51 protein-coding genes (2 of these 51 cut by a window edge) are annotated in these 57,671 nt (G+C 51.8%); 32 read left to right on the top strand and 19 right to left on the bottom strand.

What is annotated here, in order from left to right:
- The 13 genes from SPM24T3_RS00435 to lpxC form a co-directional block, all read left to right on the top strand.
- Positions 1–832, top strand: partial view of a peptidoglycan glycosyltransferase FtsI gene (locus SPM24T3_RS00435; RefSeq protein WP_009634699.1) — the 3' end only. The gene continues 932 nt to the left of window position 1, outside the view; 832 of the gene's 1,764 nt are visible here — the last part of the coding sequence; the start codon falls outside the window, past its left edge; it ends in the stop codon at positions 830–832.
- Positions 819–2,306 carry a UDP-N-acetylmuramoyl-L-alanyl-D-glutamate--2,6-diaminopimelate ligase gene (gene murE / locus SPM24T3_RS00430; RefSeq protein WP_009634698.1) on the top strand — a complete coding sequence of 496 codons (1,488 nt, stop codon included), beginning with the start codon at positions 819–821 and terminating at the stop codon, positions 2,304–2,306. The genes SPM24T3_RS00435 and murE overlap by 14 nt, the downstream gene beginning before the upstream one ends.
- Entirely contained in the window at positions 2,303–3,664 is a 1,362-nt protein-coding gene (murF, locus tag SPM24T3_RS00425) for a UDP-N-acetylmuramoyl-tripeptide--D-alanyl-D-alanine ligase (RefSeq protein WP_009634697.1), read from the top strand. Before murE ends, murF begins: the two co-directional genes overlap by 4 nt.
- Complete coding sequence (mraY, locus tag SPM24T3_RS00420) at positions 3,658–4,740, top strand: phospho-N-acetylmuramoyl-pentapeptide-transferase (protein WP_009634696.1); 1,083 nt, start codon at positions 3,658–3,660, stop codon at positions 4,738–4,740. The genes murF and mraY overlap by 7 nt, the downstream gene beginning before the upstream one ends.
- 2 nt (positions 4,741–4,742) lie before the next feature.
- Positions 4,743–6,059: a UDP-N-acetylmuramoyl-L-alanine--D-glutamate ligase gene (murD, locus tag SPM24T3_RS00415; protein ID WP_009634695.1), complete on the top strand. Its 1,317-nt coding sequence runs from the start codon at positions 4,743–4,745 to the stop codon at positions 6,057–6,059.
- 65 nt (positions 6,060–6,124) lie between these two features.
- A complete protein-coding gene (gene ftsW / locus SPM24T3_RS00410; protein WP_369699975.1) occupies positions 6,125–7,279 on the top strand; it encodes a cell division protein FtsW in 1,155 nt (384 codons plus the stop codon).
- Positions 7,276–8,343, top strand: coding sequence for an undecaprenyldiphospho-muramoylpentapeptide beta-N-acetylglucosaminyltransferase (murG, locus tag SPM24T3_RS00405; RefSeq protein ID WP_009634693.1), 1,068 nt, complete (start codon positions 7,276–7,278; stop codon positions 8,341–8,343). Before ftsW ends, murG begins: the two co-directional genes overlap by 4 nt.
- A 61-nt stretch (positions 8,344–8,404) precedes the next feature.
- Positions 8,405–9,880 (top strand): UDP-N-acetylmuramate--L-alanine ligase, encoded by a 1,476-nt coding sequence (gene murC, locus SPM24T3_RS00400; RefSeq protein WP_009634691.1) that lies wholly within the window; start codon positions 8,405–8,407, stop codon positions 9,878–9,880.
- A complete protein-coding gene (locus SPM24T3_RS00395) occupies positions 9,873–10,802 on the top strand; it encodes a D-alanine--D-alanine ligase (RefSeq protein WP_009634690.1) in 930 nt (309 codons plus the stop codon). Before murC ends, SPM24T3_RS00395 begins: the two co-directional genes overlap by 8 nt.
- Position 10,803: 1 nt before the next feature.
- Entirely contained in the window at positions 10,804–11,694 is an 891-nt protein-coding gene (gene ftsQ / locus SPM24T3_RS00390; RefSeq protein ID WP_009634689.1) for a cell division protein FtsQ, read from the top strand.
- Complete coding sequence (gene ftsA / locus SPM24T3_RS00385) at positions 11,691–12,947, top strand: cell division protein FtsA (RefSeq protein WP_009634688.1); 1,257 nt, start codon at positions 11,691–11,693, stop codon at positions 12,945–12,947. Before ftsQ ends, ftsA begins: the two co-directional genes overlap by 4 nt.
- A 72-nt stretch (positions 12,948–13,019) precedes the next feature.
- Positions 13,020–14,174, top strand: coding sequence for a cell division protein FtsZ (ftsZ, locus tag SPM24T3_RS00380; RefSeq protein WP_009634687.1), 1,155 nt, complete (start codon positions 13,020–13,022; stop codon positions 14,172–14,174).
- Positions 14,175–14,285: 111 nt separating this feature from the next.
- Positions 14,286–15,203, top strand: a complete 918-nt coding sequence (gene lpxC, locus SPM24T3_RS00375) for a UDP-3-O-acyl-N-acetylglucosamine deacetylase (RefSeq protein WP_009634686.1) — start codon at positions 14,286–14,288, stop codon at positions 15,201–15,203.
- A gap of 12 nt (positions 15,204–15,215) precedes the next feature.
- On the opposite strand, the gene SPM24T3_RS00370 is transcribed toward lpxC, so the two are convergent.
- Positions 15,216–15,761 (bottom strand): DUF721 domain-containing protein, encoded by a 546-nt coding sequence (locus SPM24T3_RS00370; RefSeq protein WP_009634685.1) that lies wholly within the window; start codon positions 15,759–15,761, stop codon positions 15,216–15,218.
- Between the two features lie 28 nt (positions 15,762–15,789).
- Here SPM24T3_RS00370 and secM point away from each other — a divergent pair, with 28 nt between their 5' ends.
- The 3 genes from secM (at position 15,790) to mutT (ending at position 19,655) form a co-directional block, all read left to right on the top strand.
- Positions 15,790–16,323: a secA translation cis-regulator SecM gene (gene secM, locus SPM24T3_RS00365; protein ID WP_037377278.1), complete on the top strand. Its 534-nt coding sequence runs from the start codon at positions 15,790–15,792 to the stop codon at positions 16,321–16,323.
- Between the two features lie 139 nt (positions 16,324–16,462).
- Positions 16,463–19,180, top strand: a complete 2,718-nt coding sequence (gene secA, locus SPM24T3_RS00360; protein WP_009634683.1) for a preprotein translocase subunit SecA — start codon at positions 16,463–16,465, stop codon at positions 19,178–19,180.
- A 79-nt stretch (positions 19,181–19,259) separates the two neighbouring features.
- A complete protein-coding gene (gene mutT / locus SPM24T3_RS00355) occupies positions 19,260–19,655 on the top strand; it encodes an 8-oxo-dGTP diphosphatase MutT (RefSeq protein ID WP_037377308.1) in 396 nt (131 codons plus the stop codon).
- 74 nt (positions 19,656–19,729) lie between these two features.
- Here mutT and yacG read toward each other — a convergent pair whose 3' ends face one another.
- From yacG to coaE, 3 genes are read right to left on the bottom strand one after another with little or no spacing between them, the layout of a single operon-like run.
- Positions 19,730–19,930 carry a DNA gyrase inhibitor YacG gene (yacG, locus tag SPM24T3_RS00350; protein ID WP_009634681.1) on the bottom strand — a complete coding sequence of 67 codons (201 nt, stop codon included), beginning with the start codon at positions 19,928–19,930 and terminating at the stop codon, positions 19,730–19,732.
- Positions 19,931–19,939: 9 nt separating this feature from the next.
- Positions 19,940–20,692, bottom strand: a complete 753-nt coding sequence (zapD, locus tag SPM24T3_RS00345) for a cell division protein ZapD (protein ID WP_009634680.1) — start codon at positions 20,690–20,692, stop codon at positions 19,940–19,942.
- Positions 20,685–21,314, bottom strand: a complete 630-nt coding sequence (coaE, locus tag SPM24T3_RS00340; protein WP_009634679.1) for a dephospho-CoA kinase — start codon at positions 21,312–21,314, stop codon at positions 20,685–20,687. Before coaE ends, zapD begins: the two co-directional genes overlap by 8 nt.
- A gap of 288 nt (positions 21,315–21,602) precedes the next feature.
- On the opposite strand from coaE, the gene SPM24T3_RS00335 reads away from it, so the two are divergent.
- The gene (locus tag SPM24T3_RS00335) at positions 21,603–22,643 is read left to right on the top strand and encodes a GMP reductase (RefSeq protein ID WP_009634678.1); all 1,041 of its coding nucleotides are present in this window, start codon (positions 21,603–21,605) and stop codon (positions 22,641–22,643) included.
- 169 nt (positions 22,644–22,812) lie between these two features.
- On the opposite strand, the gene hofC is transcribed toward SPM24T3_RS00335, so the two are convergent.
- The 4 genes from hofC to nadC form a co-directional block, all read right to left on the bottom strand.
- Positions 22,813–24,018, bottom strand: coding sequence for a protein transport protein HofC (gene hofC / locus SPM24T3_RS00330; protein ID WP_009634677.1), 1,206 nt, complete (start codon positions 24,016–24,018; stop codon positions 22,813–22,815).
- A complete protein-coding gene (gspE, locus tag SPM24T3_RS00325) occupies positions 24,005–25,459 on the bottom strand; it encodes a type II secretion system protein GspE (RefSeq protein ID WP_009634676.1) in 1,455 nt (484 codons plus the stop codon). Before gspE ends, hofC begins: the two co-directional genes overlap by 14 nt.
- Positions 25,459–25,983, bottom strand: a complete 525-nt coding sequence (gene ppdD, locus SPM24T3_RS00320; protein WP_009634675.1) for a prepilin peptidase-dependent pilin — start codon at positions 25,981–25,983, stop codon at positions 25,459–25,461. The genes gspE and ppdD overlap by 1 nt, the downstream gene beginning before the upstream one ends.
- Positions 25,984–26,235: 252 nt before the next feature.
- A complete protein-coding gene (gene nadC, locus SPM24T3_RS00315; protein ID WP_009634674.1) occupies positions 26,236–27,129 on the bottom strand; it encodes a carboxylating nicotinate-nucleotide diphosphorylase in 894 nt (297 codons plus the stop codon).
- 116 nt (positions 27,130–27,245) lie between these two features.
- On the opposite strand from nadC, the gene ampD reads away from it, so the two are divergent.
- Together ampD and ampE are read left to right on the top strand one after the other, a co-directional pair.
- Positions 27,246–27,785 carry a 1,6-anhydro-N-acetylmuramyl-L-alanine amidase AmpD gene (gene ampD, locus SPM24T3_RS00310; protein WP_009634673.1) on the top strand — a complete coding sequence of 180 codons (540 nt, stop codon included), beginning with the start codon at positions 27,246–27,248 and terminating at the stop codon, positions 27,783–27,785.
- A 38-nt stretch (positions 27,786–27,823) separates the two neighbouring features.
- On the top strand, positions 27,824–28,678 hold the full coding sequence (ampE, locus tag SPM24T3_RS00305) for a beta-lactamase regulator AmpE (protein ID WP_009634672.1): 855 nt from the start codon (positions 27,824–27,826) through the stop codon (positions 28,676–28,678).
- A 5-nt stretch (positions 28,679–28,683) separates the two neighbouring features.
- Here the strand turns inward: ampE and SPM24T3_RS00300 are convergent, their stop codons facing one another.
- From SPM24T3_RS00300 to SPM24T3_RS00290, 3 genes are all read right to left on the bottom strand, one after another.
- Positions 28,684–29,640, bottom strand: coding sequence for a family 43 glycosylhydrolase (locus SPM24T3_RS00300; RefSeq protein ID WP_009634671.1), 957 nt, complete (start codon positions 29,638–29,640; stop codon positions 28,684–28,686).
- On the bottom strand, positions 29,633–31,066 hold the full coding sequence (locus SPM24T3_RS00295) for a glycoside-pentoside-hexuronide (GPH):cation symporter (RefSeq protein ID WP_009634670.1): 1,434 nt from the start codon (positions 31,064–31,066) through the stop codon (positions 29,633–29,635). Before SPM24T3_RS00295 ends, SPM24T3_RS00300 begins: the two co-directional genes overlap by 8 nt.
- Before the next feature lie 197 nt (positions 31,067–31,263).
- Entirely contained in the window at positions 31,264–32,637 is a 1,374-nt protein-coding gene (locus SPM24T3_RS00290) for an amino acid permease (protein ID WP_009634669.1), read from the bottom strand.
- A gap of 423 nt (positions 32,638–33,060) precedes the next feature.
- Between SPM24T3_RS00290 and pdhR the strand changes: the two genes are divergently transcribed.
- From pdhR to lpdA, 4 genes are all read left to right on the top strand, one after another.
- Positions 33,061–33,831, top strand: a complete 771-nt coding sequence (gene pdhR / locus SPM24T3_RS00285; protein WP_009634668.1) for a pyruvate dehydrogenase complex transcriptional repressor PdhR — start codon at positions 33,061–33,063, stop codon at positions 33,829–33,831.
- A 199-nt stretch (positions 33,832–34,030) separates the two neighbouring features.
- On the top strand, positions 34,031–36,694 hold the full coding sequence (aceE, locus tag SPM24T3_RS00280) for a pyruvate dehydrogenase (acetyl-transferring), homodimeric type (protein ID WP_009634667.1): 2,664 nt from the start codon (positions 34,031–34,033) through the stop codon (positions 36,692–36,694).
- Between the two features lie 13 nt (positions 36,695–36,707).
- Positions 36,708–38,630 (top strand): pyruvate dehydrogenase complex dihydrolipoyllysine-residue acetyltransferase, encoded by a 1,923-nt coding sequence (gene aceF, locus SPM24T3_RS00275; RefSeq protein WP_009634666.1) that lies wholly within the window; start codon positions 36,708–36,710, stop codon positions 38,628–38,630.
- 241 nt (positions 38,631–38,871) lie between these two features.
- Positions 38,872–40,296, top strand: coding sequence for a dihydrolipoyl dehydrogenase (gene lpdA, locus SPM24T3_RS00270; RefSeq protein ID WP_009634665.1), 1,425 nt, complete (start codon positions 38,872–38,874; stop codon positions 40,294–40,296).
- Between the two features lie 560 nt (positions 40,297–40,856).
- Here lpdA and SPM24T3_RS00265 read toward each other — a convergent pair.
- Positions 40,857–41,753 carry a glutamate/aspartate ABC transporter substrate-binding protein gene (locus tag SPM24T3_RS00265; protein WP_009634664.1) on the bottom strand — a complete coding sequence of 299 codons (897 nt, stop codon included), beginning with the start codon at positions 41,751–41,753 and terminating at the stop codon, positions 40,857–40,859.
- 382 nt (positions 41,754–42,135) lie between these two features.
- On the opposite strand from SPM24T3_RS00265, the gene acnB reads away from it, so the two are divergent.
- On the top strand, positions 42,136–44,733 hold the full coding sequence (gene acnB, locus SPM24T3_RS00260; RefSeq protein WP_009634663.1) for a bifunctional aconitate hydratase 2/2-methylisocitrate dehydratase: 2,598 nt from the start codon (positions 42,136–42,138) through the stop codon (positions 44,731–44,733).
- 120 nt (positions 44,734–44,853) lie between these two features.
- The gene (yacL, locus tag SPM24T3_RS00255; RefSeq protein ID WP_009634662.1) at positions 44,854–45,219 is read left to right on the top strand and encodes a protein YacL; all 366 of its coding nucleotides are present in this window, start codon (positions 44,854–44,856) and stop codon (positions 45,217–45,219) included.
- Positions 45,220–45,278: 59 nt separating this feature from the next.
- On the opposite strand, the gene speD is transcribed toward yacL, so the two are convergent.
- The 3 genes from speD to SPM24T3_RS00240 all read right to left on the bottom strand — a co-directional run bounded on the left by speD (position 45,279) and on the right by SPM24T3_RS00240 (position 47,512).
- Entirely contained in the window at positions 45,279–46,073 is a 795-nt protein-coding gene (speD, locus tag SPM24T3_RS00250; protein ID WP_009634661.1) for an adenosylmethionine decarboxylase, read from the bottom strand.
- Positions 46,074–46,101: 28 nt separating this feature from the next.
- A complete protein-coding gene (speE, locus tag SPM24T3_RS00245) occupies positions 46,102–46,965 on the bottom strand; it encodes a polyamine aminopropyltransferase (RefSeq protein ID WP_192807923.1) in 864 nt (287 codons plus the stop codon).
- 199 nt (positions 46,966–47,164) lie between these two features.
- Entirely contained in the window at positions 47,165–47,512 is a 348-nt protein-coding gene (locus tag SPM24T3_RS00240) for a YacC family pilotin-like protein (protein WP_009634659.1), read from the bottom strand.
- Between the two features lie 266 nt (positions 47,513–47,778).
- Here SPM24T3_RS00240 and cueO point away from each other — a divergent pair, with 266 nt between their 5' ends.
- Together cueO and hpt are read left to right on the top strand one after the other, a co-directional pair.
- Positions 47,779–49,431, top strand: coding sequence for a multicopper oxidase CueO (cueO, locus tag SPM24T3_RS00235; protein ID WP_009634658.1), 1,653 nt, complete (start codon positions 47,779–47,781; stop codon positions 49,429–49,431).
- Positions 49,432–49,626: 195 nt separating this feature from the next.
- Positions 49,627–50,163 carry a hypoxanthine phosphoribosyltransferase gene (hpt, locus tag SPM24T3_RS00230; protein ID WP_009634656.1) on the top strand — a complete coding sequence of 179 codons (537 nt, stop codon included), beginning with the start codon at positions 49,627–49,629 and terminating at the stop codon, positions 50,161–50,163.
- Positions 50,164–50,420: 257 nt separating this feature from the next.
- Here hpt and can read toward each other — a convergent pair whose 3' ends face one another.
- On the bottom strand, positions 50,421–51,074 hold the full coding sequence (gene can, locus SPM24T3_RS00225; RefSeq protein ID WP_009634655.1) for a carbonate dehydratase: 654 nt from the start codon (positions 51,072–51,074) through the stop codon (positions 50,421–50,423).
- A gap of 135 nt (positions 51,075–51,209) precedes the next feature.
- Between can and SPM24T3_RS00220 the strand changes: the two genes are divergently transcribed.
- Together SPM24T3_RS00220 and SPM24T3_RS00215 are read left to right on the top strand one after the other, a co-directional pair.
- Positions 51,210–52,133 carry an ABC transporter ATP-binding protein gene (locus SPM24T3_RS00220; RefSeq protein WP_009634654.1) on the top strand — a complete coding sequence of 308 codons (924 nt, stop codon included), beginning with the start codon at positions 51,210–51,212 and terminating at the stop codon, positions 52,131–52,133.
- Complete coding sequence (locus SPM24T3_RS00215; RefSeq protein ID WP_009634653.1) at positions 52,133–52,903, top strand: ABC transporter permease; 771 nt, start codon at positions 52,133–52,135, stop codon at positions 52,901–52,903. The genes SPM24T3_RS00220 and SPM24T3_RS00215 overlap by 1 nt, the downstream gene beginning before the upstream one ends.
- Before the next feature lie 79 nt (positions 52,904–52,982).
- Here SPM24T3_RS00215 and panD read toward each other — a convergent pair whose 3' ends face one another.
- The 3 genes from panD to panB all read right to left on the bottom strand — a co-directional run bounded on the left by panD (position 52,983) and on the right by panB (position 55,259).
- Positions 52,983–53,363 (bottom strand): aspartate 1-decarboxylase, encoded by a 381-nt coding sequence (gene panD, locus SPM24T3_RS00210; protein ID WP_009634652.1) that lies wholly within the window; start codon positions 53,361–53,363, stop codon positions 52,983–52,985.
- Positions 53,364–53,579: 216 nt separating this feature from the next.
- Positions 53,580–54,434, bottom strand: coding sequence for a pantoate--beta-alanine ligase (gene panC / locus SPM24T3_RS00205; RefSeq protein ID WP_009634651.1), 855 nt, complete (start codon positions 54,432–54,434; stop codon positions 53,580–53,582).
- A gap of 30 nt (positions 54,435–54,464) precedes the next feature.
- Positions 54,465–55,259, bottom strand: coding sequence for a 3-methyl-2-oxobutanoate hydroxymethyltransferase (gene panB / locus SPM24T3_RS00200; RefSeq protein ID WP_009634650.1), 795 nt, complete (start codon positions 55,257–55,259; stop codon positions 54,465–54,467).
- A 183-nt stretch (positions 55,260–55,442) separates the two neighbouring features.
- On the opposite strand from panB, the gene qseB reads away from it, so the two are divergent.
- The 3 genes from qseB to SPM24T3_RS00185 form a co-directional block, all read left to right on the top strand.
- Positions 55,443–56,108: a quorum sensing response regulator transcription factor QseB gene (gene qseB / locus SPM24T3_RS00195; protein WP_009634649.1), complete on the top strand. Its 666-nt coding sequence runs from the start codon at positions 55,443–55,445 to the stop codon at positions 56,106–56,108.
- A 56-nt stretch (positions 56,109–56,164) separates the two neighbouring features.
- Entirely contained in the window at positions 56,165–57,523 is a 1,359-nt protein-coding gene (qseC, locus tag SPM24T3_RS00190) for a quorum sensing histidine kinase QseC (RefSeq protein WP_037377305.1), read from the top strand.
- Between the two features lie 109 nt (positions 57,524–57,632).
- Positions 57,633–57,671, top strand: the 5' end (the start) of a protein-coding gene (locus SPM24T3_RS00185; RefSeq protein WP_037377304.1) for a glucan biosynthesis protein. The gene runs 1,566 nt beyond the window's last position; 39 of the gene's 1,605 nt are visible here — the first part of the coding sequence; its start codon is at positions 57,633–57,635; its stop codon lies off the right edge, out of view.

Raw genomic sequence — 57,671 nt, 5'->3', positions numbered from 1 at the left:
GGTGGTAATGACTGCGCTGAAACAGGGTGTCGTCAAGGAAAATAGCGTATTAAATACGATGCCCTACCGCATTAATGGCCATGAAATCAAGGACGTGGCCAGATATCCGGAGCTTTCGGTCACGGGTATCCTCCAGAAGTCGAGTAACGTTGGTGTTTCCAGACTGGCGTTAGCGATGCCGTCCTCAGAGCTAGTAGACACTTACTCGCGCTTTGGGCTGGGTAAACCCACCAATTTGGGACTGGTTGGGGAAAGCAGTGGCTTATATCCAAAAAAACAACGGTGGTCTGACATAGAGAGGGCCACCTTCTCTTTCGGCTACGGGCTGATGGTGACACCTCTCCAGCTAGCGCGAGTCTATGCAACGATTGGCAGCATGGGCATTGCCCGTCCGCTGTCGATTACCAAAGTTGATCCGCCGGTTTCCGGCGAACGCGTATTTCCTGAACCTCTGGTGCGTACCGTGGTTCGAATGATGGAAAGTGTTGCCCTTCCTGGAGGCGGCGGTGTGAAAGCCGCAATCAAGGGCTATCGCATTGCCATCAAAACCGGTACTGCCAAGAAAGTCGGACCGGACGGTAAATACGTGAATAAATACATTGCTTACACGGCGGGCGTCGCGCCAGCCAGTAATCCGCGTTTTGCGCTGGTGGTAGTGATTAACGATCCTCAGGGCGGAAAATACTACGGGGGTGCGGTTTCTGCACCAGTATTCGGCGCCATTATGGGCGGCGTATTGCGCACGATGAATATCGAGCCGGATGCCTTACCGACGGACGTAGGCAATGACATAGTCAATAATCAAAAAGAGGCTTCAGGTGACAGATCGTAATTTACGCGACCTCCTGGCTCCGTGGGTGAGTGATGCCCCGCAAACGGTGCTCAAAGACATGGCTCTCGACAGTCGCATTGCGGCTGCCGGTGATCTGTTTGTCGCGATTTCAGGCCATACCAGTGATGGCCGTCACTATATTCCTCAGGCTATTGCGCAAGGTGTAAGTGCGGTAGTAGCAGAAGCGCAAGGGCAGGCCGAACACGGCTCTATCAGCGTGAAGCACGGCGTGCCCGTGATTTATCTGCAAAATTTAAACCTGCTGTTGTCCGAGATTGCCGGTCGTTTTTACCAGCAGCCGGGTGCCGCATTGCGTCTGGTCGGTGTAACCGGCACTAACGGTAAAACCACCACCACCCAGCTGTTGGCGCAGTGGTCGCAGATGCTGGGCGAAACCAGCGCGGTAATGGGAACAGTAGGCAATGGTTTACTCAATCATGTGGTTCCGGCGGAAAACACTACCGGTTCTGCAGTTCAGGTCCAGCAAATCCTGCGTGATTTAGTGCAGCAGGGCGCGACCTTCGCTGCGATGGAAGTTTCTTCACACGGCCTGGTGCAGCACCGCGTTGCCGCTTTGCCATTTGCTGCGGCTGCGTTCACTAACCTGAGCCGCGATCATCTGGATTACCACGGTGATATGCAAAATTATGAAGAAGCGAAATGGCAGCTGTTCTCGACTCATAATAGTGAGCAAAAGATTATTAATGCTGATGACACCGTCGGGCAACGTTGGCTGGCACAATTGCCCGACGCCGTTGCGGTCAGCATGGAAAATAAACTGCCAGCAGGCTGGAAGGGTCGCTGGTTATCGGCCAGCAGCGTGAATTATCACGATAAAGGTGCCACCGTCGAGCTGGATTCCAGCTGGGGCAAAGGCATTCTTGAAAGCCGCCTGATGGGCGCGTTCAATGTCAGCAATCTACTGGTTGCGCTCGGTACGCTGCTGTCTCTGGGATATTCCTTTGACGAGCTACTGCAAACCGCGCCGCAGTTGCAGCCGGTTTGTGGCCGTATGGAAGTGTTCCATGCGCCAGGCCGTCCAACCGTGGTGGTCGATTATGCTCACACCCCTGACGCGTTGGAAAAAGCGCTGGCGGCGGCTCGCCTGCACTGTACCGGCCAGCTTTGGTGTGTGTTTGGTTGTGGCGGCGATCGCGACAAGGGTAAACGTCCGTTGATGGGCGGCATTGCCGAGCAGTACGCCGATCGCGTGGTCATCACCGACGACAACCCGCGCAGCGAAGATCCTCGCGCTATCATCAATGACATTCTTTCCGGCTTGCTGGATGCTGGCCGCGCGCTGGCTGTCTCTGGCAGAGCCGAAGCCGTGACCAGCGCAATAATGCAGGCGGGTGAAAACGACGTCGTGCTGATAGCCGGTAAAGGCCATGAAGACTACCAATTGGTCGGCAATCAACGATTCGATTATTCGGATCGCGTCACTGCCGCTCGTTTGCTGGGGGTGGTCGCATGATCCCGGTTTCCCTGCAAAAACTCACCGAAGTATTGGCCGCCGAGCTGATTGGCAACGACACGCAAATTGAAGCGGTCACCACCGATACGCGCCAGATTACGCCGGGCTGTCTGTTTATCGCCCTGCAAGGCGAAAAATTTGATGCCCACGACTTTGCCGCCGATGCCCTTAAATCCGGGGCTGCCGCGCTGATTGTCAGCAAGCGTCTTGCCTTGGATGCCCCGCAGCTAGTGGTGGCCGATACGCGCATTGCCCTGGGGAAACTCGGTGCCTGGGTTCGCCGGCAGGTGCCTGCTCGCGTGGTTGCACTGACGGGTTCTTCCGGTAAAACCTCGGTGAAAGAGATGACGGCGGCGATCCTTCGCCAATGCGGCAATGTACTCTACACCGCGGGCAACTTTAATAATGATATTGGCGTGCCGTTGACCCTGCTGCGACTGACCCCGGAATACGATTTCGCCGTGGTCGAGCTGGGGGCTAATCATCAGGGCGAAATTGCCTATACCACCGATCTTACTCGTCCGCAGACCGCGCTGGTGAATAACCTGTCTGCGGCACATCTCGAAGGCTTTGGATCACTGGCTGGCGTGGCAAAAGCCAAGGGTGAAATTTTTGAAGGACTGCCAGCCGACGGTGTCGCAATCCTCAACGCCGACAATAATGACTGGCCGCACTGGCAGGCGCATATCGGTAATAAAACCGTGTGGCGTTTCTCTCCGGAACAGGCTGACGGTGTCGATTTCTACGCCAGCAATGTGCAGGTTGGGGCAGAAAAAACCACCTTTACGCTGCATTCTCCGGCCGGAAAAATTGATATCAGTCTGCCATTGCCAGGTCGTCACAATGTGGCGAATGCATTGGCCGCCGCGGCTCTGGCATTGTCTGTGGATGCCACGCTCGAAGCAATCCGCGAAGGTTTGGCCACGTTGCAGGCGGTGAAAGGTCGTTTGTATCCGATAGCACTGGCGGAAGGCAAAATTTTGCTCGACGACAGCTACAACGCCAATGTGGGGTCGATGACCGCCGCTGCGCAAACTCTGGCAGAAATGCCGGGTTATACCGTGATGGCGCTGGGCGACATGGCAGAGCTGGGCGATGAAAGCGAGGCTTGCCATCGTCAGGTCGGCGAAGCTATCCGCATTGCCGGTATCGATAAAGTATTAACCGTCGGTCATGACAGTCGCGCAATTAGCGATGCCAGTGGCTGCGGAGAACACCTTCAGGATAAAGCGGCTGTAACTGCCCGTTTGGCCAGCTTGTTATCTGAACACGCGGTAATTACCGTTTTAATTAAAGGTTCACGTAGTGCCGCGATGGAGCAGGTAGTACGGGCGTTACAGGAGAATGCAACATGTTAGTTTGGCTGGCCGAGCACTTGGTCAAATATTATTCCGGCTTTAACGTCTTTTCGTATCTGACGTTTCGCGCCATTGTCAGCCTGCTGACGGCTCTGTTCATTTCGCTTTGGATGGGGCCGCGTCTGATTACCTATTTGCAAAAATTGCAGATAGGCCAGGTCGTGCGTCATGACGGCCCGGAGTCACATTTTAGTAAGCGCGGCACGCCTACCATGGGTGGAGTGCTGATCCTGTTCTCAATTACCGTTTCGGTGCTGATGTGGGCTTATCCATCAAACCCTTACGTCTGGTGCGTGCTGTTCGTGCTGGTAGGTTACGGCGTGGTTGGCTTTGTCGATGACTATCGCAAAGTGGTGCGCAAAGATACCAAAGGCCTGATTGCTCGCTGGAAATACTTCTGGCAGTCGGTGATTGCCCTGGTGGTTGCCTTCGTGATGTACACCGTGGGCAAAGACACGCCAGCCACTGAGCTGGTGGTGCCGTTCTTCAAAGACATCATGCCGCAGCTGGGACTGCTGTACATCCTGTTGAGCTATTTCGTGATTGTCGGTACCAGCAACGCGGTGAATCTCACCGACGGTCTGGACGGGCTGGCGATTATGCCAACAGTGTTCGTAGCGGCTGGCTTTGCACTGGTAGCGTGGGCGACTGGCAACATGAACTTCGCCAACTATCTGCATATTCCTTATCTGCGCCATGCGGGCGAGCTGGTCATTGTCTGTACGGCAATTGTCGGTGCAGGCCTCGGGTTCTTGTGGTTTAACACCTATCCTGCGCAGGTATTCATGGGTGACGTCGGTTCGCTGGCGCTGGGCGGAGCACTGGGCACCATCGCCGTACTGTTGCGTCAGGAGTTCTTGTTACTGATTATGGGCGGCGTGTTCGTGGTTGAAACGCTGTCGGTTATTTTGCAGGTAGGGTCCTTTAAGCTGCGCGGCCAGCGTATTTTCCGTATGGCGCCAATTCATCACCACTATGAGCTTAAAGGCTGGCCGGAACCTCGCGTGATTGTGCGTTTCTGGATTATTTCGCTGATGCTGGTGCTGATTGGCCTGGCGACGCTGAAGGTGCGCTAATTATGACTGACTATCAGGGTAAAAAAGTGGTCATCATCGGGCTGGGGCTTACCGGCCTTTCCTGTGTTGATTTCTTTGTATCACGGGGCGTCACGCCGCGTGTTATCGATACCCGTGTCAGTCCGCCGGGACTCGACAAGCTGTCGGCCAATATCGAGCGCCATTTAGGCTCTTTGAATGAAGACTGGCTGATGGAGGCGGATTTGATCGTCGCGAGTCCGGGTATGGCGCTTGCCACGCCTGCTCTGAGCGCAGCGTCCGAAGCCGGTGTGGAAATTGTCGGCGATATCGAGCTGTTCTGCCGTGAAGTGACCGTGCCGATTGTGGCGATCACGGGTTCCAACGGCAAAAGCACCGTCACCAGTCTGGTGGGGGAAATGGGCAAGGCAGCAGGATGGCAGGTCGGCGTAGGCGGCAATATTGGTTTACCGGTGCTGAGCATGCTTGGTCATGACTATCAACTGTTCGTGCTCGAGCTGTCCAGCTTCCAGCTGGAAACCACCCACAGTCTGCACGCGGCGGCAGCGACTATTTTAAATGTCACCGAAGACCACATGGACCGTTACCCGTTTGGCCTGCAGCAGTACCGCGCGGCGAAACTTAAAGTTTATGAAAACGCCAAACTGTGCGTGGTAAACGCCGATGACGCGCTGACCATGCCGATCCGCGGTGCAGATAAGCGCTGCGTGAGCTTTGGCGCTGATGTCGGTGATTATCATCTTACGCGCCAGCAAAGCGAAATTTGGCTGCGAGTGCGTGGCGAACGGATCTTTAATACCGCCGAGATGCCGCTGACGGGTCGACATAACTATACCAATGCGCTGGCAGCGCTGGCTTTGGCCGATGCGGTGGGTATTCCTCAGGCATCCAGCCTCAAGGCGTTGTCCACCTTCACCGGTCTGGCTCACCGTTTTCAGGTTGCGCTGGTACACAACGGCGTGCGCTGGATTAACGATTCAAAAGCCACCAACGTCGGCAGCACCGAGGCGGCTTTAAACGGCTTGCAGGTTGAAGGCACGCTGCATTTACTGCTGGGTGGGGACGGCAAGTCTGCGGATTTCACCCCGCTGTTGCCCTATCTGAGCGGTGACAAGATTCGCCTGTACTGCTTTGGTCATGATGGCGGCGAGCTGGCTGATTTACGTCCCGAGATATCTTCACTGTTCGAGACAATGGAGCAGGCAATGCGAGATATCGCCGGCAAAGTGCAATCCGGGGATTTGGTGTTGCTATCGCCAGCCTGCGCCAGTCTGGATCAGTTCAAAAACTTTGAACAGCGTGGCGACGTATTTACCGCTCTAGCTAAGGAGCTTGGCTGATGCGTATTCGACTTCCTGGATTTGGCCTGCTTCGAGGATTTGGCAATAAAGCCAACGACTGGGTGATGGGCGCCAAAGAGAACGAAAGCCTGACACTGGTTCTCTATGACCGCACGCTGATGTGGATGACTTTTGGGCTGGCAATTATCGGCTTCGTCATGGTGACCTCGGCCTCCATGCCAATCGGCCAGCGTCTGGCAAACGATCCGTTTATGTTTGCCAAGCGTGATGCAATCTATCTGGTGCTGGCCTTTATTATTGGTCTGATTACCCTGCGTATCCCGATGATGGTATGGCAGAAATACAGCAACGTTCTGCTGTTTGCCTCAATCATCATGCTGGTTATCGTGCTGGGCGTGGGGAGCTCGATCAACGGTGCATCGCGCTGGATATCCCTGGGGCCGTTGCGTATTCAGCCGGCCGAGTTCTCCAAGCTTTCGCTGTTTTGCTATCTCGCCAGCTATCTGGTGCGTAAGGTTGATGAGGTACGAAGCAACTTCTGGGGCTTCTGCAAACCGATGGGCGTGATGGTGGTGCTGGCCGTATTGCTGCTGTTACAGCCGGACCTCGGTACCGTAATCGTGCTGTTCGTAACCACGCTGGCGATGCTGTTTTTAGCCGGTGCCAAGCTGTGGCAGTTTCTGGCGATTATCGGTTCTGGACTGTTCGCGGTTTCACTGTTGGTTGTCACTGAACCTTATCGTATGCGCCGCGTAACATCGTTCTGGAACCCATGGGCCGATCCGTTCGGCAGCGGCTACCAGTTAACGCAGTCTTTAATGGCATTTGGTCGTGGCGAGTTTTGGGGGCAAGGCCTTGGAAATTCAGTACAAAAACTCGAATATTTGCCTGAAGCACACACCGACTTTATCTTCTCCATTTTAGGTGAAGAACTCGGCTATTTCGGTGTGGTTTTAGTGCTGTTAATGGTATTCTTCGTCGCTTTTCGCGCCATGTCCATTGGCCGTCGCGCGCTGGAGATTGACCAGCGTTTTTCCGGCTTTCTGGCCTGCTCAATCGGCGTATGGATAAGCTTCCAGGCTCTGGTAAACGTGGGTGCTGCAGCGGGGATGTTACCGACCAAAGGTCTGACATTGCCGCTGATAAGCTACGGTGGTTCAAGTTTGCTGATTATGTCGACCGCGTTAACGCTGTTGCTACGAATAGATTATGAAACGCGGATGGCGAAAGCGCAGGCGTTTGTAAGGAGTGCCCGATGAGTGGCAAGACCAAGCGTTTGATGGTGATGGCAGGCGGTACCGGTGGTCATGTTTTTCCCGGACTGGCAGTGGCTCATCATTTAATAGCGCAAGGCTGGGAAGTTCGCTGGTTAGGCACTGCCGACCGCATGGAAGCTGACCTGGTTCCAAAACACGGAATTGAAATAGATTTCATTAAAATTGCCGGATTGCGTGGGAAAGGTCTGAAAGCGCAACTTACGGCCCCGATTCGCATATATCATGCGTGGCGGCAGGCGAAGGCTATCATGCGTCGCTTCAAGCCTGATGTGGTACTGGGGATGGGCGGATATGTTTCAGGTCCTGGCGGTTTGGCCGCCTGGTCATGCGGTATTCCGGTAGTTTTACATGAACAAAATGGTATTGCCGGACTGACCAACCGCTGGCTGTCACGCATTGCCAAGACGGTATTGCAGGCGTTTCCCGGTGCGTTCCCGAACGCGGCAGTCGTGGGGAATCCGGTGCGTACCGATGTGCTGGCGTTACCGTTGCCCGATGAACGTTTTGCCGGTCGTGAAGGTCAAATCAGAATTCTAGTGGTTGGCGGCAGCCAGGGCGCGCGGGTTTTAAATCAGGCGATGCCAAAAATTGCCGCCATCCTGGGCGATCGCGTGACTATCTGGCATCAGGTCGGTAAAGGCGCGCTGGAGCAGGTAAATGAGGCGTATCAACAGGCCGGTCAAACGCAGCATAAAGTGACCGAGTTTATAGATGACATGGCGCAAGCCTACGCCTGGGCCGATGTGGTGGTGTGCCGTTCCGGTGCGTTGACCGTCAGCGAAATTGCCGCCGCAGGTTTACCGGCCATTTTTGTGCCCTTCCAGCACAAGGATCGCCAGCAGTATTGGAACGCGTTGCCGCTTGAAAAAGCCGGTGCCGCAAAGATTATCGAGCAAAAAGATTTTAACGCCGGTGCTGTTGCAGACCTTCTGGCCGGTTGGGATCGTCAGAGTCTGTTAGAGATGGCCCGTAACGCTCGCGCGGCGGCTATCCCGGATGCGACCGAACGCGTTGCCGCTGAAGTGGTAGCGGCAAGTAATAAATGAAAACAGTGAGTGACGGCAGCATGAACGCCGTCAGTCCGATTAACAAAGGTTTATGAGAAACGTGAATACACAACAATTGGCGAAACTGCGTACCTTCGTGCCCGAGATGCATCGCGTCCGGCACATACACTTTGTTGGCATCGGTGGTGCCGGCATGGGTGGTATCGCCGAAGTGTTGGCCAATGAAGGCTACCAGATTAGTGGGTCAGACCTGGCTCCGAATCCGGTAACGCAGCAATTGTCCGCTCTTGGGGCAACGATTTACTTTAATCACCGTCCTGAAAACGTGCTGGACGCCAGCGTTGTGGTGGTCTCAACCGCCATTTCTGCCGACAACCCGGAGCTTATCGCAGCACGAGAAGCGCGTATTCCGGTTATTCGCCGCGCCGAGATGCTGGCCGAACTGATGCGTTTCCGTCACGGGATTGCAGTGGCTGGTACGCACGGTAAAACCACGACTACCGCGATGGTGACCAGTATTTACGCCGAGGCTGGACTGGATCCGACTTTCGTTAACGGCGGCCTGGTTAAAGCAGCAGGCACGCACGCGCGTCTTGGTTCCAGCAGATTCCTGATTGCCGAAGCAGATGAAAGCGATGCGTCTTTCCTGCATTTACAGCCGATGGTGGCGATTGTAACCAACATCGAAGCGGATCACATGGACACTTATCAGGGTGACTTTGAGATCCTCAAGCAGACATTTATTAACTTCCTGCACAATTTGCCGTTCTACGGCCGTGCGGTGATGTGTATCGATGATCCGGTTATCCGCGAGTTGCTGCCGCGCGTAGGTCGCCACGTAACGACTTACGGCTTCAGCGAAGATGCCGACGTGTTTATTGAAGATTACCGTCAGGTCGGTTCTCAAGGACACTTTACCGTGCGCCGCCAGGACAAGACCCCGATGGACGTGATGCTTAATGCACCGGGTCGTCACAATGCGCTGAACGCGGCTGCGGCGATTGCCGTGGCTACCGACGAAGATATCAGCGACGACGCGATCCTGACCGCGCTGGCTGGTTTCCAGGGTACTGGACGCCGCTTTGACTTCCTGGGCGAATATCCGCTGGACAATGTTAACGGCAAAAGCGGCAGCGCAATGCTGGTTGATGACTACGGCCACCATCCGACCGAAGTTGACGCGACTATCAAAGCCGCGCGTGCCGGTTGGGAAGACAGGCGTCTGGTGATGGTGTTCCAGCCGCACCGTTATACGCGTACTCGTGATTTATACGACGATTTCGCCAATGTGCTGTCACAGGTAGATTTGCTGGTGATGCTAGACGTTTATCCGGCAGGTGAAGCGCCAATTCCGGGCGCAGACAGCCGTTCGCTGTGTCGCACCATCCGTGCGCGCGGCAAGCTTGACCCGATTCTGGTTTCTGATATTGACGCCGTGCCGGGCATTTTGGCACCCATCCTCGACGCCAACGACCTGATCCTGGTTCAGGGTGCCGGCAATATCGGCAAGGTCGCTCGCAAACTGGCCGACCAAAAGTTGCAGGCGGCCAAGAAGGGAGATGAGCACTATGTCTAATGCCAATACTAAAGTCGCCGTGCTGTTTGGCGGTTCTTCAGCCGAACGCGAAGTTTCATTGCAGTCAGGTGCAGCGGTGCTGGCCGGCCTGCGTGAATCAGGTATTGATGCTCACGCCCTCGATACCAAAACGTTTGCCGTCACTCGTCTTAAAGATGAAGGGTACGGCAAGGTGTTTATCGCGCTGCACGGCCGCGGTGGAGAAGACGGCACGCTTCAGGGCGTTCTTGAGCATCTCGACCTGCCCTATACCGGCAGTGGCGTGATGGCTTCGGCGCTGACCATGGATAAATTTCGCACCAAGCTGGTGTGGGAAGCGCTGGGACTGCCGGTTTCACCGTTTGTCGCATTAAACAAAAAAGATCTGGCAGCGGCAGGGCAGGGCGCTTTGAGCGAGAAGATTACCGCACTGGGTCTTCCGTTGATAGTCAAGCCAAGCCGTGAAGGTTCCAGCGTTGGTATGAGTAAGGTCAATGCGCCGGAAGAATTGCTGCCTGCGCTGGAAGAAGCATTTCTTCACGACGACGACCTGCTGATCGAAAAATGGTTAAGCGGCCCTGAATATACCGTAGCGATTGTGGGCGACCAGGTGATGCCGTCTATTCGCATCCAGCCAGCCGGTATTTTTTATGATTATCAGGCGAAATATATTTCCGACGAGACGCAATATTTTTGCCCGAGCGGCCTCGATGCTCAGCAGGAACAAGAGTTGGCAGACTTGGCTTTACAGGCCTACCGCGCGCTGGATTGCAGCGGCTGGGGGCGTGTTGATGTCATGCAGGACAGCGAAGGCAACTTCAATTTGCTTGAAGTTAATACATCACCCGGCATGACCAGCCACAGTTTGGTGCCGATGGCGGCCAAACAGGCGGGACTGAGTTTCCCGCAGCTGGTAGCCCGCATTCTGGAGCTCGCTGACTGATATGTCTCAAGCTGCCCTAAATGCACGAGAGCGTGCGACGAAGGCTGATAGCCAAAGCCAAAGTCAAGGCCGCCGCAGTAACGGTGGACAGCTGGCGGGAATGTTCTTCCTGCTGCTGGTATTGGCAACTATCGGCTGGAGTGCCTGGGCGGTGCTGAGCTGGATGGACGATGCCAAGCGTCTTCCGCTGTCTGAACTGGTAGTGACTGGCGATCGCCATTACACCACCAACGACGATATCCGGCAGTCTATATTGTCGCTGGGCGAGCCTGGCACCTTTATGACTCAGGACGTGAACATTATTCAGCAGCAGATAGAACGTCTGCCGTGGATTAAACAGGTCAGCGTGCGCAAGCAGTGGCCGAACGAATTGAAGATACATCTGGTGGAGTATGTGCCAGTGGCGCACTGGAATGATTTGCACATGGTTGATGTCGACGGCAAATCGTTCAGCATTCCGGCCGAGCGCGTAGCCAAACAGAAAATGCCGCTGTTGTATGGCCCGGAAGGCAGTGAACAGGATGTTTTGCAAGGTTATCAGACCATGAGCCAACAGCTGGCGTCAGCGTCTTCTGTAGGGAAGTTCGCGGTCAAGTCAGTCTCAATGACGGCACGTCACTCATGGCAGATTACGCTGGATGACGATATCCGCATTGATTTGGGGCGTGACGATCGCAACGGACGTTTGCAGCGTTTTATCGAGCTTTATCCTCGTCTGCAACAGCAGGCGGACGCCGATAAGAAACGCATCAGTTATGTTGATTTACGTTATGAAAGCGGTGCCTCGGTAGGTTGGGCTCCAGCGTTTATCGACCCGGCTGGCAGTGATGGACAAAAAGACGGTCAGCAAAACAACAGAAATCAGAATCAGGTACAGGCTAAACAACAATGATCAAGTCGACGGACAGAAAACTGGTAGTTGGGCTGGAGATCGGTACAGCAAAAGTCGCTGCACTGGTAGGGGAAGTTCTGCCCGATGGCATGGTCAACATTATCGGAGTGGGAAGCTGCCCGTCCAGAGGCATGGACAAGGGTGGAGTAAACGACCTCGAATCAGTCGTGAAATGCGTTCAGCGCGCGATTGATCAGGCCGAATTGATGGCAGATTGCCAAATTTCCTCTGTTTACCTTGCTTTGTCTGGTAAACATATCAGTTGTCAGAATGAAATAGGGATGGTTCCTATTTCGGAAGAGGAAGTTACGCAGGAAGATGTAGAGAACGTGGTTCATACCGCCAAATCGGTACGCGTACGCGACGAACACCGCGTTCTGCACGTTATTCCTCAGGAATACGCCATCGATTATCAGGAAGGCATCAAGAATCCGGTCGGACTTTCTGGCGTGCGCATGCAGGCTAAAGTTCATCTGATTACCTGTCATAACGACATGGCCAAAAATATCGTCAAAGCGGTTGAACGCTGTGGTCTGAAGGTTGACCAGCTGATATTTGCCGGTTTGGCTGCAAGTTATGCAGTACTGACTGAAGACGAACGTGAGCTAGGCGTTTGTGTCGTAGATATCGGCGGCGGTACCATGGATATAGCCGTTTATACTGGCGGCGCACTGCGTCATACTAAGGTTATCCCGTATGCGGGTAACGTGGTCACCAGTGATATCGCTTATGCCTTCGGTACGCCGCCAACTGATGCCGAAGCAATTAAAGTTCGTCACGGTTGTGCTCTGGGTTCGATCGTAGGCAAAGACGAAAATGTCGAAGTGCCAAGCGTAGGTGGACGCCCACCGCGCAGCCTGCAGCGTCAGACGCTTGCAGAGGTAATCGAACCGCGTTACACGGAGTTGTTGAATCTGGTCAATGACGAGATTCTGCAATTGCAGGAACAGTTACGCCAACAGGGCGTAAAACACCATCTGGCCGCCGGTATTGTATTAACCGGTGGTGCAGCACAAATCGATGGTCTGGCAGCTTGTGCACAAAGGGTATTCCATACCCAAGTGCGAATTGGTCAACCTTTGAACATTACCGGGCTGACAGACTATGCGCAGGAACCTTACTACTCAACCGCTGTAGGGCTACTGCACTATGGTAAAGAGTCTCACCTCAGCGGTGAGGCAGAAGTGGAAAAACGCGCCTCAGTGGGCAATTGGTTCAAAAGAATCAATAGTTGGCTGAGAAAAGAGTTTTAATGTTTCAACAACGGGATCATAGTGAAGTGTATTGGTGATCCCGAAGCGACAGGCACAAAACGGAGAGAAACTATGTTTGAACCTATGGAACTGACCAACGACGCGGTGATTAAAGTCATCGGCGTCGGCGGTGGCGGTGGCAACGCTGTCGAGCACATGGTGCGTGAGCGCATCGAAGGTGTTGAATTCTTTGCCGTTAATACCGACGCTCAGGCGTTGCGTAAGACGGCAGTAGGCCAGACAATCCAGATTGGTAGCGGTATTACCAAAGGTCTGGGTGCTGGTGCGAACCCGGAAGTGGGTCGCAATTCTGCTGAAGAAGACCGTGAAGCCCTGCGAGTTGCACTCGAAGGCGCCGATATGGTGTTCATCGCGGCAGGTATGGGTGGCGGTACCGGTACTGGTGCAGCGCCTGTGGTTGCTGAAGTTGCAAAAGATTTAGGTATTCTGACCGTAGCGGTAGTGACTAAGCCTTTCAACTTTGAAGGCAAGAAGCGTATGGCGTTTGCGGAGCAGGGTATTGCCGAGCTTTCAAAGCACGTTGACTCATTGATCACTATCCCGAACGACAAGTTACTTAAAGTTCTGGGTCGCGGTATTTCTCTGCTCGACGCTTTCGGTGCGGCCAACGACGTGCTTAAAGGCGCAGTTCAGGGTATTGCCGAGCTGATCACCCGTCCAGGCCTGATGAACGTCGACTTTGCCGACGTGCGCACCGTGATGTCCGAAATGGGCTACGCGATGATGGGTTCTGGTGTGGCCTGTGGTGAAGATCGCGCTGAAGAAGCCGCCGAAATGGCGATCTCCAGCCCGCTGCTGGAAGATATCGACCTGTCTGGCGCGCGCGGCGTGCTGGTCAACATTACCGCTGGCTTCGACCTGCGTCTGGATGAGTTTGAAACCGTGGGTAACACTATCCGTGCTTTCGCCTCTGATAATGCAACGGTCGTTATCGGTACTTCCCTTGACCCGGAAATGAACGACGAATTGCGTGTTACTGTGGTAGCAACAGGTATTGGTATGGACAAACGTCCTGAAATCACTCTGGTGACCAATAAACCTGCCAGCCAGCCAGTAATGGATCACCGTTACCAGCAGCACGGCATGTCGCCGCTGCCGCAGGAAAACAAGCCAGCTGCCAAAGTGGTTAACGATCCAGGTACGCAATCAAACAAAGAGCCAGACTATCTGGACATTCCGGCGTTCCTGCGCAAGCAGGCGGACTAAGTTAAACGAATTGTCCTAAAGTTGGGATCTCCGCTCTTTGTGCTATACTGTCTCGCCGGTCTTAAGGTAAACTTAAGCCGGTTGGATGGATAACATTGCGAGATAAAAACGATGATCAAACAACGTACATTAAAACGTATCGTTCAGGCGACGGGTGTCGGTTTACATACCGGTAAGAAAGTGACCCTGACCTTGCGACCAGCACCGGCTAACACCGGGGTCATCTATCGTCGCACTGACTTGAATCCACCGGTTGATTTTCCGGCAGATGCAAAATCCGTGCGTGATACCATGCTCTGTACTTGCCTGGTTAATGAGCATGACGTGCGTATTTCTACGGTTGAACACCTTAATGCGGCACTTGCAGGTCTTGGCATCGATAATATTATTATCGAAGTTAATGCGCCTGAGATTCCGATTATGGATGGCAGCGCCGCGCCTTTCGTCTATCTGTTGATGGACGCAGGCATTGAACTCCTGAATAGCGCGAAGAAATTCCTGCGCATCAAAGAAACCGTGCGTGTTGAAGATGGTGATAAGTGGGCCGAAATGAGACCTTACAACGGTTTCCATTTGGACTGGACTATCGACTTCAACCACCCGGCTATCGAAGGTGACGCCAAGCGTTTTCAGTTAGAGTTCTCGGCAGAGTCCTTTGTTCGCCAGATCAGCAGAGCCCGAACCTTCGGATTTGTACGTGATATCGAATATTTGCAGTCACGTGGATTGTGCCTGGGTGGCAGCTTTGATTGCGCGATTGTTGTTGATGATTACCGCGTGCTTAACGAAGACGGTCTGCGTTTTGAAGATGAATTCGTTCGTCACAAAATGCTGGACGGCATCGGTGACTTGTTCATGTGCGGCCACAATATTATTGGTGCAGTTTGTACCTTTAAGTCAGGTCACGCGTTGAACAATAAGTTACTGCAAGCGGTATTGGCCAAGCAGGAAGCCTGGGAATATGTAACCTTCCAGGATGAAGCTGAAGTGCCAGTGGCATTTAGAGCCCCATCTACCGTATTCGCTTAATCGGTATCGATATTACTTATTACGACTGGTTGTCTTGGCACCCTCTCCGGCCATTTCAGCCAGTCGTTCTAATGCCTTTCTAAGTTTCTCAGGGCTACGGCTCGCCAACTGTCGTAATTCTTCTGCGCTTTGTTTACTCAGTTGCCTTACTTGCGGCAAGGGTCCTTTTGATATTCCCGTTTTTTCATATTCTCGAGCAGAATTTTCATTTTTCTGTGCAATGCTTTCCACTTTCGCCATCAACGATGGATTAATCCTGATGTCGATTGAAGACAATGATGGTAGTATTTGCGCTCGAAGTGCAGAGAGAAGCGCCGGTTGTTCATAACGTAACCGCATCATCCAACTGGCATTTGCTATCTCTAGCACCAATACACCCTGGCGATAATTACCCACCCGGCACCACGGTTGCATTTGGGTCGGTAGCAGACTTTTGACAGCGCGATTGAGCTTGAGTAATGCGGCCGCACGTTGTTGAACTACGCGCAGAGGGCTTTGCCCGGCAGCGGTAGCGTCATCGAACAGGATATCTAATAATTGTGGGCGGCTGTTACGCATTGACGAGCTCCGGCGGATTGTAAAACTTGTGATTGGTATTCTAAATCGTTGGCGACAATTTGGCAGAAGGTATTTTTGGCCGCATCTCCTATTGGGGATGGTCGCGGCTAGCCTTGGCGTGTCGACGAATCTTTCACAAACTGAGTTGGCCAGTGTAACCAATACCTCGCCAAGTCTAAACCGTTTAAATATCGGCAACCGCGGGCTGACCAATTTGGCATGGCTGCAGGGTAATCGTCGTGCCTCGTTAGGCGTCGACTATTGGCAGCAGCATGCGCTACGCACCGTCATTCGTCATCTTTCTTTTGCACTCGCCCCACAGGTTGTTACCTATAATGTTGTGACGCACACCGCCGTTTCAGCCGATGCTGAACCGCTGCACGTGCAACAACTCGCCTTGCTGGTTACGCTTAACTCGCTGCTGACCCATGAGGCAAAACCTCCCGTTATTATCCGTGGTACTCAGCAAACGCTGCTCACGGCCTCCAATCAATACCAACCTGGATTGTGGATCGCACAAGTTCTGGGTACGCGCGCCGGTCCAAAACTCTCTCTTGTTTGATTGTCATTCCTGAAGTGATCTCTGCCGTTTTTTATTGCGCCAGTAAGTAAGTCATAAGCCTATTAACTGCGCCGGCAAGACCCAAAGTTTCAACATAAATAGTAGCCGCCGAGAGTGGCTTAACGAGAAATCAAGAATTATGTTCAGCAAAATTTTGACCAAAGTATTTGGTAGCCGTAACGATCGTACTCTGCGCCGTATGCGCAAAGTGGTTGACCAGGTTAACCGCCTCGAGCCTGAAATCAAGGCACTCAGCGACGAACAACTGCGTGCTAAAACTGACGAATTCCGTGCACGCCTTGCCAAGGGCGAAGAGCTCGAATCTTTAATCCCGGAAGCTTTTGCAGTGGTTCGAGAATCGAGCGATCGTGTGTTCGGCATGCGTCACTTCGACGTGCAGCTGCTCGGTGGTATGGTACTGAACGAACGCTGTATCGCAGAAATGCGTACAGGTGAAGGTAAAACGCTGACCGCAACCCTGCCAGCCTACTTGAATGCGCTGAGCGGCAAGGGTGTTCACGTTGTTACCGTCAACGACTATCTGGCGCAACGTGACGCCGAAAATAACCGCCCGCTGTTTGAATTTCTTGGCCTGACCGTAGGTATCAACCTGCCAAACATGCCAGCACCGGCCAAGCGTGAAGCGTACGCTGCGGACATCACTTACGGCACCAACAACGAATACGGCTTTGACTATCTGCGTGACAACATGGCGTTCAGCATTGAAGAACGCGTGCAGCGTCAATTGCACTACGCGCTGGTGGATGAGGTCGACTCAATCTTAATCGATGAAGCCCGTACTCCGCTGATCATCTCCGGTCCGGCCGAAGATAGCTCAGAGATGTATATTCGCGTAGACAAACTGATCCCTAAACTGATCCGTCAGGAAAAAGAAGACTCCGACTCCTTCCAGGGCGAAGGCCACTTTTCTGTGGACGAAAAAGCACGTCAAGTTCACCTGACTGAACGCGGTCTGATCCTGATTGAAGAGTTGCTGGCTGAAGCAGGCATCATGGAAGAGGGCGAGTCGCTCTATTCCCCAGGCAACATCATGCTGATGCACCATGTGACCGCCGCGCTGCGTGCCCACGTGCTGTTCACCCGTGACGTTGACTACATCGTGAAAGACGGCGAAGTCATCATTGTTGATGAACACACTGGCCGTACCATGCAGGGCCGCCGTTGGTCAGACGGCCTGCATCAGGCCGTTGAAGCCAAAGAGCACGTTGATATTCAAAACGAAAACCAGACACTGGCGTCCATCACTTTCCAGAACTACTTCCGCCTGTACGAAAAACTGGCCGGTATGACGGGTACTGCTGACACCGAAGCGTTTGAATTCAGCACCATCTACAAGCTTGATACCATCGTGGTGCCAACCAACCGCCCAATGCAGCGTAAAGATTTGCCAGACCTGGTCTACATGACCGAAATGGAAAAAATTGGCGCTATCATTGAAGATATCAAAGTTCGCAGCGCCAACGGCCAGCCAATTCTGGTCGGTACCGCGTCGATTGAGAAGTCTGAAGTGGTTTCTCACGAGCTGACCAAGGCCGGTATCGAACACAGCGTTCTAAACGCCAAGTTCCACGCTAAAGAAGCAGATATCGTTGCGCAGGCCGGTCAGCCTAGCCGCGTGACCATTGCTACCAACATGGCCGGTCGCGGTACTGATATCGTGCTGGGTGGTAGCTGGCAGGTTGAAATCGAAAATCTGGGTGAAGATGCAACGGCAGAGCAAATCGCCAGCATCAAAGAAGCCTGGAACATCCGTCACGAAGCGGTTCTGGTTTCCGGCGGTTTACACATCATTGGTACCGAGCGCCACGAATCGCGTCGTATCGATAACCAGCTGCGCGGCCGTGCGGGGCGTCAGGGCGATGCCGGTTCATCCCGCTTCTACCTGTCTATGGAAGACCAGCTGATGCGTATCTTCGCATCCGATCGCGTTGCCAACATGATGCGTAAACTGGGTATGAAACCGGGCGAAGCTATCGAGCACCCGTGGGTGACCAAGGCTATTGCCAACGCACAGCGTAAAGTTGAAAGCCGTAACTATGACATTCGTAAACAACTGCTTGAGTACGATGATGTAGCCAACGACCAGCGTCGCGCAATTTACTCGCAGCGTAACGAACTACTGGACGTTAGCGACGTGAGCGAAACCATCGCCAGCATCCGTGAAGACGTGTTCAAAAGCACTATCGACAGCTGCATTCCACCACAGTCTCTGGAAGAAATGTGGGATGTTGAAGGCCTGCAAGAGCGCCTGAAGAACGACTTCGAACTGGAGATGCCTATCAAGGAATGGCTGGATAAAGAGCCTGAACTTCATGAAGAGACTCTGCGCGAGCGTATTTTGCAAATCGCCAAAGATTCTTACTCCAGCAAAGAAGAAGTGGTTGGCATCGACATGATGCGCAACTTCGAGAAAGGTGTGATGCTACAGACCCTCGATTCCCTGTGGAAAGAGCATCTTGCAGCGATGGACTACCTGCGTCAGGGTATCCATCTGCGTGGCTATGCGCAGAAGGATCCTAAGCAAGAGTACAAGCGTGAATCCTTCGCAATGTTTGCATCAATGCTTGAATCACTGAAATATGAAGTGGTTAGCGTATTGAGCAAGGTTCAGGTGCGTATGCCTGAAGAAGTTGAGGCCATGGAAGAGCACCGCCGTGAAGAAGCCGAGCGTCTGGCACAGCAGCAACAGCTGAGCCACGTTGCCTCTCTCGAAGAGGAACTGTCGCCAACCGCAGGCAGCCCGGCGGCCGCTGATCGCAAAGTGAGCCGTAACGATCCTTGCCCATGCGGTTCAGGTAAGAAATACAAACAGTGCCACGGCCGTCTGCAGAGCTAATTGCTCTTGGCAGCAAGCAATAAATGATACACAGGGGCGGCTAATCACCGCCCTTACTTTTGAGGTGTAAACAGTGACTCTGAAACAACGGAATATCGCGGTAGGGATCATTCGCAATGCACAGAAAGAGATCTTTCTTACCCTGCGAGACCCTTCATCACACATGGCTGGATTTTGGGAATTTCCGGGCGGTAAAATCGAAAGCGGTGAAACTCCTGTTGAAGCGCTGGTCCGCGAACTACAGGAAGAAGTCGGTATCGACACCCGCCATCCGGTGCTGATTCGTACTTTGCAACACACCTTTCCCGACCGCATTGTAAATCTGCATTTCTTCATCGTAGAGCAATGGAGCGGCGAGCCCTATGGCAAAGAGGGGCAGCCAATGCGTTGGGTTGCGCAAAGTGAACTCAAAGAAAGTGACTTTCCACCGGCCAACGCCGAAATCGTAATCGCATTGCAAAAAGGCGAGATTTGAAAGGTTAATGCGCGGGTATCACGAGCATGATAATAACGTTTCACTGACGTAAAAAAGGGCCTTGCGGCCCTTTTCTATTTGATGTCGTCTTCGCTCCACTCGTCGAGGTCGTTAATCTCGCCTTTGCTTGGGATGCGTTTCTCTTCATCGGCCCATTCGCCGAGATCAATCAACTGGCAGCGTTTGCAGCAGAACGGACGATAAGGACTCTTTTCGCCCCAGATAACCGATTTGCCACAGGTTGGGCAATTGACTTCAATTACGTCGTTATTCATCACCAACTCCTAACAGCAGGCAAGTTCAAAATTAAGTCTGGCCGGAACCTGGCCCTTTTCACTATCCAAAGGCAAAAAGCGGATAGCATAACGAGTCTTATGGCCTGACACCTGCGGATAAAGCTGATGCTCAAGAGAAATCTGCAGACGCAGTAAATCTGCATCCTCAGCATTATCCTGAAAGAAACCATTGAGGCTAATCTGGTTACGGAAAGGCCCAGACTGTCGAATCAGGCCAAGAATACTGGTCAGCGAACGATTCAGCGGAGCCAGCGTTTCCAGCCAGGTTTGCACATTGCCATCACGGTGTTCTTGCGGCAAATGCAGCCAAATGTGCAGCGTCGGTAAATCAAAACTGCAACAGCCGCCAGGGATACTCAGGCGCTGTTTCACCAGACTGATAAGACGGTCTTCTTTCAACGCCTGACCAATCCTCGGTGCGCTCATCAACACCGTTGCCGTCTCTTTCAGCTCGGCACGCAATTCATGAATACGAGACATCTCAACGCCTGGGACATCGGCCCATAACAGCAGTTTTTGCTGTTGGCGCTCAAGCTCTTTAAGCAGTTCAGTGCGCACTTCCCCGCGTTCCAAAACGTCCAGCAAATCAGACGCGGTACGGAAAAAGGTCAGCGCAGGGCCCATGGCACTAATCTGGGGATTAGCGTGTAACTGTTGTAAAAGAAATTCAATACGCAACCAGGTGCGCATCTTTTCATTTAAAGGATGTTCAAAGAGAACGGTAGAAACCACATCACTCATTCTTGTCAATATCCTGTCGGGTCGCTGAAGCCGCTAATTCCAGATAACGGCTATGTAATGAAGCAACACGCGGCTCGATCGTCTCGGGACCACCGTTGTTATCAATAATGTCATCCGCGCTGGCCAGCCTTTGCTGGCGCGAGGCCTGCGCGGCGATAATGCTTTCCGCCTGCTGACGGTTTACCCCATCACGGCTGATTGTTCTTGCGAGTTGAACCTCTTCGCTAACATCAACCACAAGTACGCGATTTGCCCGCCCTTGTAATCCATTTTCTACTAGCAGAGGAACGACCCAAAGCACATAGGGCGTCAAAGAGCCCTGAATCTGACGCTGTGTCTCTGCCTGTATTATAGGATGGAGGAGTTGGTTAACCCATTGTTTATCATCTGTATTGCTAAAAATAATTTCGCGCAAACGTGGGCGGTTGAGTGAGCCATCAGGCTGAATAATTTGTTTACCAAATCGTTCAGCCAACGCATTCAACGCAGGGGTTTCAGGTTTGACAACTTCACGGGCAATAATATCAGCATCAACCAGCGTAACGCCCAGACGCGCAAAGGCGTTGGCAATCGTGCTTTTTCCACTGCCTATCCCGCCGGTGAGTGCAACTATGTAGCTCATGCTTTAGCTCGAATGCTTTGTGTTCATAAAGTGCGATAGCTTAAATGATAAAGGTATCGTCAGTAAGTGCAAGCCAACCTTATGGTTGATGGGGCATCGGCGTGTGCGCATTCAGCCTTGAGCACAGGATATAGCCTAAAGTGAAATTGCAAACTGTGAGGTGAGAGGCAAAACGGCCTCTTGCCGTGCGCCTATTCCTGAGTATGATAAAACCACTGGAGAAGGTGCAAACTGTTACTTGCCTGCTGTTTCGTGATGCAGGCTTTTAGCCCCAACCAGGACAACCCTATGCGTATTGAAGAAGATTTAAAATTAGGTTTTAAAGACGTCCTCATTCGTCCCAAGCGCTCAACCCTCAAGAGCCGTTCAGAAGTCGAACTCAGTCGAACCTTCACATTCAAGCATTCTGGCCAGAGCTGGTCGGGAACGCCTATCATTGCCGCCAATATGGATACCGTCGGCACTTTCAGCATGGCAGAAGCGCTCGCCTCTTTTGGCTTACTCACCGCAGTGCACAAACATTACAGCGTAGAACAGTGGCAGGCCTTTATCGCTCTAAGCAGTGAGACCGTGCTGCATCATGTGATGGTCTCGACCGGGACATCGCAGGCAGATTTCACAAAATTGCAGGATATTCTGGCACTATCTCCGCTGCTGAAATTTATTTGTCTCGACGTTGCCAATGGCTATTCCGAACACTTTGTTGAATTCCTGCAGCGCGTGCGCGAGGCTTGCCCGGATAAAGTCATCTGCGCAGGCAATGTGGTCACCGGTGAGATGGTCGAAGAGCTTATCTTATCGGGTGCGGATATTGTCAAAGTCGGGATCGGACCAGGCTCGGTCTGCACTACGCGAGTTAAAACTGGCGTGGGTTATCCGCAGCTTTCAGCGGTGATTGAATGTGCCGATGCGGCCCACGGCCTTGGCGGCCAAATTGTCAGCGACGGCGGCTGTGCAGTGCCCGGAGACGTAGCCAAAGCCTTTGGCGGCGGTGCTGATTTTGTCATGCTCGGCGGTATGCTGGCCGCACATGATGAATGCGAAGGCACCATCGTTGAAGAAAATGGCGATAAATTTATGCTGTTTTACGGCATGAGCTCAGAATCTGCCATGCAACGTCACGTAGGCGGTGTTGCGCAGTATCGCGCTGCCGAAGGCAAAATGGTCAAGCTGCCGCTGCGTGGACCTGTCGAAAATACCGTTCGTGATATTTTAGGCGGCCTACGTTCAGCGTGCACCTACGTTGGCGCAGAGCGACTGAAAGAGCTGACAAAACGCACAACCTTTATCCGCGTTGCCGAGCAGGAAAATCGGTTGTTTGGACAATAATCCAAACGTCTGTGGGGCATAGTTCTCTGATTGCTGCACGCTATTTATTGAGCACTCCCCGGCCTGTTGAGAACACAATTGGCTGGGGAGAATAAGCTAAAACACCTGAGTTTTATAAACCTCTGCTAATTTGCCTCCAGTAACAAGCCTTGAAAAAAAACCTCGCGTTTCAGGTCATTGCCGCCCCGAGATTGAAGATTGGTAAATACATCGCGATGACCAGCCCGCCAACTATTACCCCCATAAACAGCATCATCAGCGGCTCGATCTTTTGCGCCATGTTATCGGCCAATTCATTGGCCTGTTCAGCGTGCCAATGAGCCAGTTTCTCGAGCAAAGTATCCAATGCTCCAGACTCTTCGCCAATCCGCACCAGTTGGCGACAAAGCGCCGGGAACAGCACGGACTCATGCAGTGCCTTGTTCAAGGCTATTCCCTGAGATAAACGCTGTGTCAGTTGCCCGACTGCGCGCCGATAATGAAGATTACTGATTGTTATTTCAGCCGCCTCAAGCCCGGCGCTAAGGGTCATCCCAGCGTGTTGGGTTAGAACCAGAGTTTGAAACAGTTGACACAAGCAACCATCGCCTATCAGCTTTCTCACGAGTGGCAGTCGTAGCAACCAGGCTTGCTCTCGCCAGCGCCATTTTTCTTGCGGGTGCAGATACCGTATATACAACCCAATACCTAAGGCAAAAAACAGCGAGACGGCAGGCCCAAAGCGCACAATGGCCCCGGAAGTGGAAATCAGCATCTGTGTAAACCACGGTAGCTGAGCATCAAAGGAATCATAAATTTTGGCAAACTCCGGTAAGACCAGTGTCAGCATCAACAAGGTAATCGCCAAGGCGACCACCATGACAATTAGCGGATAACGCAGCGCCTTTTTTACTCTCTTTTGCAGCTGCATTACCTGTTCCTGCTGGATTGCCAGCTGTGCACAGCAGCTATCCAACTGGCCAGTCAATTCCCCTATTGAGATAATTTGCGCATAAATAGGGGGGAAGACCTGCGGATATTCCTTCATTACACTCGACAGCGGCTGCCCTTCATTGACCTTCTTTACCAGGTCTGCAAGCACACAGCGCCATCCTGCCAGTGGATGGTCGCTGGCGAGCAGCTCAAGACTCAGCGTCAGAGGCAGGCCAGTTTGTAGCAGCGTGGCTAACTGACGGACAAAGGCAATACGCTCCTTGTTTTTCCAGTATCCTTTGCCCATCTTAAGTGATTTTTTAAGGACAATCGGTTGGAGTCCTTTTTGAAGCAACTGACCGAACACCTCCTGTGAACGTGGTAACAGGCTCTCCCCACAGAGCAGCTTTCCTGAGTCATCTACTGCCTGCCAGGTATAAAGATAAAGATCACTCTGACTCACTCGAATTTTCCTCGCCGATCACTCGGTACAGTTCACTCAGCGAGGTAATGCCTTTCTTAACCAGTGTCATCCCTGAGGCATAGAGTGTTTGTTGGCTTTGTGAGGAGGCAATTTCTCTCAGCGCCTGTGAATCTGCGCCATTGACCAATGCCTGTTGCAGCGACGGGCTGTTTTCAAGCATTTCATAAATCCCCACTCTGCCGTAATAACCCGAGAAACAGTGCTCACAGCCTACCGCCTGCCAGATTTCCATGGCGTTAGCCTGACCACCAGATTCCGATTTTAACATTGTTTGATGAGGAGATTTACAGTGCGGGCATAACTTACGGACCAGTCGCTGGGCAATCACCAAACGTAAAGCCGAAGCAATCTGATAGCCTTCGATACCCATCTGCGCCAGCCTGACCAGAGTTTCGGAAGTCGAGTTAGTGTGCAAAGTCGACAGCACCAGATGCCCGGTTTGAGAAGCTTTGACCGCAATTTCTGCTGTCTCGGCATCGCGTATCTCGCCGATCATGATAACGTCGGGATCTTGGCGCAGTAGCGAGCGCAGCACGCTGGCAAAACTCAACGACGTCTTGCTATTAATCTGCGTCTGGTTGATACCATGTACCGGTATTTCTACCGGATCCTCAACGCTGCAAATATTTCGGCTGACCTTATTGAGATGGCGTAAACCGGTATATAGCGTGACAGTTTTTCCGCTGCCGGTCGGGCCGGTCACTAAAACCAGGCCCTGAGGTTTACTCAACGCGGAGAGATACTGTTGTTGCTCTATGGCTGAGAGCCCGAGCTGCTCCATCGACAATTCCTGCTGGGTGCGATCCAGAATCCGCAGCACGATTTTTTCCCCGCACAATACGGGTAATGACGCGATGCGCATAGAATACCGCTGCTTGTCACAGGCCACTGCTATTTGCCCATCCTGCGGTAAACGGTGCTCGGCGACGTTCAACTGCCCCATAATTTTAAGTCGAGCAAGCACGCTGGCGATGAGAGAATAATCGGGAGCGGGAACCTCTTGTAAAACGCCATCGATACGTAACCGCACACGTAGCTGATTTTCAAACGGTTCAAAGTGAACATCCGAGGCTCGCCGCTGAATTGCCTGTTTCAACGTCTGGTTAAGAAACTGCACCACTGGTACTTTACTTTCCTCATCAAGATTATGGTCCTCGTTATGCCGGGCTGAGTGCTGTTGATCGCCTGAATCATATTCAGCCCGGTTCAGCGCGCGTTCGATTTGAGTTTGCGGCCAATATTCCAGCCTGACCTTTAAGGCGCAGATAAAGCGTAGTGCACTCAGGAGGGCGGCAGTGTCGGTACTTTGCTGGTGGCAGGCGACGCGCAAATCGTCCTGTTCCATACCAATTAATACCGCACCATAATGTTGGCATTGCTGCTCCAGTTGCTCCTTGATCGAGTCAAGCCGGGCATCCATTAGCGTGTTCCAGTGTCATTGAAATGGAAAATCTGTTCGCATGATTTTACCAACCCATCATTTCCCGTATTCAGACATTGGCGGCTCCAGTCAATACTGCCATCAGCGGAGTTAATCACTGGTGTCATGACTACGCTGAGCCCGCTCAAAGCCTGCTTTCCGATGAGCGTAATAACACCGGCTTCAACCTTCACCTCGCTGACATAGCGAGACTGCTTGCTTTCGGGGATGTTGGAGACACCATTTTTACAGGCAACCAGTTCGCCTAAATCTATGCTGCATAGTTCGCTGGCCGTTTTATAAGGCACCATAGTTTGCAGCATGTCGGTAAGTGCCGCTTTTTGGGTGTAAGACTGATAAGCGGGAATGCCGATACCGCTGAGAATGCCAATAATCCCAATCACTACCATCAGCTCGATCAGCGAAAAACCCTGCTGATAGTTTTGATGTTTTGAGGTGGTTCGTGAGCAAGTAACAGCCGAGTGAGCCGGCAATAAGACGGGGGATATCATTTTGAGTTGCATAAGGTTTTCCTTTTCCTGGAAATCATTGAGGCTGAATGAGGGCTCAACTTAGCGACTTCGGTGTGCAGCGGCTAGCGGAGAAAAAGCGTCTTGCGAGACGTCGCGGAAAAAGAAAATGTAATGATGAAACGGAGAAATAAATCAGGAATAAAGCTCGCAAATTCCCCTCGCGGTTTCAAAAAAAACCGAAGAGGGGATTCTCTAAATCTCATTCAGGGATTAGTTTAAACGGCAGGAGAATTTGCTTGAGGTTTAGCGGAAACGCATCGACAGGTCCATAGCTCGTACGTGCTTGGTCAATGCGCCCACCGAGATGAAATCGACGCCGGTTTCGGCAAACTGACGCAGGGTAATATCGGTTACGTTGCCTGAAATCTCAAGCAGCGCACGGCCTGCGGTCAAGGCAACACTTTCACGCATCGTCTCCAAGGTGAAGTTGTCGAGCATGATGATATCCGCGCCAGCCTCCAGCGCAGCTTTAAGCTCGTTGATGCTTTCAACTTCGACTTCAACCGGCACGTCGGCGTGAATTTGCTGAGCGCGGGACACCGCGTCCTTAATGGAACCACAGGCAATAATATGGTTTTCTTTAATCAGGAAGGCATCGGCCAGCCCCAGACGATGGTTACTGCCACCGCCGCACAGTACCGCGTATTTTAGTGCCGTGCGCAGTCCCGGTAGGGTTTTACGAGTATCAAGCAGGCGAGTTTTAGTACCTTCAAGCAGTTTTACATAGCGATTCACCGAGCTGGCAACGCCTGAAAGGGTTTGCACAAAGTTCAGCGCTGTTCTTTCACCGGTGAGCAGTAAACGAGCCGGACCGGCGAGATTAAACAAAGGCTGGTTTTCTACCAGTGCATCACCATCCTTTACTAGCCAGGTAATCTGTACATCGCCGCGACCAAGCTGGGCAAAGACTTCATCAACCCAGCCTTTGCCGCAGAAAACTCCGGCTTCACGGGTGATAACCGTGGCCTGCGCCAGAGTATCGGCAGACAGTAGCTGCGCTGTCAAATCGCGATTGGCATCGACTTCACCGCCGAGATCTTCTTCGAGCGCTTGCTTGACAATCAGGGGGATATCATTGTGAATACGGTCGAGCAACGCGGCGCGGCGACTTTCCATGCTGTAGCTGCGAGTTGGCATACAAAACTCCGAAATGGCAAAGGATGGTGAATTAAAACATGCTACCCTTTTAGCCTTCATACTTGAAGCTGCAGATGCGTTGGCCGCTTACCCGTCATACTTGAAAAGGAGCGACAATGGAGTTAAGCCAAGGCTGGATCACCGAAGCGCGGCAGGTTATTTCTCCGCATTGCGATCTTCGCCCAGAAGATGAAATTCCCTCACTGTTGATTATCCATAATATAAGCCTACCGCCTGGCAAGTTTGGCGGGCCTTACATCGATCAGCTGTTTACCGGTACGCTCGATCCCAGTGAAGACCCCTTTTTCGAGCAGATTTACCAGCTACGCGTTGCGGCCCATTGTTTAATCCGCCGCGACGGTGAAGTGGTGCAATACGTGCCTTTTAACAAACGTGCCTGGCATGCAGGAGTCTCTAACTGGCAGGGCAGGGAGCGTTGTAATGACTTCTCTATCGGCATCGAACTCGAAGGAACCGACTTTGAGCCATTTACCGACGCTCAATATCAGAGTTTACTTCAAGTTACTGATTTGATACTAAGACACTATCCTATCGATTTGCAGCACATTACAGGACATAGTGATATTGCGCCGGGCAGGAAAACTGACCCAGGCCCGCACTTTGACTGGCAGCGCTATCTTGAAGCAATGAAATAGCACACGCTGAGTAACACACCAAAAGAGAGCCATCGTCCATGACGTTAATTACTTTGTTGCTGGTTTTAGCCTGGGAACGCTTATTTAAACTAGGCGAGCATTGGCAGCTCGATCATCGTTTCGAGGTGATTTATCGCCGCGGTCGCGCGGCTTCGCTGACTAAAACTCTGGCGATTATTGTCATTTGGATGGCGGTGGTGTGGGGTATTCTGCGGCTGGTACATGGCTTTTTCTTTGGTGTTCCATCGCTGGTGTTATGGGTGTTGATCTGCCTGCTGTGCATCGGTGCGGGTCTTAAGCGCAAGCACTATCGCGCCTATCTGAAATCTGCTCGTCAGGGCGATTCCAACGCCTGTTCCGAGATGGCAGAAGAGCTGGCGCTTATTCACGGTTTACCTGGGGATTGTGCCGAGGGCCTGCGTTTACGCGAGCTGCAAAACGCCCTAATCTGGATTAACTTTCGCTATTATCTCGCGCCGCTATTCTGGTTTGTAGTCTGCGGGCCTTATGGTCCGGTTGCGTTGGCAGGCTATGCCGCACTGCGCGGTTATCAGTCCTGGCTTGCCCGCAACTCTACGCCGTTGAAGCGCAGCCAATCTGGTGTCGATAATCTGCTGCATGTGCTTGACTGGATCCCGGTTCGTCTTGCGGGCGTTGCCTATGCTTTGATTGGTCACGGAGAAAAGGCCTTACCGGCCTGGTTTGCTTCACTGGGCGATGTACATACTCGACAGTATGAAGTGCTTACTCGATTAGCTCAGTTTTCACTGGCGCGCGATCCGCACCTTGATCCGGTACAAACCCCGCGCTCAGCGGTTGCCATGGCGCGAAAAGTCACCATTATCATTCTTATCGTGGTGGCATTGCTGACGATTTACGGCACACTGGTTTAATCAAACTAATGATTATCTGCCGGAGGAATACCGAACACCGGCATGCCGTCATCGTCCCAGTTTATGGTCTTTAATCGCGTGTGGCGGTTGGGATCGTAAAGCGGATCACCTTGAATCTCGGTGTAATTTCTTGCGTGATAAACCAGCACGTCCTCGCCTTTTTCATTCTGGGTAAAACTGTTGTGTCCCGGTCCAAACTGACGATTATCTGCCTCAGTCTTAAATACCGGCGTCGGCGATTTATGCCATTGGCCCGGATCGGTGATATCGCTTTCGAGATCGGCCCATAGCAAGCCAATGCAGTAATTTTCGTCAGTGGCGCTGGCGGAATAGGTGATGAAAATTTTGTCGTAGCCCTCAATCACCGCTGGTCCTTCATTCACTTTAAAACCAATGGTTTCCCACGGTAGTTCCGGCTTGCTAAGCATTACCGGCGCGGATTTTAGCGTCCACGGGTTGCTCATCTCAGCCAGATACAAGTTTGAATTACCCTCAATAGCTGGATCTTTTTGCGCCCAAAGATAGTAGCTTTTGCCCGCATGACTGAAATGGGTCGCATCCAGCGAGAAGCTATCAATCGGCGTGGCGACCCGGCCTTTCTCCTGCCATTTTCCACTCAGGGGATCGGCATCGGAGCATTCAAGCACGAACATTCGATGTTGAAACAATCCTTTGACTATTTTGTCTGAAGGCGCTGCGGCAAAATAAATGTACCAGTTGCCATTGATATAATGCAGCTCTGGCGCCCAAATCAGTGCGCTCATTGGGCCGCCACTGTGCTTGCGCCAGACTATGCGCGGTCGGGCTTCGGCCAGACCTTCAAGAGTGGCTGAACGGCGAATTTCGAGCCGGTCATACTCTGGTACCGAAGCGATAAAATAATAATGGCCGTCGGTATGACGCCAGATGTGCGGATCGGCGCGCTGGGTGATAAACGGATTCGAATAAACACTTTTACTCATGCTTGGGTTCCTTGCTTGCAAAGGCCGATAAATCGGCTGCCCCCTGTTTAGCTTCAGGATAGGTGTTTAGATCATGAAAATTGTGGCGGCGTTTCTCCAAATCGGCCTGAATAGTCTTCATTAATTCACGGTCAACTTTCAATAGCCTGACCACGCCGGCGGTAATCAGATAACCAATACCCGGAATCACGGTGAACAACAGCACGATACCGTTAAGCGCTGATGCAGTCTGTGATGTGGCACCCCCTTGATAGCCATAAAGCGAGAGTAAAAATCCAACCATAGCGCCAGCTACTGCCAGTCCGCACTTCAGAAAGAATAAATTGCCGGAAAAACTGATGCCGGTGCTTCGTTTACCGGTTTTCCACTCGCCGTAATCGTCTACGTCTGCCATCAATGACCAGTGCAGTGGGGAAGGTATCTGATGCAGGATATTCAGCACAAAATATGCCACCAGAATCAATGTCGTCAGATGTGGATTCAGGAAGTAGAAGCCACATGAAAACAGCGTGAGGATGATATTGGTCCAGAAGAAGACTTTTAGCTTGCAGAAGCGATCGGTGAGAGGCTTGGCCAGCGCACTGCCGACCATCATGCCGACGACGCCAAGGCTGATAAACAGGCTGGCGAACGACGTCGATTTCTCCATCACCCAGGTGACGTAATACATAGTGGCGGCCATGCGAATAAAGCCGGGGCAGACGTTGCAGAAAGTCAGCAGCAGAATGCGCACCCACTGGTCGTTCTTCCATACATCTTTGAGGTCACTTTTCAGTGCGCGTTTAGTGGGGGCTGCAGGGTGAATTCGCTCTCTGACCGAGCTAAAGCAAAACAAAAACATGACCAGCGCAATCAGCGCCATCACCCCAATCGACATCTGATAACCGCGAGCCTTGTCCGCGCCACCGAACCACTGCGCCATTGGCAGCAGGGAAGAGGACAGAATCAGCGTGGCAATGCCGACCATAAAGAAACGATAAGACTGACAGGAAACTCGCTCTTTTGGATCGGCTGTTATCACACCGCCCAGCGAACAGTAAGGAATGTTGATAGCGGTGTAGGTCAGCGACATCAGGAAATAGGTCACAAACGCATAGATCACCTTGCTGGAGTAACTCCAGTCTGGCGTTGAAAACATTAAAACGCTAAACAGGGCGAATGGCAGCGAAACCCACAGTAAATAAGGACGGAATCGCCCCCAGCGAGTGGTGGTCCGGTCTGCAATCGCGCCCATAATCGGATCGCTGACTGCATCGACGACTCTCACCGATAATAACATCACGCCAACCAAGGCAGGAGCCAGCCCGAAAACGTCGGTATAAAAGTAGCTCAGAAACAGGGTGATGGTGCCCCAAATCATGTTGCAGCCCGCATCTCCCATGCCATAGGCCACTTTCTCTTTAAATGACAGCGCGCCTTGTCTCATTGATTCTCTCCAAAGGGGCAAATAACTTGTGTATGAAGTATTAACCTCGCTTATGGTTTCGAGTCAGGAGATAAAGGTCATAGAGATGGACGAATTGGTCACGAAAATGAAATTGTGAGCTTGGCAACAGTTCGGATGGCTTTGCACAAGCATAAAAAAACCCGGCAGAAGCGCCGGGTTTGTCATTTATAAGCGGGTTATTTACCGAGATTAACCACTGCAGAATTTTTGCCTTTCAGCTTGTAGCTGATACCGAGCAAAATCAGCCACACCGGGATTAGAATCACCGAAATGCGAATACCTGGCGTGAGGTACATAATCACCAGAATACCTGCCAGGAACAGCAGGCAAATGTAATTACCCAGTGGATAAAGCAGCGCTTTAAACTTGGTATTTACGCCAGCACGCGCCTTGGCCTGACGAAACTTGAGGTGCGCCAGGCTTATCATCGCCCAGTTGATCACCAGAGCAGAAACTACCAGCGACATCAGGATTTCAAACGCTTCGCCTGGCATCACGTAGTTAATCACAACGCATAATGCGGTAGCCAGCGCCGAGACACCGATGGCCACATAAGGCACGCCACGACGGTCAACTTTCAGCAGCGATTTTGGACCGTTGCCTTGCTTGGCGAGGCCAAACAGCATGCGGCTGTTGCTGTAAACACAGCTGTTGTAAACCGACAGTGCCGCAACCAGCACCACAACGTTAAGCAGGGTTGCGACCAGCTTGCTGTCCAAGGCGTTAAAGATCAGTACAAACGGGCTACCGCCTTCGATAACTTTGCCCCAGGGATAGAGCGAAAGCAGGATAGCCAGCGAGCCAATATAAAAAATCAGAATACGATAGATAACCTGATTGGTGGCTTTGGGAATGCTTTTTTCCGGGTCATCGGCTTCGGCAGCAGTAATGCCGACCAGCTCGAGTCCGCCGAACGAGAACATGATCACCGCCATCGCCATCACTAACCCTTTAACGCCATTAGGAAAGAATCCTCCCTGCGCCCAGAGATTGGTCACTGTAGCTTCGGGACCGCCGTGACCGCTGGCCAGCAGCCAGGCACCGAAGACGATCATGCCGACAATCGCGACCACTTTTACCAGCGAAAGCCAGAACTCCATCTCGCCGTAAACTTTAACGTTGGTCAGGTTAATGGCGTTAATCAGCACAAAGAACACCAGAGCAGAGACCCAGGTCGGGATCTCGGGCCACCAGTATTGTACGTAGATGCCAACCGCGGTCAGCTCTGCCATTGCGACTAATACGTATAATACCCAGTAGTTCCAGCCTGAGGCGAAACCAGCAAAATTACCCCAGTATTTGTAGGCAAAATGACTAAAGGAACCTGCAACAGGTTCTTCTACTACCATTTCACCTAACTGACGCATGATCAGAAATGCGATCAAACCGCCAATGGCATAGCCAAGAAGTACAGAAGGCCCAGCCATTTTAATCGTTTGGGCTATCCCCAGAAAAAGCCCGGTGCCAATTGCGCCACCTAAAGCAATCAACTGAATGTGGCGATTTTTCAGCCCGCGCTTCAGTTCATCACCGTGTTGCCTGTGTTCCATTTCCCGATCCTCTGTCGTAAGGGAAAATCTAAAAATCAGCTTAAAACGTATGCTGTAAGCCGAAGATTACATGCTTTGTATCTAATTATTTACGGCTGTAATGTGACTTAAAATCAGCATTAACTACCGTTCGGCCAAGAATAGTGTTAAGCGAAAAAGTTTGCACCTGGTTTATTGAATAAGCGCATAAGAAACGCGCATGTTGATCAAAAAACTGACTAAAAAGGTCGAAATGTGATCCAGAGCACGTTAAAAAATGAAATGCTAAATTTTTGTTAAAATGTGCGGGATAAGCGGTTTTAAGGAAGGCCCGATATGGACACCGAGTGAATACTTTGTTACTTTACGGCCACGTTTTTTAAATTGGTATTACCAATTTACTCCGAGCTCTTCACGAGACCTAAAAGGCAGATAAACGTTCCCATGGCCTACAGTAAAATTAGACAGCCGAAGTTATCTGACGCAATTGAGAAACAGCTCGAATCTCTGATCCTGGAAGGGACGCTACGGCCTGGTGAAAAACTTTTGCCTGAACGTGAACTGGCAAAACAGTTTGATGTTTCAAGGCCTTCGCTGAGGGAAGCTATCCAGCGGCTTGAAGCCAAAGGGCTTCTGCTTCGTCGCCAGGGCGGTGGTACTTTCGTACAAAGCAACCTCTGGCAAAGCTTTAGTGATCCTCTTACAGAATTACTTTCTGACCATCCTGAATCACAGTTTGACCTCCTTGAAACCCGACACGCGCTTGAAGGTATTGCTGCATATTATGCCGCACTTCGTGGAACGGAAGAGGACCTGCAGCGCATTCGTGACTGTCACGTTGTGATTCAGACAGCGCAGGACAGCGGCGATCTCGACGCCGAAGCCGACGCGGTTATGCAGTACCAAGTTGCTGTAACAGAAGCCACGCATAATATGGTGCTGCTGCATCTGGTCCGCTGTATGGGACCAATGCTGGAAAAAAACGTCCGCCAAAATTTTGAATTGCTTTACTCGCGTCGCGAAATGCTGCCGCTGGTGAGCAACCACCGCGCCGGGATTTTTGCGGCGATTGTGGCACGCGAGCCGGAAAAGGCGCGCGAAGCTTCACACCGCCACTTGGCGTTTATTGAGGAAGTTTTGCTGGATATGAGCAGGGAGCACAGCCGTCGTGATCGTTCACTACGCCGACTCCAGCAACGCAATGAAGAAAATTAAACTCTGGGTAATCCTGGCTGTCTGCATACCCATGGCCCGTTTTTTAGGGTTTTTTGAGAATAATTTTGGAAGCTTGATGCTCTTTCAGGAGAGCAGAAACTAAACTGATGGGCCTGTCTTCGTGCATTTTTACGTCAAGAATGCAGGAAGACAGGCTCCAGATAAACCTACGTATTAGAGACAGATAAGGAAAAGCACCATGTCAGAACGTGTAAATAATGACGTGGATCCGATCGAAACTCGCGACTGGCTACAAGCGATCGAATCGGTCATCCGTGAAGAAGGTGTTGAGCGTGCACAGTTCCTGATCGATCAGGTTCTGAGCGAAGCACGTAAAGGCGGCGTGAGCGTTGCAGCTGGTTCTGCAAGCCGTAACTATATCAATACCATCGCTGTTGAAGACGAACCTGAATATCCGGGTAACCTGGAGCTGGAACGCAACATTCGTACGGCAATCCGCTGGAACGCGATCATGACCGTTCTGCGTGCCTCTAAAAAAGACCTGGATTTGGGTGGCCACATGTCATCATTCCAGTCTTCTGCCGCTATTTACGAAGTGTGCTTCAACCACTTTTTCCGTGCACGCAACGAGCAGGACGGCGGCGATCTGGTTTACTTCCAGGGCCACATTTCTCCGGGCGTGTACGCGCGTGCTTTCCTTGAAGGCCGCCTGACTGAAGACCAGATGAACAATTTCCGTCAGGAAGTTCACGGTAAAGGTCTTTCTTCATATCCACACCCTAAACTGATGCCTGAATTCTGGCAGTTCCCGACCGTATCAATGGGTCTGGGTCCAATCGGTGCTATTTATCAGGCCAAGTTCCTGAAATATCTTGATCACCGCGGTCTGAAAGACACTACCAGCCAGCGCGTTTACGCGTTCCTGGGCGACGGTGAGATGGATGAGCCAGAATCTAAAGGTGCGATCACCATCGCGACCCGTGAGAAGCTGGACAACCTGTGCTTCATCATCAACTGTAACCTGCAGCGCCTTGATGGCCCGGTTACCGGTAATGGTAAAATCATCAACGAACTGGAAGGCATCTTTGCAGGCGCCGGCTGGAACGTAATCAAGGTGATTTGGGGCAACCGCTGGGATGAATTGCTGCGTAAAGACACCAGCGGCAAGCTTATCCAGCTGATGAACGAAACGGTTGACGGTGACTACCAGACCTTCAAATCGCGCGACGGTAAATATGTTCGCGAGCACTTCTTCGGCAAGTATCCAGAAACTGCGGAATTGGTCAAAGACATGACCGATGAGCAGATCTGGGCTCTGAACCGCGGGGGTCACGATCCTAAGAAAGTCTTTGCTGCACTGAACAAAGCGCAGAATACCAAAGGCCAGCCAACAGTAATTCTTGCTCACACCATCAAAGGTTACGGCATGGGTGAAACTGCTGAAGGCAAGAACATTGCCCACCAGGTCAAGAAAATGAACATGGATGGCGTGCGCTATATCCGTGATCGTTTCAGCGTGCCGGTTAGCGATGAAAACATTGATAAACTACCTTACATCACTCTGGAAAAAGACTCTGCAGAGTACAAATACCTGCACGAACGTCGCCAGGCGCTGAAAGGCTATCTGCCAACTCGTCTGCCAAACTTCACCCAGAAGCTGGAAATGCCGAAACTGGAAGACTTCTCTCAGCTTCTCGAAGAGCAGAAGAAAGAGATTTCGACCACTATCGCTTTCGTCCGTGCTTTGAACGTGATGCTGAAAAACGAATCTATCAAAGATCGTCTGGTACCGATCATCGCCGATGAAGCGCGTACTTTCGGTATGGAAGGTCTGTTCCGTCAGATTGGTATTTACAGCCCGAACGGTCAGCAATATACCCCGCAAGACCGTGAGCAGGTTGCTTACTATAAAGAAGACGAGAAAGGTCAGATTCTGCAGGAAGGTATCAACGAACTGGGTGCCGCCTCTTCCTGGCTGGCAGCGGCGACGTCGTACAGCACCAACGACCTGCCTATGATCCCGTTCTATATCTACTATTCTATGTTCGGTTTCCAGCGTATCGGTGACTTGTGCTGGGCAGCGGGCGACCAACAGGCGCGCGGCTTCCTGGTCGGTGGGACTTCAGGTCGTACAACTCTGAACGGTGAAGGTCTGCAGCATGAAGATGGTCACAGCCACATTCAGTCGCTGACTATTCCTAACTGTATTTCTTACGATCCGGCGTATGCCTACGAAGTGGCGGTCATCATGCATGACGGCCTGGTTCGTATGTACGGCGAAGCTCAAGAAAACATTTATTACTACATTACTACGCTGAACGAAAACTACCACATGCCAGCTATGCCAGAAGGCGCGGAAGAGGGCATTCGTAAAGGTATCTATAAATTAGAAACCATCGAAGGTAGTAAGGGTAAAGTGCAGTTGATGAGCTCGGGCTCCATTCTGCGCCACGTGCGTGATGCTGCTCAGATTCTGGCCAAAGACTACGGCGTTGGCTCTGATGTTTACAGCGTGACTTCATTCACCGAGCTGGCCCGTGACGGCCAGGATTGCGAACGTTGGAACATGTTGCATCCGGCTGAAGAACCACGCGTTCCTTACGTGGCTCAGGTTATGAATGATGCGCCGGTTGTTGCATCGACTGACTACATGAAGCTGTTCGCCGAGCAGATCCGTAACTTCGTTCCTGCCAGCGATTTCCGCGTGCTTGGCACCGACGGCTTTGGTCGTTCTGACAGCCGCGAAAACCTGCGTCACCACTTCGAGATCGATGCATCTTACGTGGTCGTTGCAGCACTGGGTGAATTGGCCAAGCGTGGCGAGATCGATGTTAAGGTTGTGGCTGAAGCCATCACCAAGTTTGGCATCGATGCTGACAAAGTTAACCCGCGTCTGGCGTAAGAGGTAAAGACAGATGGCTATTGAAATTAATGTACCGGACATTGGTGCCGATGCAGTAGAAGTCACCGAAGTGCTGGTGAAGGTGGGCGATAAAGTTGAGGCCGAGCAGTCACTGATTGTTGTTGAAGGTGACAAGGCGTCAATGGAAGTTCCTTCTCCACAGGCTGGCGTGGTTAAAGAAATTAAAGTTGCGGTCGGCGATACCGTCGAGACCGGCAAGCTGATCTTCGTGTTTGATTCTGCGGACGGCGCTGCGGCACCGGCTAAAGCAGAAGAAAAACCAGCTGCAAAAGAAGAAGTAAAAGAAGAAAAACCTGCCGCCGCGGCTTCAAGCGAAAGCAAAGAAGTTAACGTGCCAGACATTGGCGGCGACGAAGTTGAAGTCACCGAAATCCTGGTTAAAGTTGGCGACAAGGTTGAAGCCGAGCAGTCACTGATCAACGTTGAAGGCGATAAAGCCTCAATGGAAGTTCCGGCTCCGTTCGCAGGTACAGTGAAAGAAATCAAAGTTGCTGTTGGCGATAAAGTCAGCACCGGCTCGTTGATTTTCGTGTTCGACGTCGCGGGTTCAGGCTCTGCTGCTCCGGCAGCCAAAGAAGAAACCGTAGCGGAAGAGAAACCTGCAGCGGCTCCTGCGGCCTCTGGCAGCAAGGAAGTTAACGTGCCTGATATCGGCGGCGACGAAGTTGAAGTCACCGAAATCATGGTTAAAGTAGGCGATAAAGTTGCCGCTGAACAGTCGCTGATAACCGTTGAGGGCGATAAAGCCTCGATGGAAGTGCCTGCTCCGTTTGCCGGAACCGTTAAAGAAATCAAAATCGCTGCGGGCGATAAAGTCAGCACCGGCTCGCTGATCTTCGTGTTTGAAGTTGAAGGCGCGGCGCCTGCTGCGGCTCCGGCCAGGAAAGAAGAAGCGGCTGCTCCTGCCAAACAGGAACAGAAAGCGGCGGCTCCGGCCCCAGCTGCTGCGGCCACCGAGAGCAAAGGTGAGTTCTCCGAGAACGATGCCTATGTTCACGCGACCCCGGTTATCCGTCGTCTGGCACGCGAATTTGGCGTTAACCTGTCGAAAGTGAAAGGCACCGGTCGTAAAGGCCGCATCTTGCGCGAAGACGTTCAGGCTTACGTGAAAGATGCTGTTAAACGCGCTGAGGCTGCACCTGCTGCCGCAGCGGCTGCGGGTGGTAGTCTTCCAGGCATGCTGCCATGGCCGAAAGTGGACTTCAGCAAGTTTGGTGAAATCGAAGAAGTTGAGCTGGGCCGTATCCAGAAAATATCTGGTGCCAACCTGAGCCGTAACTGGGTCATGATCCCGCACGTTACGCAGTTCGACGAAGCGGATATCACCGAAGTTGAAGAGTTCCGCAAACAGCAGAACGTTGAAGCCGAGAAGAAGAAACTCGACGTGAAAATCACGCCGCTGGTCTTCATCATGAAAGCCGTAGCCAAAGCGCTGGAAGAATTCCCACGCTTTAACAGCTCGCTTTCTGCCGATGCGCAGACGCTGACGCTGAAAAAATATATTAACATCGGTGTGGCGGTTGATACGCCAAACGGTCTGGTGGTTCCTGTGTTCCGTGACGTCAACAAGAAAGGCATTGTTGAGCTGTCCCGCGAGCTGTCAGTAATCTCCAAGAAAGCCCGTGATGGCAAACTGACTGCTTCAGATATGCAGGGCGGCTGTTTCACTATTTCCAGCCTCGGCGGTATCGGCGGCACAGCGTTTACGCCTATCGTCAATGCGCCGGACGTGGCGATTCTGGGCGTTTCCAAATCGTCTATCAAGCCGGTATGGAATGGCAAAGAGTTCGAACCACGTCTGATGTTGCCACTGTCTCTGTCCTTCGACCACCGTGTTATTGACGGTGCTGCCGGAGCACGATTTGCGGCATACATTGGCACAATAATGTCAGATATTCGTCGTCTGGTTATGTAATTGTTATAAGGCCGGCCAGTTGCCGGCCTTGTTTTTGATACGGATCTTGTTGTTCCGAATGGATAACAAGGTTGTTGAGACTCAGGTCACCCGAACTTTGTTTGCAGAATTTTAACAATTCTGTAAACTTCTCGCGGTGTATGCGTCCCGGTGGATGAAGGGCGTTGCGTACTGCATTCATAGTTTATGAGTGCGCTTCAAAAGACGTCTGACCCGCCGGACAAACAATTAAGAGGTCATGATGAGTACAGAAATTAAAACTCAGGTCGTGGTACTTGGGGCTGGTCCTGCAGGCTATTCTGCCGCTTTCCGTTGCGCTGATTTAGGTCTTGAAACTATTCTGGTTGAGCGTTACTCCACTCTTGGTGGTGTTTGCCTTAACGTTGGTTGTATCCCCTCCAAAGCTCTGCTGCACGTTGCAAAAGTGATTTCCGAAGCTAAATCTTTGGAAGCACACGGCATTGTTTTCGGTCAGCCACAAACTGACATCGATAAAGTCCGCCTGTGGAAAGAGAAAGTCATCGGCCAACTGACCGGTGGTCTGGCTGGCATGGCAAAAGGCCGCAAAGTTAAAGTTGTAAACGGCCTGGGCAAATTTACCGGTGCAAACACCCTGGTTGTTGAAGGTGAGAACGGTCCAACGACCATCACTTTCGATAACGCGATCATCGCTGCGGGCTCACGTCCAATCACTCTGCCATTTATCCCTCATGATGACTCACGCGTTTGGGATTCTACCGATGCGCTGGAGCTGAAGACCATTCCTGAGCGTCTGCTGGTCATGGGCGGCGGTATTATCGGTCTGGAAATGGCAACCGTGTATCACGCGCTGGGTTCAAAAATCGACGTGGTCGAAATGTTTGACCAAGTGATCCCGGCTGCCGATAAAGACGTGGTTAAAGTCTTTACCAAAAAAATCAGCAAGCAGTTCAACCTGATGCTGGAAACCAAAGTCACTAACGTCGAAGCGAAAGAAGACGGTATTTACGTAACGATGGAAGGCAAGAAAGCTCCGGCAGAACCGCAGCGTTACGACGCCGTGCTGGTAGCAATCGGCCGTGTTCCTAATGGTAAGTCGCTGGAAGCTGGCGCAGCTGGCGTTGAAGTTGACGATCGTGGTTTCATCCACGTCGACAAACAAATGCGCACCAACATTCCTCACATCTACGCTATCGGCGATATCGTGGGTCAGCCAATGCTGGCGCACAAAGGTGTGCATGAAGGTCACGTGGCTGCTGAAGTTATCTCAGGCAAAAAACACTACTTCGATCCGAAGGTTATTCCTTCAATCGCCTACACTGAGCCAGAAGTTGCCTGGGTGGGTCTGACCGAGAAAGAAGCCAAAGAGAAAGGCATCAGCTACGAAACCGCCACCTTCCCTTGGGCAGCTTCCGGTCGTGCGATTGCTTCCGATTGCGCAGACGGTATCACCAAGCTTATTTTCGACAAAGAATCCAACCGTATCATCGGTGGTGCTATTGTTGGGACTAACGGCGGCGAGCTGCTGGGTGAAATTGGCCTGGCTATCGAGATGGGTTGTGATGCCGAAGATCTGGCACTGACCATCCACGCACACCCAACGCTGCACGAATCTGTCGGTCTGGCTGCCGAGCTATACGAAGGTAGCATCACTGACCTGCCAAACCCAAAAGCCAAGAAAAAGTAACTTCTGCTTAAAGGTTCAAACGGCTCCTGAGAAGGGGCCGTTTTTATTTATATGCCTGATATAAAAGGCCGCTCCGAGAAGCGGCCAGTAACTTACTTGTTCTGGTTGATAACATTAATGTTCAGATAAATATGGGATATTGACCATCCGCCATTTATCAAACTCAATGTACTCCCCAGTACAACAATAAGGATATAAACAGAAATCCTTTTCATTGCGCGATCCTTTGCAGAACCACGACCACGTCAACTTCATCGGAAAAATATCGGTGAAACAAGTGCTCTGTGGCACTTGAATCGTAGTGTTGATGAGCTGCCTCCTGGCCCGATGACCGGTCGCTAAACCGGCGAAGCAGTCCAGCCTGGATAGTACCGTGACACTGGTTTTTTACACAGCATTTCTGAGTTGTTTTTTTGAGCTATGTGAGGCATACTTCATTTGCTCTGTGGCACTTGTATTAGTAGCTTACTGATATTAAGTATTTCATTCAGCTGCGCTAACAGTTGTCTGGAAGCAAAAAACCGTCCTTGTGACGGTTTTTTTGTACCTGAATTTTGTGGTTATAGCGCTTTGTTGTTTGGATGCGCGAACAAGTCTTTCATGTCATCTGACATCGCAAAATCCATGTTCAGGTTTTTAGGCGGCACGGGTTGCAGGAACCAGCGGGTGTACCATTTAGCTGCTTCGCCGGAGGTTTGCGCGCTGGCAATGGTGTCATCGACCAATTTCTCAAACTGCGGATCGTTTTTACGCAGCATACACCCATAAGCCTCACGCGATTGCGGCGTGCCAATGATTTCCCAGTCTGATGGTTTACGCGCTTTGGCACGGTCACCGGCCAACAGAGCATCATCCATCATATAAGCAGAAGCGCGGCCGGTTTCCAGAGTATGGAATGCCGAAGCGCCTCCTTCTTGCGCACTGATGATGCGCATCTGCATCTTTTTATCGCTATTCATTTTGTTCAACAGGATTTCCGAGGTGGTGCCGCCGGTCGTTGAAACAGCCTTGCCGTTTAAGTCAGAGAAATCTTTGATTCCTGAACCTTTCTTAACCAGCAGTTTGGTGCCGACGATGAAAATGCTGTCTGAGAAAGTGACCTGCTGCTGACGCTCAGGGTTATTAGTCGTTGAACCACACTCAAAATCATAGACATTGTTTTGCAGCAACGGGATGCGGTTAGGCGAGGTAATAGAGATAAACTTCACCGTAATATTATCTTTATTCAGGCGTTTTTTGATTGCATCGACAATCGCATTGGAATATTCCTGCGAATAGCCGAGGATCTTGTTATCGTCACCCTTGTAAGAGAAAGGCACGTTGGATTCGCGATAACCCACGGTCACCAGATTTTGATCGTCAATCTTCTTCAAAGTCCCGGTCAAGGTTTCTGCCTGAGCGTATCCACAGAGTAGGGCGGAGCAGAGAATAACTTTTTGTATGTTCTTGCGTGACATCTTCTTTCCTTGCTGATTAAGAGATAAAAACGGCATGACTTTCAGCGACTCATCATGCAAGGCTCAGGCCAAAACAAATACAGCAGTCGATCACACTGTGCTCAACGATTCAGCAAATATTTTATGTTGCTTTTTTGTGAACGAATTAACAAGCGAGTCAAACCCTGCTATGCTGCCACAGCGCAACCGGGGACTGTCGTCGCTAAGCGTTCAGGATGTTTCGCTTACGCCTCACACAAGACAACCCCGCCGTGATCCGGCTATCGACCACATTTAACCCCATTTTCAGGGCGCTTTGACCCTCCGGGGTTTTGGCTGATTGATGTCGGAACCCAGGCTCAGCCTGGATATAATAAATGACAATGAGAGCGAGGAGAGAGTCGTGCTAGAAGAATACCGTAAGCACGTAGCCGAGCGTGCTGCACAGGGCATTGTCCCTAAGCCGCTCGATGCTTCACAAATGGCCGCACTGGTTGAATCCCTGAAGAACCCGTCTGAAGGTGAAGAAGAAACTCTGCTGGACCTGCTGATTAACCGCGTACCGCCGGGCGTTGACGAAGCCGCTTATGTCAAAGCCGGATTCCTGGCAGCCGTTGCCAAGGGTGAAACGACATCTCCGCTGGTGACTTGCGAAAAAGCGATTGAACTGTTGGGCACCATGCAAGGTGGCTACAACATTCATCCATTGATTGAAGCGCTGGAAAACGAAAAGCTGGCTCCGATCGCTGCTAAAGCGCTGTCGCACACTCTGCTGATGTTCGACAACTTCTATGATGTCGAAGAGAAAGCCAAAGCGGGCAACAGCCACGCTATCAAAATTCTGCAGTCGTGGGCCGATGCCGAGTGGTATCTTGCACGTCCTAAACCGGCTGAAAAAATTACCGTCACCGTGTTCAAAGTGACCGGCGAAACCAATACCGACGATCTGTCACCCGCACCTGATGCCTGGTCGCGCCCGGATATTCCGCTGCACGCTCTGGCAATGCTGAAAATCGAACGTGAAGGCATCATTCCTGACCAGCCTGGCACTATCGGTCCAATCAAACAGATTGATGAGCTGAATAAGAAAGGCTTCCCGCTGGCTTACGTCGGCGACGTGGTTGGTACCGGTTCTTCGCGTAAATCCGCGACTAACTCAGTGTTGTGGTACATGGGAGACGACATTCCTTACGTGCCTAACAAACGCGGTGGTGGTGTCGTTCTTGGCAGCAAAATTGCGCCAATTTTCTTCAACACCATGGAAGATGCTGGGGCTTTGCCGATCGAAGTTGACGTGTCTAACCTGAACATGGGCGATGTGATCGACATCTATCCGTACAAGGGTGAAGTTCGCAACCACGAAACTGACGAAGTGATTGCTACTTTCGAACTGAAAACCGATGTTCTGCTCGATGAAGTTCGCGCTGGTGGACGTATTCCGTTGATCATTGGCCGTGGTTTGACTACCAAGGCGCGCGAATCACTGAAGCTGCCTATCAGCGAAGTGTTCAAAGTTGCCAAGCCGGTAGCTCTCAGCTCCAAAGGCTTCTCTCTGGCGCAGAAAATGGTCGGTCGCGCCTGTGGCGTTGAAGGTATTCGTCCTAACGAATACTGCGAGCCGAAAATGACTTCTGTAGGTTCTCAGGACACCACCGGTCCAATGACCCGTGATGAGCTGAAAGACCTCGCCTGTCTGGGCTTCTCTGCCGATCTGGTGATGCAGTCATTCTGTCATACCGCCGCTTATCCTAAGCCGGTTGACGTGACCACGCACCACACGCTGCCAGACTTCATCATGAACCGCGGCGGTGTTTCACTGCGTCCGGGCGATGGCATCATTCACTCCTGGCTGAACCGTATGCTGCTGCCAGATACCGTCGGCACTGGCGGTGACTCGCACACTCGTTTCCCAATCGGCATTTCATTCCCGGCAGGTTCTGGACTGGTGGCGTTTGCGGCCGCCACCGGCGTAATGCCGCTGGATATGCCAGAGTCTGTTCTGGTGCGCTTCAAGGGTAAAATGCAACCGGGGATCACCTTGCGTGACCTGGTTCATGCCATCCCTTATTACGCGATTCAGGAAGGCCATCTGACCGTTGAGAAAAAAGGTAAGAAAAACCTGTTTTCAGGTCGCATCCTGGAAATTGAAGGTTTGCCAGAGCTGAAAGTCGAGCAGGCATTCGAGCTGGCCGACGCCTCGGCGGAACGTTCTGCTGCAGGCTGTACCATCAAACTTGATCAGGCACCGATTAAAGAGTATCTGAGCTCTAACATCGTGTTGCTGAAGTGGATGATCTCCGAAGGTTACGGCGACCGTCGTACCATCGAGCGCCGTATCACCGGCATGGAAGAGTGGCTTGCCAACCCGACTCTGCTCGAAGCCGACGCCGATGCGGAATATGCCGCGGTGATCGAAATCGATCTGAACGAGATCAAAGAGCCGATTCTTTGTGCGCCAAACGATCCGGACGATGCCCGTTTGCTGTCAAGCGTTGCCAACAGCAAAATCGACGAAGTGTTTATCGGTTCGTGCATGACTAACATCGGTCACTTCCGCGCTGCCGGTAAGTTGCTCGACAGCCACAAAGGCGCGTTGCCAACCCGCTTGTGGGTTGCGCCACCGACCAAAATGGATGCCGCACAGCTGACCGAAGAAGGTTATTACAGCGTATTCGGCAAGAGCGGTGCTCGCGTCGAGATCCCTGGCTGCTCATTGTGCATGGGTAACCAGGCGCGCGTAGCCGATGGCTCCACCGTGGTTTCCACCTCGACCCGTAACTTCCCGAACCGCCTTGGTAACGGAGCAAACGTTTATCTGGCTTCTGCCGAACTGGCTGCAATCGCCTCCTTGCTGGGACGTTTGCCAACGCCGGAAGAGTATCTGGGTTACATGGCAGAGGTTGATAAGACGGCGGTAGACACCTATCGTTATCTGAACTTCGATAAGCTGAGCGAATATACCGATAAAGCTGACAGCGTGATCTTCCAAACCGCGCTTTAAGTCGCTATATTGCGCCACAGAACATAAGGAGGCTTCGGCCTCCTTTTTTATTGGGTTGTTCTCAAGAATTTTCTGTTTCTATAATTAAATTAGTCTTAAAGCCAATCGGGAGATAAGACCATGGATTATGATTTCCTGCGTGATATCACCGGGCAAGTAAAGGCCCGTTTTTCGATGGGTCATGAAGTGATCGGCCACTGGCTGAATGAAGAAATTAATGGCGATTTAAGCCTGCTCGACAAGATAGAAGCCGCCGCTGCGGAATTGAAAGGCAGTGAACGAACCTGGCAAATGGAAGGCCATGAATACACGCTGTGGCTGGATGGTGAAGAGGTCATGGTCAGGGCGAACCAGCTGGATTTAGAAAGCGATGGCATGGAAGAAGGCATGAATTATTACGATGAAGAAAGCCTGTCTTTCTGCGGCATCGAAGACTTTCTGCTGGTGCTGGAAAAGTATCGCGCATTTATCGTGACCTATCGCTAAACGGTATATGCACCAGTCAAAAAAGGCCGCAGCATCAACAAGATGTGCGGCCTTTTTATTTAGACGTTCGGGATGTTTCGGCCGTAGTAGATTTCCTGCATCTCTTTATAAAGCAGGTCGGTAATCTCTTTACGCTCGACGGCACTCAGCTCATCCGGTTTGGCGTTGAACAGATAATGTTTGAGATCGAAGTCTTTGAGCATCATCTTGGTGTGAAAGATATTTTCCTGAAACACGTTGACGTCCATCAAGTGATACAACGATTTCATATCTACCGACATAAAGTTCTGAATCGAATTAATGGAATGGTCAATATAGTGTTTCACACCATTGATATCACGAGTGAAACCACGTACGCGATAGTCAATAGTCACGATGTCTGATTCCAACTGGTGAATTAAATAGTTCAGTGCTTTAAGCGGTGAAATCACTCCGCAGGTCGATACTTCAATATCGGCGCGGAAAGTGCACAGCCCGCCTTCCGGATGACTTTCCGGATAGGTGTGAACGCAGATGTGGCTTTTATCGAGGTGGGCCACCACTGAGCTCGGTAATGGACCGGGATGCTCAGATGTATCAACGTCTTTGGGATCAATCGGTTCCTCGCAGACCAGAATCGTCACGCTGGCACCTTGCGGTTCGTAATCCTGGCGCGCGACGTTAAGGATGTTGGCGCCGATGATTGAGCAGGTCTCGGTGAGGATCTCCGTCAGGCGATTGGCGCTGTATTCTTTATCGATGTAAGCGATATAGCCGGCGCGGTCGTCTGCGGTTTTGGCATAGCAAATATCGTAGATACAAAAACTTAAACTCTTGGTCAGGTTATTGAAACCATGCAGTTTCAGCTTTTTCAATTTAGTTCACCCCCTTGTGGATGGTGTTTCAACGGCTTGCTGAAAGGGCATTCAGTAAGTATTGCGGCAGGGCAAAGCTGCCGTGGTGGATGCCTGGATTATAATATCGGCTGACGATGTTTGAGGCGGCAAAGCGTTCCTGCAGCTTATCGACACTCAGACTACGGTATTGCGGATTATTGCTTGCCCAGGCAAAGGTCATGATCCCGCCATAATAAGTTGGGATCGCCGCCTGATAAAAGCTGACGTCTTCGAAATAGTGACTCAGTTTTTGATGGCTGTTGACTGCCTCATCCTGTTGCAGGAAACAAACTCCGTTCTGCGCCACGAAGACACCATCGGGATTGAGACAGCGGGCGCAGCCTTCGTAGAAGCGGGAGGTGAACAGGCTCTCGCCCGGCCCGATAGGATCGGTGCAGTCAGAAATGATCACATCAAAGGTTTCGTGGGTCTGATTGACGAAATTGACCCCGTCATCAATGACCAGATTAAAGCGGGCGTCTTCATAAGAACCCGCGTTATGGCCGGGCAGATACTGGCGGCAGAATTCGACCACGCCAGGATCAATTTCCACCATGGTGATTTGCTCAACGCCCTTGTGGCGGCAAACTTCGCGAAGCATACCGCCGTCACCACCGCCAATAATCAACACTTTTTTAGCACCGCCGTGAGCCAGCAGTGGAACATGGGTCATCATTTCGTGATAGATAAACTCATCGCGCTCGGTAGTTTGCACCACGCCGTCGAGCGCCATTACGCGGCCCAGCGCCGCATTTTCAAAAATCACCAGATCCTGATGCTGGGTTTTATCGCGATAAAGTTCTGTTTCAACAGTGAAATATTGGCCGAAACTGTCGTGCAGCGTCTCATACCAAATTTCTTTCCGAGATATTTTTTGAGACATATTCTTACCCTTATCCTGAGTACTCACCGCCTTGAAGATTGGTGAAATAGGGTAGCGAATTCGGCCGTGGCTTGCACGGTCAAACCTCAGCCAAGACAATCATTATTGTCAGGGGTGTATTACAGGCGGGGTATCTTCAGAGGATATTCTAGCTCACCCCACAGAAAGCGGGGCGAGGCGGTACAATTTAGTTACTGTACGTTAGTAATCCCAACGAATCTCGGGCCAAAGACTTGCATTTAACCGGTTTTGGAACCGCGATACCGCTAAGGTCGCGATAGCTGTCCTCACCCAACGCCTGCATGTCGAAGTTAGCGTAATTGGTTAAATCCCAGTGATTTTGCTGTGCGAAAAATATTATCGCCCGTTTGATTTGCGTGTTGGGAAGTTGGTCATAGCCGCAATTATTTTTCAGATAAACAAAAACAGCGGTCAGGTCGGCAAGATCTTCTGCTTCCGGCTCGCTAAGCGCCTGGCTGGCCGAGGAGAATCCGAGTAACGTCAGCAATAGCAGACTCAGGGTGGTTTTTTTCATGCTCTGCCTTGTTTTTGTAGGTAAATGAGTCTTTGCCGTTAAGTTGAATCTGGCGATAAAAAGTGCTTTAAGCACAGTAAAAATATTCAGCATAGTAATGATTAGGCCCATAAATTATCAAAATGACGTTACCATATTTGCCACAGCGCACATAAATTTCTTTTACATCAGTTTTTTTCAAATCTTATATCGGCTTGACCTTAACCCTGGGGAAAGGTTTAGTCTGAGTGAATCAGCCTCTCTTTTGACATCAAAAAGGACCGACCATGTATCGTCGCGATTTTATCAAGCTGGCCGCGTTATACGGCAGCGTCGCTGCCCTTCCTGCATGGAGCCGCCAGGCTTTTGCGGACAGTCGCCCGGCGCTGCCGATCCCCGAGATCCTGCAGCCAGATGTCAGAGGAATCTATCGTCTCAGGCTTCAGCAGGGCCAAAGCCAGATTTTAACGGGTGTTAATACCACGATCTGGGGCGTTAATGGCAATCTGCCTGGCCCCGCGCTGAGACTGCGCAGAGGCAAGCCGGTAGGGGTTATCGTTGAAAATAACTTACCTCAGGCCAGCACGGTACATTGGCACGGACTTGAGATCCCCGGCGATGCAGATGGCGGCCCACAGGCGATGATTGCACCCGGCGCTCGTCGAGAGGTGCAATTTACTGTAGACCAACCTGCGACAACCTGCTGGTTTCACCCTCATCCACATCAGACCAGCGGTTATCAGGTAGCAATGGGGTTGGCGGGATTGGTGATAATTGATGACGAGGATGGCGATAAGCTGAAAATTCCTTCGCGCTGGGGTGTTGATGACATTCCAGTAATTTTGCAGGATAAACGGCTTAACGCGGCCGGTCAGATTGATTATCAGCTCGATATCATGACCGCCGCGGTGGGGTGGTTCGGGCAACACATGCTGACCAACGGCGTGATTTATCCGCAACACGGCGTGTCACGCGGCTGGGTGCGGCTGCGTTTGCTTAATGGCTGTAATGCCCGCTCGTTGATACTTGCGACCAGCGATCGTCGCCCGCTGTATGTCATTGCCAGCGACGGCGGTTTCCTGCCGGAACCGGTTAAGGTCAGCGAATTGCCAATGCTGATGGGCGAGCGCTTTGAAGTGATGATCGACTGTTCCGACGGCAAAGCTTTTGATTTGGTAACACTTCCGGTGAAGCAGATGGGCATGACGCTGGCTCCGTTCGACCAGCCACTGGCGGTGCTGAAAATCCAGCCAACTATTACCCAGTCTGGCTCCTCTTTGCCTGATTCGCTGATTGCCTTGCCGCCGCTGCCTTCGCATGATGACATCCCAACGCGCTGGCTACAGCTGATGATGGATCCGCAGCTTGACCAGCAAGGCATGCAGGCATTGATGAAACGCTATGGTCACGGAGCAATGGCGGGTATGAGCATGGAAAACGGCAGCACGGATAATATGGCTGCAATGCCGGGCATGTCTGCGGCTGGGCATCAGAGTATGGATATGTCGGGTGGGCATCAGAATATGAAAATGCCGGGCATGTCTTCAAGTGACCATGCGGGTATGGCGATGCCGCAACAGGCTGCACACTTTGACTATATGACCGCCAACAAGATTAACGGCAAAGCCTACGATATGAATCACCCGGCGTTTGCAGTCAGGCAGGGGCAATATGAGAAATGGACGATATCTGGCGAAGGAGACATGATGCTGCATCCTTTCCATATCCACGGCACTCAGTTTCGTATCCTTACCGAAAACGGCCAGCCAGTGGCAAAACATCGTCAGGGATGGAAAGATACCGTACGCGTAGAGGGCGGCCGTAGCGAAGTTCTGGTGCAGTTCAACCATCGCGCCGACCAGCAGCATGCCTACATGGCGCACTGTCATCTGCTCGAACATGAGGATACAGGCATGATGACCAGCTTCACCGTTGCCTGATTGGCTAGGCGTCGACCATTCTGCGTTGCGGATTCGACCCTCGTCTAGACTCGGCTCGCTGGCTTATCGTTTTGTACAAGGGAAAGGGAAATTTCTTGTTGCGCAACGTTCTTTGATATACTCCCTGCGCACAAAGACTGCCATCAGCCATAATGGTGGCAGGACTCATTTTATTTTTAGGTAGCCAGGCTTGATATGAAACACACTGTAGACGTAATGATTTCCGAACAGGAAGTAAAAACCCGTATTGCCGAGTTGGGTCGTGAGATCACTGAACACTATCGCGACAGCGGTAGTGAAATGGTTTTGGTCGGGCTGTTACGTGGATCGTTTATGTTTATGGCCGATTTATGCCGCGCTATCGACGTCCCGCATGAGGTCGATTTCATGACGGCTTCAAGTTACGGCAACGGTATGTCGACCACTCGCGATGTGAAAATCCTCAAAGACCTGGACGAAGATATTCGCGGCAAAGATGTGCTGATCGTCGAAGATATTATCGATTCAGGTAATACGCTGAGCAAAGTCCGTGAAATCTTCAAATTGCGCGGCCCGAAATCTCTGGCAATCTGTACGTTGCTCGACAAGCCGGAGCGCCGCGAGGTTGACGTCACCGTGGAGTACGTCGGATTCACCATTCCAGACGAGTTTGTGGTTGGTTATGGTATCGACTACGCACAGCGCTATCGCCATCTGCCGTATGTCGGCAAAGTCACCATGCTCGAAGAGTAAGCAATTCGCTACCAGATTTAGCCACTTCTGACCCCGGCAGTGCTCAAAATCCTCATGGACTTTATGTCCACTCCGGTTTCTGCGCGCTGTCCGAATCACAATTGGCGTCATCTGCTACGCTCTTGGTCAGATTTAGCCACTTCTGACCCGGGCAGTGCTCAAAATTGAGTCAGCGCACATACTGGAACGTTAAACGCCCCGAACTATTGTATAGTCCGGGGCGTTATTATTAGTGCCGGTTATGATTGAAAATGTCGTTATTTTGACTGTTCAATCAGGGAAGCAACGCCCCGATGATAGCGCTGCTCGAGCTCTTCACGGCTGTTGGATGCCATATTCAAGTCACGCAACAGGCCATCCTGAAGTCCGTACACCCAGCCGTGAATAGTGATTTTTTGACCGCGTTGCCAGGCACTGCGCATCACGGTGGAGTGCCCCAGGTTATACACCTGTTCCGCAACATTCAGCTCACAGAGTTTATTCAGACGGTCATCAGGCTCAAGTTCGCTAAGCGCGTGTCCGTGCTTGAAATAGATGTCGCGGATATGCAGCAGCCAGTTATCGATTAATCCTAATTCCGGGTTTTCGATCGCCGCCTTCACGCCGCCGCAGCCGTGGTGACCACAAATAATCACGTGTTCAACTTCCAGCACGTCGATAGCGTATTGCACAACGGACAGGCAGTTGAGATCAGTGTGGATAACCAGGTTGGCAACGTTACGGTGAACAAAAAGTTCGCCAGGTTCCAGTCCGGTTAAACGTTCAGCAGGAACGCGGCTGTCGGAACAACCGATCCATAGAAAACGTGGTTTCTGAGCAAGAGAGAGGCGTTCGAAAAAGCCAGGATCTTCCTCTTCCATTATTTTTGACCAGGCAGCGTTGTTACTGATCAGTGTTTCGATATCTTTCATGAAAGTTAATAGCCTGTAAGAAAGCGTCTACGTTGGAGTAATATAGGTCAACTCGAATGAAATTCACAAGGGTTCTGCTTAACCTATACGAATCTTGAGAAAACAATACATTGAAAACAAGGTAAGACTTCACTTATGACATACGCTTTAGAACTGGAGAAGTTAACCAAAACCTACGCAGGCGGTGTACAGGCTCTACGCGGGATTGACTTGCGTGTTGAAGCCGGCGATTTCTATGCGCTGCTAGGTCCCAACGGGGCCGGAAAGTCCACTACCATAGGCATTATCAGCTCGCTGGTAAACAAGTCCTCCGGCAAGGTTCAGGTATTTGGTTACGACATCGACAAGGATATTGTTAACGCCAAGCGCCAGCTCGGACTGGTCCCTCAGGAGTTCAACTTTAACCCTTTTGAAACCGTGATGCAGGTTGTGGTTAATCAGGCAGGCTACTACGGCGTGAAGCGTTCTGACGCCCTATCACGTGCTGAAAAGTATCTCACTCAGCTCGACTTGTGGGGTAAACGCAACGATCGCTCGCGCATGCTGTCGGGCGGGATGAAACGTCGTCTGATGATTGCCCGTGCGCTGATGCATGAGCCTAAACTGCTAATCCTCGATGAGCCAACCGCGGGTGTGGATATCGAGCTGCGCCGTTCTATGTGGGGCTTCCTGAAAGAACTAAATGTGCAGGGTACAACCATTATTCTAACCACCCACTATCTTGAAGAGGCCGAGATGCTGTGTCGCAATATCGGCATTATTCAGGGCGGTCTGCTGGTGGAAAACACCTCGATGAAATCGCTGCTGGCCAAGCAGAAATCAGAAACTTTCGTGCTTGATTTGGCACCGAAAAGCGCGATTCCCAAACTCGAGGGCTATCCCAGTAACCTGCTTGATACCTCGACGCTGGAAGTTGAGGTGATGCGCGAGCAGGGTCTTAATTCGCTGTTTAGCCAGCTGAGCAAGCAGGGCGTACAGGTGTTGAGCATGCGCAACAAGGCTAACCGTTTGGAAGAGCTGTTTGTCACCCTGGTAAATGGCAGTGAGGGTAAAAAATAATGTCGCAACTCTATTGGGTGGCACTAAAAAGTATCTGGATGAAAGAGATTAACCGTTTTGGACGCATCTGGGTGCAAACCCTGGTCCCACCGGTGATCACTATGTCCCTGTATTTTGTGATTTTTGGGAATTTGATTGGTTCACGCATCGGCGATATGCACGGTTTCAGCTACATGCAATTTATCGTCCCCGGCCTGATTATGATGTCGGTTATCACCAACTCCTACGCCAATGTCGCGTCGTCGTTTTTCAGCGCCAAATTCCAGCGCAACATTGAAGAACTGCTGGTAGCGCCTGTGCCAACTCACGTGGTGATCGCCGGTTACGTCGGTGGCGGCGTGGCACGCGGTATTTGTGTGGGGATTTTGGTCACCGTCATCTCGCTGTTCTTCGTGCATCTTACTATCCACTCATGGTGGGTAATTGCGTTGACGCTGCTGCTGACCGCCATCCTGTTCTCGCTGGGTGGTTTGCTGAACGCAGTATTTGCTACGACTTTTGACGATATCAGCCTGATACCGACCTTCGTGCTGACACCGCTGACTTATCTGGGCGGGGTATTTTACTCTCTGACCCTGCTGCCGCCGATTTGGCAGGCGATCTCCAAGCTTAACCCGATCGTTTATATGATCAGCGGATTCCGCTACGGATTTCTGGGAATTTCAGATGTGCCACTGGTGTTTACCATGGCGGTGCTGGTGGCGTTCATCGTGGTATTTTACCTGCTGGCCTGGTACCTGATCGAGCGCGGACGCGGGCTAAGAAGTTAATCAATTTTGCCAGATTTAGCCGATAAAAAACGGGAGCCATCAAGCTCCCGTTTTCTTTAAGCGAAATAACGGAGGGCTATCAGGCTACCTGAACCGGCACCGCTTTGGCTGTGCGTTTCAGCAGGTTTTTGCCTTCAAAATAGGCCACATTTGGCTTGTGTTGACGCGCTTCGGCGTCTGACATCTGCACGTAGGAACAGATGATCAGCAGATCGTCGACGCTGGCACAATGTGCCGCGGCACCGTTTACTGAAATAATATGCGAACCGCGTTCCGCCGCAATAGCATAGGTAGAAAAACGTTTACCGTTGGTCACATTATAAATATCGATGGCTTCGTATTCCAGAATACCGGAAGCATCGAGAAAGTCCTGATCGATGGCGCATGAACCTTCATAGTGTAAATCGGCATGTGTCACGTGGACTCGGTGGAGTTTGCCTTGCAGCATATTACGTACCATAACCTACCTCTTCCTCATTTGAGCCACAGCGTCGTTGGCTGCTCTCATTCACCCGCATCACTTACCTGAGTAAGCTCAACGGGATTCATTCGTTTGCCGCCTTGCTGTGACTCAAATGAGTTCGAGGTGAACACTTTGTTTAGCCACAGCGTTGTTGGCTGCTCTCATTCACCCGCATCACTTACCTGAGTAAGCTCAACGGGATTCATTCGTTACCTACACGGTCAGATCGACTTCCTGATTGTCTATCAGGCGAGCTTTGCCAAGCCATGCGGCCATCAGGATCACCGCCGAGGTACTGTCTACCGACAGGTCGCGCAGGTTTTTGGCATCGCGGATAAACAGTTCGTCCGGGGTGAAACCTGCCTCGCGCAGTTGTTCGGCGCAGTCTGTCAGCAGTTCTTCAACGTGGCGTTCTCCCTGAGACAGGCGAGTTGCCAGCTGATTCATGATTTTTGCCAGCTTGGGCGCGATTTTACGTTCATCGTGGGTCAGGTAACCGTTGCGCGAACTGAGCGCCAGACCGTCTTTGGCGCGGACTGTCGGTACGCCAACAATCTCCAGATCGTAGCCCATATCTTCTACCAACGCGCGGATCAGCGCCAGCTGTTGATAGTCTTTCTGACCAAAACAGGCGACATCGGGCTGTACCAGGTTAAACAGTTTGCTGACGATGGTCGAGACGCCACGAAAATGCCCCGGGCGGCTGGCACCTTCGAGGATGGTCGACAGGCCGGGCACGTCAACCTGAGTCTGCGAAGCCAGACCTTTCGGATAAACTTCGGCCGGAATCGGTGCGAATACCAGATCAACGCCGCGTTTATTCAGCTTCTCGCAGTCTTCCTGCAGGGTTCGTGGATAACGTTCGAGGTCGTCGGCACGTTCAAACTGCATCGGGTTCACGAAGATGCTGACGATAACAATGTCGGCGCGCGCTCTGGCTTCATCCACTAACGTCATATGGCCTTGATGTAAATTGCCCATCGTCGGCACCAGCGCTATGTGCTTGTTGTTCTGCTTGAAGAAGCGGATCTCTCTACGCAGCAGCGGGATAGTTTCAATGATTAACACAATGATGCCTCTATCTGGATGACCAGTTGTTTACTGAAAACTGTGCTCAAGGCCCGGATACACGCCTTCTTCGACCTCTTTGACGTACAAGCGCACGGCGTCACGAATGTCGCCAGCCTCGGCCAGGAAGTCTTTGGCAAATTTCGGGATGTGTCCACCGGTAATGCCAAACGCATCGTGCATAACCAGAATCTGGCCGTCGGTAGCACTGCCCGCGCCAATACCAATCACCGGAATAGTCAACTCCTGCGTCACTCGACGGGCCAGTTCAACCGGCACACACTCCAGTACCAGCAGCTGCATGCCGGCTTTTTCCAGCGCCAGAGCATCTTGTAACAGCTGATTGGCCGCTGCTTCACCGCGACCCTGTACCTTGTAACCGCCGAAGATATTAACCGACTGTGGCGTCAGGCCCAAATGCCCGCAAACCGGCACAGCACGTTCGGTTAGCATGGACACGGTTTCACACAGCCAGCTTCCACCCTCGAGCTTGACCATATTGGCCCCGGCGCGCATCAATTGTGCTGCGCTGTGAAAGGTTTGTTCTGGAGTCGCGTAAGTCATGAATGGCAGGTCAGAAAGCAGCAACGCCTTTGGCGCACCACGACGCACGCAGCGTGTATGGTAAACAATATCTTCGAGCGTCACCGGAAGCGTAGAATCCTGTCCCTGCACCACCATTCCCAGCGAATCGCCTATCAGCATCACGGGAATTCCTTGCTCGGCAAATAGCTGGGCAAAGCTGGCATCGTAGGCGGTAATGGTCGCAAATTTGTGCTTTTCCTGCTTCCATTGGCGCAGTTGACTCATGGTTGTCGCTTTCATCGTAATTTCTCAACTTTGTAAACTTCAAATTAACCCGCTGACTATTCTACTGGATGCTCTGTCGATCACGTAGCCTGTTTAAGGAAGATGCGAGACATCGCACAACTTAAGAACTCCATAATAAGGCTGGGATATACTGATTTAATGATCTATTACAGTGCATGATTCAGGAGAGCGTCAGCAATGCGGATTTTATTGATCGAAGACGACAAGATGATCGGCGACGGTATCAAAGTGGGGCTCACAAGGCTGGGATTCACTCTGGACTGGTTTTGCGATGGACTTACCGGAAAAACGGCGCTCGACAGTGCACCCTACGACGCGGTGATCCTCGATTTGAGTTTGCCCGGTCTGGACGGCATGGAGCTGCTGCGCCAGTGGCGGCAGGAGGGGCGCGATACGCCAGTGCTGGTTCTTACCGCCCGTGACGCGTTGGAGCAACGTGTGAGCGGCTTGCAGGCCGGTGCCGATGATTATCTTTGTAAGCCTTTTGCTTTGGTTGAGGTGGCCGCGAGGTTAGAGGCGCTTATCCGCAGGCGTCATGGTCAGGTTACGCCGAAAATCAATCACGGCACTCTTGAGTTCGACCCTGCCTCGCGGAGTGTCATTCTCAACGGTGAACCCGTCGTGCTGACCTCGCGCGAAGTCTCGCTGATGGAACTGTTTCTACGTAATAAAAGCCGCGTCCTGCAACGCCAACTCATTGAAGAAAAGCTCTACAGTTGGGATCAGGAAGTCAGCAGCAACGCCGTTGAGGTACATATTCATCATTTGCGCCGCAAGCTGGGCAGCGGTTTTATCCGCACAGTTCACGGCGTCGGCTATGTGCTGGGCGATGAAAACTCGTGACGCATTTTACTGTAATAAATAGGTTAAGGCCTTTTTTCCAAACACTGCGCCAGTATCTGGACCGCATGAGTCTTCGCGGCAGGTTAATTTTGCTCTTTGCCGTGTTGGCGTTGATAACCTGGACTGTCGCCAGCAGCGTGGCTTGGCAGCAAACCCGTCATAAGATTAACGAAGTGTTCGATACTCAGCAGATGCTGTTTGCCAAACGGCTGGCCACTGCCGGGCTAGGCGATAAGCTTCTCGACGGTAAAATGCCCCCGATGCCGGACAACAAACAACTGTTGGATAAACATCGTCGCGGTCACACCGATGACGACGCGCTGACTTTTGCCATTTTTGACCGGCAGGGCAAAATGTTGCTTAACGACGGTGAGCACGGCAAAGAGATCAATTTCAATCACGATGCTCATGGATTTATCGACGCTCGGCTGAAAGATGATGACGATAGCTGGCGGCTGCTGTGGCTAACTTCTCCCGATGGCCGCTACCGTATTGCCGTTGGGCAGGAGTATGACTATCGCAGCGATATGGCGTGGGACATGGTCAGTGGGCAACTCTGGCCCTGGCTTGCTTCACTGCCGTTGCTGATGGCAGCATTGGTGGTGATGCTGAGCATCGAGCTGCGGCCTTTGCGACGTGTTGCCGATGATTTACGACACCGTGCAGCCGATGAATCGCGGCCAATCTCTACCGATAAAGTCCCTGGCGAAGTGTTGCCGCTGGTGCAGTCACTGAATGCTTTGTTTGAACGGACGCAAGAGATGCTGGTGCGAGAACGTCGCTTTACTTCAGACGCGGCTCACGAGCTGCGCAGTCCGCTGGCAGCGCTGCGAGTGCAAACCGAAGTGGTGCAGCTGGCCGGTGATGACGCCGAGGTGCGTCAGCGCGCGGTAGAAAACCTGACCACCAGTATCGATCGTTCAACTCGACTTGTGGACCAACTGCTGACGCTTTCCCGTCTGGAATCTTTTGTCTCACTGGATGAATTGACCACTATCGACTGGGCTGCGTTGGCGACGCAGGCGCTAATCGAGCAGGATTCTTCCGCGCACCGTCGCGGCATCGAATTATTGCTGGATCAACAAGGTACGCCTGCGCCGATACGTGGAGAACCGCTGCTGCTATCGCTGCTGCTGCGCAACCTGATGGATAATGCGATTCGCTATTCACCCGCCGGTAGTCAGGTGCATATCTCGCTGAATCACTCAGGCCTGCTTATCAGAAACAGCGGGCCAAGCCTGACTGAAGAGCATTTACAGCGGCTAGGGGAACGTTTTTATCGACCACCGGGGCAGGAGCAAACCGGCAGCGGATTAGGGATCTCTATTGTTCTACGAATCGCTGATTTGCATGGTATTCGCGTGAGCTATAACAATGCCGCCAAGGGAGGGGTGGAGGTCAAGTTAGCCTTTTGAGAGTTCTGCTAGAATTAAGACTACCATCAAGGGGATGGGTTTTGGAATTTTGCCCAACGGTAGCTCCCAGTTCTAGCAGTTTACCTTCACTCAGGGAACGATGTTATTTATGGTTACACGACGTGATTTACTGACCTATACCTCTTTC

The organism is Serratia sp. M24T3, from assembly GCF_000257645.1.
In the GTDB taxonomy this organism is placed as follows: Bacteria; Pseudomonadota; Gammaproteobacteria; order Enterobacterales; family Enterobacteriaceae; genus Rouxiella.
The sequence above is the reverse complement of the archived record's forward strand: the minus strand, read 5'-3'. Positions and strand labels throughout refer to the sequence as shown.

What these genes read in the sequence shown, in the direction of transcription:
- murF (WP_009634697.1), top strand. Translation starts at nt 2,303, where the DNA reads ATGATCCCGGTTTCCCTGCAAAAACTCACCGAAGTATTGGCCGCCGAG.
- mraY (WP_009634696.1), top strand. Translation starts at nt 3,658, where the DNA reads ATGTTAGTTTGGCTGGCCGAGCACTTGGTCAAATATTATTCCGGCTTT.
- murD (WP_009634695.1), top strand. Translation starts at nt 4,743, where the DNA reads ATGACTGACTATCAGGGTAAAAAAGTGGTCATCATCGGGCTGGGGCTT.
- ftsW (WP_369699975.1), top strand. Translation starts at nt 6,125, where the DNA reads ATGGGCGCCAAAGAGAACGAAAGCCTGACACTGGTTCTCTATGACCGC.
- murG (WP_009634693.1), top strand. Translation starts at nt 7,276, where the DNA reads ATGAGTGGCAAGACCAAGCGTTTGATGGTGATGGCAGGCGGTACCGGT.
- SPM24T3_RS00395 (WP_009634690.1), top strand. Translation starts at nt 9,873, where the DNA reads ATGTCTAATGCCAATACTAAAGTCGCCGTGCTGTTTGGCGGTTCTTCA.
- ftsQ (WP_009634689.1), top strand. Translation starts at nt 10,804, where the DNA reads ATGTCTCAAGCTGCCCTAAATGCACGAGAGCGTGCGACGAAGGCTGAT.
- ftsA (WP_009634688.1), top strand. Translation starts at nt 11,691, where the DNA reads ATGATCAAGTCGACGGACAGAAAACTGGTAGTTGGGCTGGAGATCGGT.
- ftsZ (WP_009634687.1), top strand. Translation starts at nt 13,020, where the DNA reads ATGTTTGAACCTATGGAACTGACCAACGACGCGGTGATTAAAGTCATC.
- lpxC (WP_009634686.1), top strand. Translation starts at nt 14,286, where the DNA reads ATGATCAAACAACGTACATTAAAACGTATCGTTCAGGCGACGGGTGTC.
- SPM24T3_RS00370 (WP_009634685.1), bottom strand. Translation starts at nt 15,761, where the DNA reads ATGCGTAACAGCCGCCCACAATTATTAGATATCCTGTTCGATGACGCT.
- secA (WP_009634683.1), top strand. Translation starts at nt 16,463, where the DNA reads ATGTTCAGCAAAATTTTGACCAAAGTATTTGGTAGCCGTAACGATCGT.
- yacG (WP_009634681.1), bottom strand. Translation starts at nt 19,930, where the DNA reads ATGAATAACGACGTAATTGAAGTCAATTGCCCAACCTGTGGCAAATCG.
- zapD (WP_009634680.1), bottom strand. Translation starts at nt 20,692, where the DNA reads ATGAGTGATGTGGTTTCTACCGTTCTCTTTGAACATCCTTTAAATGAA.
- coaE (WP_009634679.1), bottom strand. Translation starts at nt 21,314, where the DNA reads ATGAGCTACATAGTTGCACTCACCGGCGGGATAGGCAGTGGAAAAAGC.
- SPM24T3_RS00335 (WP_009634678.1), top strand. Translation starts at nt 21,603, where the DNA reads ATGCGTATTGAAGAAGATTTAAAATTAGGTTTTAAAGACGTCCTCATT.
- gspE (WP_009634676.1), bottom strand. Translation starts at nt 25,459, where the DNA reads ATGGATGCCCGGCTTGACTCGATCAAGGAGCAACTGGAGCAGCAATGC.
- ppdD (WP_009634675.1), bottom strand. Translation starts at nt 25,983, where the DNA reads ATGCAACTCAAAATGATATCCCCCGTCTTATTGCCGGCTCACTCGGCT.
- nadC (WP_009634674.1), bottom strand. Translation starts at nt 27,129, where the DNA reads ATGCCAACTCGCAGCTACAGCATGGAAAGTCGCCGCGCCGCGTTGCTC.
- ampD (WP_009634673.1), top strand. Translation starts at nt 27,246, where the DNA reads ATGGAGTTAAGCCAAGGCTGGATCACCGAAGCGCGGCAGGTTATTTCT.
- ampE (WP_009634672.1), top strand. Translation starts at nt 27,824, where the DNA reads ATGACGTTAATTACTTTGTTGCTGGTTTTAGCCTGGGAACGCTTATTT.
- SPM24T3_RS00300 (WP_009634671.1), bottom strand. Translation starts at nt 29,640, where the DNA reads ATGAGTAAAAGTGTTTATTCGAATCCGTTTATCACCCAGCGCGCCGAT.
- SPM24T3_RS00295 (WP_009634670.1), bottom strand. Translation starts at nt 31,066, where the DNA reads ATGAGACAAGGCGCGCTGTCATTTAAAGAGAAAGTGGCCTATGGCATG.
- SPM24T3_RS00290 (WP_009634669.1), bottom strand. Translation starts at nt 32,637, where the DNA reads ATGGAACACAGGCAACACGGTGATGAACTGAAGCGCGGGCTGAAAAAT.
- pdhR (WP_009634668.1), top strand. Translation starts at nt 33,061, where the DNA reads ATGGCCTACAGTAAAATTAGACAGCCGAAGTTATCTGACGCAATTGAG.
- aceE (WP_009634667.1), top strand. Translation starts at nt 34,031, where the DNA reads ATGTCAGAACGTGTAAATAATGACGTGGATCCGATCGAAACTCGCGAC.
- aceF (WP_009634666.1), top strand. Translation starts at nt 36,708, where the DNA reads ATGGCTATTGAAATTAATGTACCGGACATTGGTGCCGATGCAGTAGAA.
- lpdA (WP_009634665.1), top strand. Translation starts at nt 38,872, where the DNA reads ATGAGTACAGAAATTAAAACTCAGGTCGTGGTACTTGGGGCTGGTCCT.
- SPM24T3_RS00265 (WP_009634664.1), bottom strand. Translation starts at nt 41,753, where the DNA reads ATGTCACGCAAGAACATACAAAAAGTTATTCTCTGCTCCGCCCTACTC.
- yacL (WP_009634662.1), top strand. Translation starts at nt 44,854, where the DNA reads ATGGATTATGATTTCCTGCGTGATATCACCGGGCAAGTAAAGGCCCGT.
- SPM24T3_RS00240 (WP_009634659.1), bottom strand. Translation starts at nt 47,512, where the DNA reads ATGAAAAAAACCACCCTGAGTCTGCTATTGCTGACGTTACTCGGATTC.
- cueO (WP_009634658.1), top strand. Translation starts at nt 47,779, where the DNA reads ATGTATCGTCGCGATTTTATCAAGCTGGCCGCGTTATACGGCAGCGTC.
- hpt (WP_009634656.1), top strand. Translation starts at nt 49,627, where the DNA reads ATGAAACACACTGTAGACGTAATGATTTCCGAACAGGAAGTAAAAACC.
- can (WP_009634655.1), bottom strand. Translation starts at nt 51,074, where the DNA reads ATGAAAGATATCGAAACACTGATCAGTAACAACGCTGCCTGGTCAAAA.
- SPM24T3_RS00220 (WP_009634654.1), top strand. Translation starts at nt 51,210, where the DNA reads ATGACATACGCTTTAGAACTGGAGAAGTTAACCAAAACCTACGCAGGC.
- SPM24T3_RS00215 (WP_009634653.1), top strand. Translation starts at nt 52,133, where the DNA reads ATGTCGCAACTCTATTGGGTGGCACTAAAAAGTATCTGGATGAAAGAG.
- panD (WP_009634652.1), bottom strand. Translation starts at nt 53,363, where the DNA reads ATGGTACGTAATATGCTGCAAGGCAAACTCCACCGAGTCCACGTGACA.
- panB (WP_009634650.1), bottom strand. Translation starts at nt 55,259, where the DNA reads ATGAAAGCGACAACCATGAGTCAACTGCGCCAATGGAAGCAGGAAAAG.
- qseB (WP_009634649.1), top strand. Translation starts at nt 55,443, where the DNA reads ATGCGGATTTTATTGATCGAAGACGACAAGATGATCGGCGACGGTATC.